The 57,671-nt window shown below is 65.3% G+C and carries 42 protein-coding genes (1 of these 42 running past the window's edge); 20 read left to right on the top strand and 22 right to left on the bottom strand.

Going from position 1 to position 57,671, the window contains the following annotated elements:
• Positions 1–95: 95 nt before the first annotated feature.
• Both N5C88_RS07740 and N5C88_RS07745 read left to right on the top strand, forming a co-directional pair.
• Positions 96–521 carry a copper resistance protein NlpE gene (locus N5C88_RS07740; RefSeq protein WP_059379961.1) on the top strand — a complete coding sequence of 142 codons (426 nt, stop codon included), beginning with the start codon at positions 96–98 and terminating at the stop codon, positions 519–521.
• An 84-nt stretch (positions 522–605) separates the two neighbouring features.
• On the top strand, positions 606–1,343 hold the full coding sequence (locus N5C88_RS07745) for an ABC transporter substrate-binding protein (protein WP_118934338.1): 738 nt from the start codon (positions 606–608) through the stop codon (positions 1,341–1,343).
• Between the two features lie 70 nt (positions 1,344–1,413).
• Here N5C88_RS07745 and N5C88_RS07750 read toward each other — a convergent pair whose 3' ends face one another.
• Together N5C88_RS07750 and fmdA are read right to left on the bottom strand one after the other, a co-directional pair.
• Positions 1,414–1,746 (bottom strand): FmdB family zinc ribbon protein, encoded by a 333-nt coding sequence (locus N5C88_RS07750; RefSeq protein WP_280015077.1) that lies wholly within the window; start codon positions 1,744–1,746, stop codon positions 1,414–1,416.
• Between the two features lie 10 nt (positions 1,747–1,756).
• A complete protein-coding gene (fmdA, locus tag N5C88_RS07755; protein WP_059379964.1) occupies positions 1,757–2,986 on the bottom strand; it encodes a formamidase in 1,230 nt (409 codons plus the stop codon).
• 340 nt (positions 2,987–3,326) lie between these two features.
• Here fmdA and N5C88_RS07760 point away from each other — a divergent pair, with 340 nt between their 5' ends.
• Together N5C88_RS07760 and N5C88_RS07765 are read left to right on the top strand one after the other, a co-directional pair.
• The gene (locus tag N5C88_RS07760) at positions 3,327–4,415 is read left to right on the top strand and encodes a glycosyltransferase family 9 protein (protein ID WP_280015078.1); all 1,089 of its coding nucleotides are present in this window, start codon (positions 3,327–3,329) and stop codon (positions 4,413–4,415) included.
• Positions 4,416–4,452: 37 nt separating this feature from the next.
• On the top strand, positions 4,453–4,812 hold the full coding sequence (locus N5C88_RS07765) for a hypothetical protein (protein ID WP_059379966.1): 360 nt from the start codon (positions 4,453–4,455) through the stop codon (positions 4,810–4,812).
• 28 nt (positions 4,813–4,840) lie between these two features.
• Here the strand turns inward: N5C88_RS07765 and N5C88_RS07770 are convergent, their stop codons facing one another.
• Positions 4,841–6,325, bottom strand: coding sequence for an aminotransferase class V-fold PLP-dependent enzyme (locus N5C88_RS07770; RefSeq protein ID WP_280015079.1), 1,485 nt, complete (start codon positions 6,323–6,325; stop codon positions 4,841–4,843).
• Between the two features lie 108 nt (positions 6,326–6,433).
• On the opposite strand from N5C88_RS07770, the gene N5C88_RS07775 reads away from it, so the two are divergent.
• Positions 6,434–6,907 carry an Lrp/AsnC family transcriptional regulator gene (locus tag N5C88_RS07775; RefSeq protein ID WP_280015080.1) on the top strand — a complete coding sequence of 158 codons (474 nt, stop codon included), beginning with the start codon at positions 6,434–6,436 and terminating at the stop codon, positions 6,905–6,907.
• Positions 6,908–7,113: 206 nt separating this feature from the next.
• Entirely contained in the window at positions 7,114–8,271 is a 1,158-nt protein-coding gene (locus tag N5C88_RS07780) for a porin (RefSeq protein WP_118934345.1), read from the top strand.
• 145 nt (positions 8,272–8,416) lie between these two features.
• Here N5C88_RS07780 and N5C88_RS07785 read toward each other — a convergent pair whose 3' ends face one another.
• The 12 genes from N5C88_RS07785 to N5C88_RS07840 all read right to left on the bottom strand — a co-directional run bounded on the left by N5C88_RS07785 (position 8,417) and on the right by N5C88_RS07840 (position 34,770).
• Entirely contained in the window at positions 8,417–8,779 is a 363-nt protein-coding gene (locus tag N5C88_RS07785; RefSeq protein WP_118934348.1) for a winged helix-turn-helix domain-containing protein, read from the bottom strand.
• Between the two features lie 26 nt (positions 8,780–8,805).
• Entirely contained in the window at positions 8,806–9,114 is a 309-nt protein-coding gene (locus N5C88_RS07790) for a DUF4148 domain-containing protein (RefSeq protein WP_059379970.1), read from the bottom strand.
• 135 nt (positions 9,115–9,249) lie between these two features.
• The gene (locus tag N5C88_RS07795) at positions 9,250–9,912 is read right to left on the bottom strand and encodes a class I SAM-dependent methyltransferase (protein ID WP_280015081.1); all 663 of its coding nucleotides are present in this window, start codon (positions 9,910–9,912) and stop codon (positions 9,250–9,252) included.
• Positions 9,913–10,239: 327 nt separating this feature from the next.
• Complete coding sequence (locus tag N5C88_RS07800) at positions 10,240–11,673, bottom strand: energy transducer TonB (RefSeq protein ID WP_280015082.1); 1,434 nt, start codon at positions 11,671–11,673, stop codon at positions 10,240–10,242.
• A 4-nt stretch (positions 11,674–11,677) separates the two neighbouring features.
• On the bottom strand, positions 11,678–13,408 hold the full coding sequence (locus N5C88_RS07805; RefSeq protein WP_280015083.1) for a molecular chaperone HscC: 1,731 nt from the start codon (positions 13,406–13,408) through the stop codon (positions 11,678–11,680).
• Between the two features lie 113 nt (positions 13,409–13,521).
• Positions 13,522–14,196 (bottom strand): class I SAM-dependent methyltransferase, encoded by a 675-nt coding sequence (locus N5C88_RS07810; protein ID WP_280015084.1) that lies wholly within the window; start codon positions 14,194–14,196, stop codon positions 13,522–13,524.
• 911 nt (positions 14,197–15,107) lie between these two features.
• A complete protein-coding gene (locus N5C88_RS07815) occupies positions 15,108–15,887 on the bottom strand; it encodes a hypothetical protein (RefSeq protein WP_280015085.1) in 780 nt (259 codons plus the stop codon).
• Positions 15,888–16,408: 521 nt separating this feature from the next.
• Complete coding sequence (locus tag N5C88_RS07820) at positions 16,409–16,657, bottom strand: hypothetical protein (RefSeq protein WP_280015086.1); 249 nt, start codon at positions 16,655–16,657, stop codon at positions 16,409–16,411.
• A 446-nt stretch (positions 16,658–17,103) separates the two neighbouring features.
• A complete protein-coding gene (locus tag N5C88_RS07825; RefSeq protein WP_280015087.1) occupies positions 17,104–17,670 on the bottom strand; it encodes a hypothetical protein in 567 nt (188 codons plus the stop codon).
• A gap of 603 nt (positions 17,671–18,273) precedes the next feature.
• A complete protein-coding gene (locus N5C88_RS07830; RefSeq protein ID WP_280015088.1) occupies positions 18,274–18,879 on the bottom strand; it encodes a hypothetical protein in 606 nt (201 codons plus the stop codon).
• Positions 18,876–33,008 (bottom strand): hemagglutinin repeat-containing protein, encoded by a 14,133-nt coding sequence (locus N5C88_RS07835; protein WP_280015089.1) that lies wholly within the window; start codon positions 33,006–33,008, stop codon positions 18,876–18,878. The genes N5C88_RS07830 and N5C88_RS07835 overlap by 4 nt, the downstream gene beginning before the upstream one ends.
• 55 nt (positions 33,009–33,063) lie before the next feature.
• The gene (locus N5C88_RS07840; RefSeq protein WP_280015090.1) at positions 33,064–34,770 is read right to left on the bottom strand and encodes a ShlB/FhaC/HecB family hemolysin secretion/activation protein; all 1,707 of its coding nucleotides are present in this window, start codon (positions 34,768–34,770) and stop codon (positions 33,064–33,066) included.
• Positions 34,771–35,215: 445 nt separating this feature from the next.
• On the opposite strand from N5C88_RS07840, the gene N5C88_RS07845 reads away from it, so the two are divergent.
• From N5C88_RS07845 to N5C88_RS07875, 7 genes are all read left to right on the top strand, one after another.
• Positions 35,216–35,728, top strand: a complete 513-nt coding sequence (locus tag N5C88_RS07845) for a winged helix DNA-binding protein (RefSeq protein ID WP_059372716.1) — start codon at positions 35,216–35,218, stop codon at positions 35,726–35,728.
• Positions 35,729–35,737: 9 nt separating this feature from the next.
• Positions 35,738–37,591, top strand: coding sequence for a dipeptide ABC transporter ATP-binding protein (locus tag N5C88_RS07850; RefSeq protein WP_059372713.1), 1,854 nt, complete (start codon positions 35,738–35,740; stop codon positions 37,589–37,591).
• A gap of 55 nt (positions 37,592–37,646) precedes the next feature.
• A complete protein-coding gene (locus N5C88_RS07855; protein ID WP_251881796.1) occupies positions 37,647–39,179 on the top strand; it encodes an ABC transporter substrate-binding protein in 1,533 nt (510 codons plus the stop codon).
• A gap of 211 nt (positions 39,180–39,390) precedes the next feature.
• Positions 39,391–40,314 (top strand): ABC transporter permease, encoded by a 924-nt coding sequence (locus N5C88_RS07860; RefSeq protein WP_054452620.1) that lies wholly within the window; start codon positions 39,391–39,393, stop codon positions 40,312–40,314.
• A 5-nt stretch (positions 40,315–40,319) separates the two neighbouring features.
• The gene (locus tag N5C88_RS07865) at positions 40,320–41,189 is read left to right on the top strand and encodes an ABC transporter permease (protein WP_118934718.1); all 870 of its coding nucleotides are present in this window, start codon (positions 40,320–40,322) and stop codon (positions 41,187–41,189) included.
• A 34-nt stretch (positions 41,190–41,223) separates the two neighbouring features.
• Positions 41,224–42,963: a M14 family metallopeptidase gene (locus N5C88_RS07870; RefSeq protein WP_059372694.1), complete on the top strand. Its 1,740-nt coding sequence runs from the start codon at positions 41,224–41,226 to the stop codon at positions 42,961–42,963.
• Positions 42,964–43,027: 64 nt separating this feature from the next.
• A complete protein-coding gene (locus N5C88_RS07875) occupies positions 43,028–43,465 on the top strand; it encodes an acetyltransferase (protein WP_059372691.1) in 438 nt (145 codons plus the stop codon).
• Positions 43,466–43,472: 7 nt separating this feature from the next.
• Here N5C88_RS07875 and N5C88_RS07880 read toward each other — a convergent pair whose 3' ends face one another.
• The 6 genes from N5C88_RS07880 to N5C88_RS07905 all read right to left on the bottom strand — a co-directional run bounded on the left by N5C88_RS07880 (position 43,473) and on the right by N5C88_RS07905 (position 48,852).
• Positions 43,473–43,658, bottom strand: coding sequence for an oxidoreductase-like domain-containing protein (locus tag N5C88_RS07880; protein WP_054452636.1), 186 nt, complete (start codon positions 43,656–43,658; stop codon positions 43,473–43,475).
• A gap of 9 nt (positions 43,659–43,667) precedes the next feature.
• Complete coding sequence (locus N5C88_RS07885) at positions 43,668–44,240, bottom strand: GNAT family N-acetyltransferase (RefSeq protein ID WP_059372686.1); 573 nt, start codon at positions 44,238–44,240, stop codon at positions 43,668–43,670.
• Positions 44,241–44,348: 108 nt separating this feature from the next.
• Positions 44,349–44,951: a class I SAM-dependent methyltransferase gene (locus N5C88_RS07890; RefSeq protein WP_280015091.1), complete on the bottom strand. Its 603-nt coding sequence runs from the start codon at positions 44,949–44,951 to the stop codon at positions 44,349–44,351.
• Positions 44,948–46,573 carry a lytic murein transglycosylase gene (locus N5C88_RS07895; protein ID WP_280015092.1) on the bottom strand — a complete coding sequence of 542 codons (1,626 nt, stop codon included), beginning with the start codon at positions 46,571–46,573 and terminating at the stop codon, positions 44,948–44,950. The genes N5C88_RS07890 and N5C88_RS07895 overlap by 4 nt, the downstream gene beginning before the upstream one ends.
• A 131-nt stretch (positions 46,574–46,704) precedes the next feature.
• Positions 46,705–48,090, bottom strand: a complete 1,386-nt coding sequence (locus tag N5C88_RS07900) for an MATE family efflux transporter (RefSeq protein ID WP_223283495.1) — start codon at positions 48,088–48,090, stop codon at positions 46,705–46,707.
• A 54-nt stretch (positions 48,091–48,144) separates the two neighbouring features.
• Positions 48,145–48,852, bottom strand: coding sequence for a hypothetical protein (locus N5C88_RS07905; RefSeq protein WP_280015093.1), 708 nt, complete (start codon positions 48,850–48,852; stop codon positions 48,145–48,147).
• A gap of 177 nt (positions 48,853–49,029) precedes the next feature.
• On the opposite strand from N5C88_RS07905, the gene N5C88_RS07910 reads away from it, so the two are divergent.
• The 4 genes from N5C88_RS07910 to N5C88_RS07925 all read left to right on the top strand — a co-directional run bounded on the left by N5C88_RS07910 (position 49,030) and on the right by N5C88_RS07925 (position 53,414).
• The gene (locus tag N5C88_RS07910) at positions 49,030–49,965 is read left to right on the top strand and encodes a LysR family transcriptional regulator (protein ID WP_280015094.1); all 936 of its coding nucleotides are present in this window, start codon (positions 49,030–49,032) and stop codon (positions 49,963–49,965) included.
• A gap of 58 nt (positions 49,966–50,023) precedes the next feature.
• Entirely contained in the window at positions 50,024–50,974 is a 951-nt protein-coding gene (locus tag N5C88_RS07915; protein ID WP_059372676.1) for an adenosine deaminase, read from the top strand.
• A 147-nt stretch (positions 50,975–51,121) separates the two neighbouring features.
• Positions 51,122–52,390: a carboxylesterase family protein gene (locus tag N5C88_RS07920; protein ID WP_280015095.1), complete on the top strand. Its 1,269-nt coding sequence runs from the start codon at positions 51,122–51,124 to the stop codon at positions 52,388–52,390.
• Positions 52,391–52,463: 73 nt separating this feature from the next.
• Positions 52,464–53,414, top strand: a complete 951-nt coding sequence (locus tag N5C88_RS07925) for a tripartite tricarboxylate transporter substrate binding protein (protein WP_059372672.1) — start codon at positions 52,464–52,466, stop codon at positions 53,412–53,414.
• A 51-nt stretch (positions 53,415–53,465) separates the two neighbouring features.
• On the opposite strand, the gene N5C88_RS07930 is transcribed toward N5C88_RS07925, so the two are convergent.
• A complete protein-coding gene (locus tag N5C88_RS07930) occupies positions 53,466–54,098 on the bottom strand; it encodes a TetR/AcrR family transcriptional regulator (RefSeq protein ID WP_280015096.1) in 633 nt (210 codons plus the stop codon).
• A 143-nt stretch (positions 54,099–54,241) separates the two neighbouring features.
• Here N5C88_RS07930 and N5C88_RS07935 point away from each other — a divergent pair, with 143 nt between their 5' ends.
• The 3 genes from N5C88_RS07935 to N5C88_RS07945 all read left to right on the top strand — a co-directional run.
• Positions 54,242–55,735 carry an MFS transporter gene (locus N5C88_RS07935; RefSeq protein ID WP_118934613.1) on the top strand — a complete coding sequence of 498 codons (1,494 nt, stop codon included), beginning with the start codon at positions 54,242–54,244 and terminating at the stop codon, positions 55,733–55,735.
• Positions 55,736–55,879: 144 nt separating this feature from the next.
• Complete coding sequence (locus N5C88_RS07940; protein ID WP_059372662.1) at positions 55,880–57,268, top strand: amidohydrolase; 1,389 nt, start codon at positions 55,880–55,882, stop codon at positions 57,266–57,268.
• Between the two features lie 147 nt (positions 57,269–57,415).
• Positions 57,416–57,671 carry the 5' portion of a tripartite tricarboxylate transporter substrate binding protein gene (locus N5C88_RS07945; protein WP_059372660.1) on the top strand. It continues 722 nt past the right edge of the window, so the window shows 256 of its 978 coding nt (coding positions 1–256); the start codon lies at positions 57,416–57,418; the stop codon falls past the right edge of the window.

The raw sequence follows: 57,671 nt of genomic DNA on the forward strand, positions 1-57,671 counted from the left end.
GCGCGGCCGCGACCGGCCCTTGCGCTTTACATCCCGTTTCAGCACAGCCCCGTTACTGTCCGTATCGTGACCGGTTTGCCAAACAGGAGCTCGCCATGATGAAAACCACCCTGACCTGCGCCCTGACGCTAGCCCTGCTCGCCGGCTGCGCGCCCACCCGGCCCGGCGCCGGCGGTTCCGCCCCCGTCGACAGCCACACCGCCCGCGATTCGCTGGACTGGGCCGGCAGCTACGAGGGCACCCTGCCCTGCGCCGACTGCCCGGGCATCCGTACCCGCCTGACGCTCGAACAGGACGGCCGCTACCAAAGACAGACCCAGTATTTGGACCGCCAGCCGCAACCCGAGGTCGTCACGGGTTCATTCAGCTGGGAGTCCGACGGCAGCACCATCCGTCTGGATGCGTCCGGCGACAGCCAGCGCTACTTCGTCGGCGAAAACCAGGTGACCATGCTGTACCGCGACGGCACCCGCCCGACCGGCCCGCTGGCCCCCCACTACGTGCTGCGCCGAGCGCAATAAGGCATCGCGCAACGCGCGCGCTTGCGGCTATGCTTGCCGCAACATCCGCGCCCACGCGCGGGGCCCTCTCCGCCCAAGGAAACCATGAAGACCGACCACGAGCTGCTTTCCGCCTTCGCCCCCACCGGCGCGCTGCGCGCGTCCATCAACCTGGGCAATCCCATCCTGGCGCACGCCGACCCCGTCACCGGCCAGGCCGGCGGCGTCTCGGTCGACCTGGCCACGGAACTGGCGCGGCGCCTGGACGTCCAGCTAGAGCTGGTGGTGTTCAAGTCGGCCGGTGAATCCGTCAACGCCGTGGCTGCCGAAGAGGCCGACGTGGGCTTCTTCGCCATCGATCCGCTGCGCGGCGCGCAAATCGCCTTCACCGCGCCCTACGTGGTGATCGAAGGCGCCTACCTGGTGCGCCAGGACTCGCCCATCGCGAGCATGGACGAGGTGGACCGCAAAGGCCAGCGCGTGGTGGTCGGCAAGGGCAGCGCCTACGACCTGTACCTTACGCGGGAACTCAAGCAGGCGGAGATCTTCCGCGCGCCCACCTCGCCCGCCGTCGTCGACACCTTCATGCAGGAAAACATGGAAGTCGCCGCAGGCGTGAAGCAGCAGCTTGAAGCCGACGCGCAGCGCCTGGGCGGCCTGCGCCTGCTGGACGGCCACTTCATGCTGATCCGGCAGGCCATGGGCGTGCCCAAGAGCCGCGGCGACAAGGCCAGCGCCTACCTGGCCGCCTTCGTCGAGGCCATGAAGAAATCGGGCTTCGTCGCCGAAGCCCTGGCCCGCCACAAGATCCAGGGCGCCGCGGTGGCGCCGCTGCAAGCCTGAGCCCGCTGCTCCCGCTCCGCAAAAACAAGGCCCCGCGCAAGCGGGGCCTTTGCACGCCGGCGGCGCGTCCTCAGTGGCTGATCATCCAGGGCCTTGCGCCCGCGAACGATTTCGCCCCATCCGGCGTGGTGCGCGTCTTGCCGGCCGCCTTGCCGCCGGAACAGCATCCGCAGTTCATGCCATGGCCGGAGCGCGAGCTGCGCGGTTCGTGGGCGCTGCGCTCGTTGACCGCGCGCGCCCGGTTCACGGCGGACGACAGCGCCGAGATCGCCGGCGCTCCCCCCAGGATGCGGCCGCACATCGCGCCGCATTGCGGGCAGGCGGCGGGATCGCGCCACCTGGCCAGGGGCACCAGCGCCGCAAACTCGCCGCAATCGCCGCAGGCATAGTCATACATGGGCATGGGATGGCTCCTAGCGGTCGCGCGACAGCGGCATGTCCACGCCGCCCTGGATGTGCTTGACGGGGCCGGACGCCGACGGCTGGATGTCGAAGTCGAAGATCTCCGTCGGCAGCCACAACGTGGCGCAGGAGTTGGGGATGTCCACCACCCCGCTGATATGCCCCTGCACCGGCGCGCAGCCCAGCAGCGAATACGCCTGGGCGCCCGAATAGCCGAACTTCTTCAGGTACTCGATGGCGTTAAGGCAGGCTTGCCGGTACGCGACGTTGACGTCCAGGTAGTGCTGCTTGCCGGACTCGTCCACCGAAATGCCTTCGAAGATCAGGAAGTCCTTGTAGGCCGGCGTGATCGGGCTGGGCTTGAAGATCGGGTTCTTGATCGCGTACTTCTCCATGCCGCCCTTGATCAGCGACACGCGCATGTGCACCCAACCCGCCATTTCAATGGCGCCGCAGAACGTGATCTCGCCGTCGCCCTGAGAGAAATGCAGGTCGCCCACCGACAGGCCGCCGCCCTTCACGTAGACCGGGAAGAACACCCGCGCGCCGCGCGACAGGTCCTTGATGTCGCAGTTGCCGCCATGCTCGCGCGGCGGCACCGTGCGCGCCCCTTCGCCCGCCGCCTTGTCGCGCGCCGCGCCCTGCATGGCACCCATGTGCGCCGTCTTCGGCGCGGGCGGATTGGCCAGCGGCGGCACGCGGTTGGGATTGGTGTCGATCAGCGCCTGTTCGCGCCGGTTCCAGGTGTCCAGCAGCTTCTTGTCCGGCAGGCAGCCGATCAGCCCGGGATGGATCAGCCCGGCGAAGTTGACGCCGGGAATATGGCGCGACGAGGTGAACATGCCATGGAAATCCCAGATGGATTTCTGCGCATGCGGAAAATGCTCGGTCAGGAAGCCGCCGCCGTTGTTGCGGCTGAAGAAGCCATTGAACCCCCACAGGCTGTCCGGCTTGGCGCCGATGTCCAGCAGGTCCACCACCAAGAGGTCGCCGGGCTCGGCCCCTTCCACGCCCACCGGCCCCGAAAGAAAGTGCACCGTGGACAGGTCCACGTCGCGGACGTCGTCGGCGCTGTCATCGTTCTTGATCGCGCCGCCGGTCCAGTCATAGGTTTCCAGCACGAAGTCATCCCCGGGCTTGACCCACACGGCCATCGGAATATCCGGATGCCAGCGATTGTGGATCTGCGCGTTCTCGTAGGGGGATTGGGCCAGGTCGACCTTGATGAGGGTATCGGTCATTCTCTTTCATCTCCAACGTAACTTGTTGATAAAACAGAAATTTCTATCTCCGACCGTGTAATTCGATGGCGCCGTGCAGCGCTTGTAAGTCGTTGATATGTAAAGCACAGTAGGCGAGTTTTAGATAACCGTAAACTGGGTATCCGACCAGTAGCCTTGGCGTCGGACGCAGGCGGCATGGGGCGCTTCCCACACTCACCGCAACCCATGTACCATCACTTCGTCCAGGCGCCATCGCGCATAACTTTTTCGAACATTTAATACAAAACACTACGCGACCAATAAACATACCTCCACCAGACTAATAGATTCGAAGTTCGATATCTTTTTTGAAAATGCAGTGAGCGTATTTTTATTGGATGCCATGCCTGCCGCCTCTTCCGTCTCCCGTAGTACAGCGCGAAATTGTGCGATTTATATTTCCGGCGGCATCGGCGACGGAGTGCTCAGCATGGTTTTTGTCCGAGCGCTGGCCGAACAAGCCGGAGGGACCGTTTCATTGCTGATGACTCAAAATGAGTCAGCACAGGAACTGTTCCGCGCTCAGCCGTACGTGAAGGAAGTCATCTCTCTGCGTTCGGAGAACCGTTTGCGAGGTTGGGAGCGCATCACGCGGGTGAAACAGATACTGGCGGACCGCGCCTACGACAGTCTGTTTCTCTTTACCTTCCGTACTCACATTGCGTTGGCGGCCCGCCTGGCGGGAATTCCGCAACGTATCGGTTTCGTACGCATGCACCAGCCGCATCTTGCAGCGCTGCTCACGCATCGCATCTGGGTACGCCGCAAAGGGACCCCGCACCCTGACATCTATACATGGCTGCCGTTGCTGTATGCGAAGGCGGGCTATCAGTTTGAACCGCGCTATCCCTCGCTGTTCTGTACGGATTCGGCGAGCAGCAAGGCCATGCAGTTCTGCCATGCGCAATCCCGCACGATTGGATTCGGCTTGAATGGTTCGATACCCTGTAAACGCTATAGCGGCAGGGCTTTTGCGCAAGTGGCGCGCACCTTGCATGCGCGGGATGGCGGACTGCGTTTTGTATTGGTGGGCGGCAGCGATGTCCAGGACATTGCACAAGAAATTCGCAGCTTGCTACCCGAATCCATAACTTTGTTGGATGCGACGCAACAGGCCAAGGACATATGCGATAGCCAGGCACTGATCGCGAGCTGTTCGGTGTTTGTCTCCAACGACAGCATGGGCATGCACATTGCAGCGGCCCACGGAATCCCGACGATAGGGCTGTTCGGCGCCACTCCCGCATTGCGGTACGTACCCTGGTTGTACCCGGTAGAGGCCACAGTAAAAGGCGACATGGCCACCATCGCGCCGCAGACAGTGGCCGAGGCGATCTGGAAGCATCTGGCGACAACGGATTCGCACGGAGCTGCCGCTCCGGCGGGCCGATGCTCCCCCCAGTTATGATGCTGCCCATTCAGTCGCATTCCCAAGGTATCCCCGCATGGCCGTTCTTGACCGCCGCTCCCTCGCCATCCTGCTCCTCTGCGCCGCCAGCGCCCCCGCCGTCGCGCAAGAATGCGTTGCGCAGGTCCAGGCGGAGCAGGCGCGCATCGACCGCGCGCAGGACGTGCAGCGCACGCGCGAAGCATCCAACGATCTGCAATTGAATCGCGAGCTGTGCCAGGGCCGCCTGGACCTGCTGGATGCCAGGTACGCCCTGGTCGACGACTTCGAGGCCTGCCGCCGCAAAGGCGTGGAGTTCCCGGCAAAGATGGCGCGCGCGCTAAGCGACGCGTCCGAGGAATTGGCCGACAAAAAGGCCGCATGGATCAGAACCTGCGGCCTGCACATGAAAGACTGAGCGGCCCGCCAGGCGGCGGGCGCATGGCTCAGGCGGCCTGCTTTTCGGCGCTGTGCGGGAAGAAAATCGCACGGCTCGGATCGAAACCGTAGCGATGCTCGAACTCGGTCGCGTCCGCGGCCAGCGCCAGCACCGAATCCAGGATGAAATCGGCCTTCTCGTCCGGCAGCAGCACGCTGAAGTTCAGGCGGATGAAGCCTGGCTTTTCCATTTCCCGGCCATCCAGGATGGCCTGGCGCATCTGCTGCGACTCATCCGCGCCGATATCCAGCAGGCGATGCACATAGGGTCCCGCGCAGGCGCAGCCGCCGCGCGCCTGGATGCCGAAGCGGTCGCTCAGCATGCGCGTCACCAGTTGCTGGTGCACGAAACCGCCGCGGCCGTTGCGCACCCGGAACGAGAAGATCGGCAGGCGTGCCGCCGTCAGCGAACCCAGCAGCTCCAGCTGCTCGGCGCCCTGCCACCTGGCCAGCGCGCGCTCTACGAAGTGTTGATTGCGCTGGCGCATGAACTCGGCGCCCAGGGCTTCCTTCACCAGCAGCACCAGCGCCGCGCGGATATCGCCCACCACGTTGGGCGTGCCCGCTTCCTCGCGCGCTTCCAGGCTGCCGCTGTAGTCGTGGCCCGCGGGCGAAACGAAGCGCACCGCGCCGCCGCCGGGCCAGGTGGGCTTGGTGTCCAGCACCGCGTCGCGGCGCACGATCAGCACGCCCGACGCGCCCGGACCGCCGATGAACTTGTGCGGCGAAAAAACAATCGCGTCGATCGCCGCGTCGGCAGCAGGCGTCATCCGGATCGTCAGATAAGGCGCGCCGCCTGCGTAGTCCCACAGCATCTTCGCGCCCGCGGCCTTGACGCGCCGGGTCACTTCCGCCACGTCCGCCACGATGCCCGTCACGTTCGAAGCCGCCGACAGCGCGCAGATGACCAGCGCGCCCTCCCCGGCTTGCAGCGCCGCGTCCAGCTGCGCCAGATCGGGGCCGCCTGCCGGGCTTTCCGCCAGCTCGACGATTTCCGCGCCGCATTCGCGCCACGGCAGGATATTGGAATGGTGTTCGTAGGGGCCGATGATGACGCGCACCTGGCGGCCCGCGGCGATGGCCTCGCGCACGCCGAACAGGTGCACCAGCCGGTTGATGCCAGCCGTCGCGCCCGACCCCGCAAAAATCACGGCGTGCTCATCGCTCGCGCCGCAGCACCGCGCAATCGCCGCGCGTGCCTCGCGGCGCAACCGGGTAATGAAGCCGCCGCAGTAGGAAGCCTCGGTATGCGAGTTGGCGTAGTACGGCAGCACCTGCTCAAGAATGAAACGCTCGACCTGCATCAACGCCCGGCCGGACGCCACGTAATCGGCGTACACCAGCGGCTTGACGCCATAGGGGCCATCTACCACCGCATCCTTGCCGATCAGCCCTTCGGCCAGCGCCGCGGCGACGTCGGCCGTCTTCAGGCTTTCTAGGAATTGCTGCAACGGCGTGATCTTGGCGGGGGTCGTTTTGGTAGGCGTATTCATGTCGGGGATGTTCCTGGGCACACCGAAATATCATACGATGGAAAGAAATTTGAAACCTCACCTAAATTTTGCCTAAAACCTCATAAATTGGGTCATTTGATCTTTTAAATGGAAAAAGTAGATAAATTTGATCTGAATATCATCTCCTGCCTGCAAAAGGATGGCGCGCTGTCGCAGCGCGAGCTGGCCGATCGCGTCGGGCTGTCGCAAAACGCCTGCTGGCGCAGGCTGCAGCGCCTGAACGCCTGCGGCATCATTCGCGGCACCCGCGCCGAGGTCAATCTGGTCGAACTGGGGCTGGACCTGACGGTATTCGTAATGATCCGCACCAGCCACCACGCCAAGGCCTGGGCCGACGGATTTCGCCAGCACGTGGAACGCCTGCCCGAAGTGACAGAGTTCTATCGCATCGGCGGAGACTGGGACTACCTGATCAAGGTGGTCTGCCGCGGCATGGCCGGGTACGACCGCTTCTACCAGAAGCTGATCACGGATTTCGAGCTTTCCACGGTGACGGGGTTCTTCAGCATGGAGGCCATCATCGAGAACCGGCCGCCGGATCTGGGGGGATTGGAGGGATAAGGCAGGCGAGCATGGCGCACGGGACGCCCGACCCATGCGGACATGACAGAACCGTGACGGCGGGACGATCGGATTTGTAATTCCAATGACCGCGGATTGTCGGGCGACGGCCTGCACACTGGCCCCGCCAATCCGCCAGAAGACATGGTTCCCGTGGCTTCCGGTCGGTAGACGCATATCGATCTTCCCCGCTCACGGAGTCCCCCATGAAAAAGCTATATGCCGCGGCGGTCGCCACGGCACTGTCCGGCGCCGCCTATGCGCAGCCCTCTTCCGTCACGCTCTATGGCCTTATCGACACCGGCATCGGCTATGCCAACGTCGATGGCGCCTACACCGATCCCGCCACCGGCAACCGCACCCGCGTCGACAGCAGCCGTATCGGATCCACCACCGGCACCACCGCCGGTTCGCGCTGGGGCCTGCGCGGCAAGGAAGACCTGGGCGACGGCCTGTACGTGCTCTTCCAGCTGGAGTCCGGCTACGACAGCCGCAACGGCAACTCGCTGCAAAGCGGCCGCCTGTTCGGCCGCGAAGCCACTGTGGCCCTGGGCAGCGCCGACTGGGGCGGGGTACGCCTGGGTCGCCAATACAACATTGCCTCGCGCTACTTCACCGGCATGTTCGGCTCGTCGTTCGGCGGCGGCTTCAATCAGTTGAACACCGGCGCAGGCCTGGGCTTCAGCTCGGCCAACTTCGTGCGCTACGACAACCTGGTCGTCTATGAAACCCCGTCGATGGGCGGCTTCACGGGCGCCATCGGCTACGCCTTCAACGCCGACGACCGCCGCCTCGCCCAGACCGGTTTCGCCACGGCCGACAACACCCGCGCCATCTCGGCCGGCCTGCGCTATGACAACGGCCCGATCATGGGTTTTGCCACCTACGACCAGCTCAATGCCTCGAACAAGCTGAGCCCAAGCCAGACCGACGCCACGCCGCGCTCCTACATCGTCGGCGGCTCCTACGACTTCGAAGTCGTCAAGGTGGCCCTGGCCTACAACCGCATGAGCGATGGCTGGTTCGCAGGCAAAGGTTTCCCCAATGGCGGCAGCATCGGCGGCTTTACCGGCACACCTTCCTACGCCTTCGTCAAAGGCTTCCGCTCGAATGCCTACATGCTGGCGCTGGCCGTTCCCGTCGGCAGATCCGGCGGCGCATTCGCGTCATGGCAGCGCGCCGACGCCAACAGCAAGCAGCTCACGGGCGGTGACGCCGCCAGCAACACCTATAGCCTCGGCTACAACTACAACCTGTCCAAACGGACCGATCTCTATGCCGTGGCGTCCTACACCACCAACTGGGCGTTCCAGGACAACGTCAAGGCGACTGAAGTGAACATGGGCATCCGCCACCGGTTCTAACGCAAGGTTTCATAAGACGCTGTATGCAGGGAATCCCTTGATTGCGCCCCCTCCGCGAAGGGAAGGCCAGATGATCGCCGCGCGCCCTTCCGGCGCGCGCTTTTTCTGATGCCGCGCGGTTGCCGGGCTCGCATGCGTGCGCTGATCACAAGGGCCGCGCCGCCAGCATGTAGCTGCCGCCCCGCATCGTGTGCAGCAGCTTGGGCCCCGGCCCTGCGTCGACCTTCCTGCGCAACCTGCGCATCGCGACCGCAACCGCATGCGACTTGAAATTGCGTTTGTCTTGGATATGCAGCTTCATTTTCCAGACCTGCTCGGCCAGCTCCCATTCCACGCACACGACCCCGGGCCGCTGCATCAGAAAAGCCAGCAAACCGAATTCCTTGGGCGTGAGCTGCAGGAACTGCCGGCCACGGTAGGCGCGGCAGCGCAATAAGTCCAGCTCCAGGTCGGCAAGCTGCAACCTGGGGCTGGACTCGGGGGGATTGATCACGGAGGATTCAGCCACGCCGGGCTCGCCTGCCGCGCCGGCGGCTATCGCCCCGACGCGTTCTGGCGTTGTACTTCAGCCTGGTACTCCGGCCCCGAACGCAGGCGGAAATACTCCGTAAATGCGGCCTTGTACTGCGGGCTGTAAATATCCGGCGTCTCTTCGCCGCGCCAGAACCGGTCCACGCCCGCGCGCTTCCAAAGCGCCAGGTCGGCCAGCACTTCGGCGCGCGTCAACGAGGGCCCATAAGGATTGGCCAACCCAGCGGGCGGCGGCGCGGACTGCGCCAGCGCCGTGCCGGTAGCGGCGGCCGACAGCGCCAGGATCAATGCGGCTTTGCGGATAATCTGCATGTTTGTTTCCTATGTATCGTGGAGGGGACTGCACGATCAAATTCTAGGAAAGCGATGCGGACAGAAAGCGGATAGCGGGATTACGTTTTTGAAATGGCGGGCCGGCCTGACGCAGCCCCGCGCTTTCCGATGCCCCTACCAGGCCAGCCCCTGCTGCGCCAGTCCAAGGCGCCGCGGTCTCAAGAACACATAACAATGCTGGAACCCGTCCGCCACGACGTGGCGCGCGCCCGTCATCCCCGTTATGCCGGGCTCGAATGTCTTGAAGACCTGAAAGCCCTTGGCCTGCTCGACCTTGAAGCTCAGGCGATCGGGCTTGTCGTTATAGCCGAGCACCAACATCCCATCGTCGGCCAGCACGTGATGGCATTCAAACATCAACTGATTGAATGCGTCTTCCGTATCCAGGCCGAAGCCGATCAGTCCGTTAGCGAACACCACATCAAAGCCATGCGGCGGATAGTACGAAGACAGTTCAGTCGCCGAACCCACCACGTGCCTGTTGGGCGGGCCGTAGGCGGCGTTGCGCGGATTCAGGTCTATCGAATAGAAGTCCAGATCCAGCAACCGGTCATAGTGCCAGTTGTGCTTGTCCAGACCGATGAAAAGGCATCTGGCCGCCGGCGCCGCCGCGCCGCGCCGGAAATGTTCATTGACGTAGTCGAAGACTTCTTGCTCCATGAACATCCGGCTAGGCACCCTCAGCCGGAAATCGACGCCTAGCGTCTTGGCAAGAGCCGGAGAAGCCCGGAAAGCCGCCCGCTTCAGGGCATATGATATTTTTCTGATGAACTTCATGATCCCCAAAACCCCGAATAACGCCAATATCCGAGTGGCCTTCCAGCAGGCCATCAGCCTCATTTTTTTGAATTCTAGGTTGGGGCTTTTTCTTCTATCCTGAGTTTTTCTGGACTCGTATTTACCTATTCTTGTAGCGGCATCAGATCGCAGGTCCGGACCTGCAAGACAAGGCTCAAGGCCTCCATGATTCCTGGCGTCCGGCATTCACGTGTTGCGTACTGACTTGGCGTCGCGGGTCGTGAATTGGCCGTCCCAGGGTCGATGAGACCCATACTGTCAATCTCCTTTTTTCATCGCAATCTGAACTGCACGTCAGTACCGGATTCAGGGAGCGGCGATCTCATAGCTGAACACAAGCACCGCCTGGCTCGGTACGGCGTTGCCATCCTGGATTGCGGGCATCATTCGCACCCCGCTCGAGGCTACGACGGCGGCCTGATCCAAGGTGCTGTTCCCTGAGGGGAAAATCAGCGCGCTACGCAGCACCTTCCCCTGAACATCCAGCATCACACGTACCCAGACTGTGCCCTTGGCCCCAGCCGACTTGGCCTGCGGCGGATAGGAGAGCGCGGGAGCTCCGGTAATGAACAGCGCCTTGGGCATGGCCATCGGCCATGGCTCAGGCGAGGCCTGACCCGTCTGCGCCGCGGGACATCCCAGCGGTGGCGAAAGCGGAGATCGCACCTGGCACGGCTGAACTTCGGGCGCCGCGCGTTGCGCATGCACGGTCACCAGGCCATTTGCCAATTGCTCCCGGGTCGGCCCTGGCTTCTCGTAGGTGGTGCCGTCGCGCGCGTCCCGGTACATCAAAACCAATCCCATGACGCAAATCGCCGCAAGCACCATCTTCAGCTTGTTGGCCGCCAACCACCGCAACGCGTTCCGGCCGCCGTCAAAGCGCGCGGAAGCCGCGCGCCATGCCTCGATGCGCGCCCATCCCAGGTCCAGCACCGACAGATGAGGCGCAATGCTCAACAACTGTGCGAAATCCCTTCCATGCCAGTACGCCTGTACAAGATTGGGTTCAGCCCACCTGTGCGCCAACCTCAGGACTGCATCCAGGCGCACACGCAAGGGCGGCGGCAGCTGGCTGTACTGCTCCATCTGGTCCAACAGCATGTCGACCCAATCGGATAGGTCCTGGTCATGCGGAAATGGCGCGCTCAGGCCGTTCCAGTCGAACGCCCGGCGCGCGCCATTGAAGAGCGCCAGGCGGCCGTCCGGCTGCAGGCGCATCGCCCGGGCCAGGCTCCAGGCCAGAGCGTCCCTGGCCTCCAGATGGTCTAGCCGGCGGTCAGCCAGGGCGCTAGCGAGCATCTGCGCAACCTCATCATCGGGCGCCTGCATCAGACGGCGGGTCCAGTGCTCGATACCTGCTTCCAGTTCCTCTCGGGATGGCGGAAACCATTCTGCTTGAACCGCTGGCCCTGGCTCCTGCGCATGCGCTGGCGGTGCTTGCCTCGGGACCGCTTCCATCCCGGACTCGGGCGCGAACTCGGGCGTGTCCCCCGGCGCTGCGTCAGGACCCGCTTGCGGCGCGTCGGACAAAGGCAACGCACTGCAAGCGGCGGATTCCCCTTCCTCGATCTGTATGTCGGCCCAGGATCGCGCATGCTCGTATGCGCCGCGCAGGATGGCGAAGCCTTCCGGGTCAGCGGCCTGGTCGATCCGCTTGAGCGCCGCCGCATAGGCGCGGCGGATGACCTTCTGGTCGCTGGTGGGCTCGATGCCTAATCTGGTAAAGCTCGCTGCTGCCACGGTACTAGTCCTGTTGCGTGGGATCAAAGCCTGGAGCAAACACGGCGGCCCGTTCAAGCACGTCGACCACGCGACGCAGCCGCTCTGCGGCACGCACGGCAAGCCGCTCCTCCTGGGTTTCCAGCGCCTGTTCAAACAGCACTATTTCGTGGGCGAGCAGTTCGCGGTCATCGCCACGCAGCACCTGGTAGACGCGCTCGGCCCGCGCCACCAAGGCGCGGTTGACCGCCAGTTCCCGAGGATGGATCTTCAACTCGGCCAGTTCGCCCAAGCGGCGCTGGATATCGGCGTCGCTCATCTGCGCGCCGCCGCCCTGGATCACCAGACGTTGTGCCGCGCCGCCTCGCGCCAGCGCAGCCTCGACCTCCAGCAAGCCATTCACGTCATAGGTAAAACGCACGTTGATGGCGCTTTCCAGACGCGACAAGCGCGGCAACGACATGTTCAGAGTGCCTAGCAGGATGTTGTCGCGGACAAGGCGGGACTCCCCCTGGTAGATGTGCAGCTCGACCTCGCCCTGACCGTCTTCCATCGGCATGTATGTCTCCTGGCGGCTGACCGGCACGATGGCGTTGCGTTCGATGATGGGCGCAAACTGGCCCGGCAAACGCTGTCCGGACGAAGTGGTGCGCGTAGTACTGATGCCCAGCGTGTAGGGGCATACGTCGGTCATCACGACCTCTTCCAGCGCCTGGTCCTTCATCTTCAGTCCCGCCATCACCGCAGCGCCTGCCGCCACCACTTGATCGGGATCCATCTCGGTATTCGGAAAGCGGCCGAACATGCGCGTGACCAGCTGGCGCACCAGCGGCATGCGCGTGGCGCCGCCCGCCAGCACCACGGTGGCAATGTCCTGGCTCTTGATGTTGGCATCGCGCAATGAGCGCTCAACCGGCATGCGCAAACGCGTCAGCAGCGGCGCGCACAACTGCCCAAGCAGTTCCTGGCTCAATTCGAGCGCATATTCTTCGCCGCGCCAGTCCAACGCAATGCGGGCGGCAGGTTGGGTCGACAACTGGCGCTTGGCGCTTTCAGCCTGCGCCAGCAACCGTTGCATGAAGCGCCGGTCCTCGCGCGCGGCCGCGGCCCGCGCATGGGTATCGAAGAACTTCTGAACGATCTCATTGACGAAATCCTCGCCGCCAAGGAAGTTGTCGCCAGCCGTGGCGCACACCTCCATCACGCCTTCGAACAGTTCCAGCACCGACACATCGAACGTGCCGCCACCAAGGTCAAAAACCAGGAACTGGGTCTCGTCCTCGCTCTGGTGCAGGCCATAGGCCAGGGCGGCCGCGGTGGGTTCGTTGACCAGACGTTCGACGGTCAGGCCCGCCAACTTCCCCGCGTTGCGCGTTGCCTTGCGCTGCGAGTCGGAAAAGTAGGCCGGTACGCTGATCACGGCCTCGGTAACCGGGTGGCCCAGCACGGCTTCGGCGTCTGCCTTCAGCGCGCGCAGCACCAGCGACGATAGTTCTTCGGCGCGGAACTCCTGGTCGCCCAACTGGAACAGCTTGTCGCTGCCCATGTGCCGCTTGAACAACGCGGCGGTGCGCTCGGGATGCGTTTGAAGGCGCTCTTGGGCGGCCTGCCCCACCAATACGCGGCCATCTTCATCCAGACTTACGCAAGAGGGTGTCAGAAAGCTCCCCAACGGATTGGGTACCAGGCGCGCCCGGCCGTCCTGCCACAGCGCCGCCAAACTATTTGTCGTACCCAGGTCGATACCGATGATCATGAGAAAAGCCTGTTTCGGTTCCAATAATGTGGGCGCTCCGCGCAAGCGCGAAACGCCCCATGGACCTACGATTAACGGCCAGGAAGGAGAGAAATGTAGCGGGCGCGGCCAGGTCAGGCCGCAGCAACCAGATCCATCTGGCCCGCCGCATGACCCAAGCGCCGCGGCCGCAGAAACACATAACAATGCCGGAACCCGTCCTCCACGATGTGACGCGCGCCAGTCATTCCGGTTATGCCAGGCTCAAAAGTCTTGAAAACCTCAAAACCCGCGGCCTGTTCAACCTTGAAGCTCAGGCGGTCGGGTTTGTCGTTGTAGCCAAGCACCAGCATCCCGTCGCTGGCCAAGACGTGATGGCATTCGAACATCAACTGATTGAACGCTTCCTCGGTATCCAGGCCGAAACCGATCAGCCCATTCGCAAAAACCACATCGAAGCTGTTCGGCGGATAGTGCGAAGACAATTCGGTCGCCGAACCTACCACGTGTCTGCCGGGCGGGCCGTAGGCCGCATTGCGCGGATTCAAATCTATTGAATAAAAGTCGAGGTCCAGCAACCGGTCGTAATGCCAATTGTGCTTGTCCAGGCCGATGAACAAGCACCTCGCCGCCGGAGCGGTCGTTGCGCGCCGGAACTGCTGATTGACATACTTGAAGACCTCTTGCTCCATGAACATCCGGCTGGGCACCCGCAAGCGGAAATCAAGGCCTAGGATTCTGGCAAGAGCCGGAGACGCGCGAAAAACGGCGCGCTTCAACGCGTAAGGTATTTTTTTGACGAACTTCATGATCCTCCAGAACTTCAAAAGCAAACCCGTATGGCACCAAGTACCAAAGCAGCCCCCGCGGGCCGCCAGCCTCACTTGTTTTTTGTGAGGTCCATTCTTTATTCGAATTCTTCCTTGACCTTGCCGACAGCCGACGAATCGTAGCTATCTCAGCCGGGATATTATTTATTCGAAGATTTTTCAGTCCGATACCGCTATGCCAGCCGCAAGCCGCGCCGCGCCCGTCCAGAGCCTTGGACATGAACGCATTGCGTGGAGAGGATCCTGGCTGGGCCGCCCGATAGATGGCTGTTTATTGGTTCACCTATCCAGCGTTTCCCCAATGCATCGCCCCGCAGCGCTGCATTGAGACAGGATCTTTGCGTCCTACCGTTCCAGATGGAAGCCAGACGCTGCGCCCCATCTACTTATTTCTAACGGCTAGGTACGACCATTCTTAATGGCGCTCTTGTTTTTTTATTTTTGGTCGAATGGCGCCAAAAATAAACACTGTTTTACTAATTTTCATGCATACAAAATCATGCCGACTAACGGACATTGACAAGACAGTCGCGCCACTCCGACTACCTTGCTGCCCCTTCAGGCAACGCAAGAAGGTCATTCAACTCCAGGCCGCCGCCTTGGTTGGTGCTACCTGCCGAGGTGTATACATGCCTCCCAGCAACCTCTAAAGGGAGCATCAGGAGCGACCAATCGCCACAGTTCACGCGAGGCAACGCACTGAAACCACCGTTCTTCCAGACCGAAAATCGGCTACCGGCTTTGCACGACAACCTCGACTGCCAAACCTGCGTCTACCTGTACCACAATCCACTTCAGAAATCTCTCGTACTCGTTTAGAGAGAAAAATCCATAAATCTTCTCCCATGGGCAATCGGTCATCGCGCTATCCATGGCGAATCACCTGAAAATCAATCCGCACCACACGCTGCGAGCGAGGAATTCGCGCGTTCTTCCAAAGGCGTCAAAGCCAGCGCCCGATAGCTGATGGACATCGAAGTCACGGAAACCAAAGTAAAAGCGAATGTGGAAATGGCGGAGTACAGATAAAACGCGACGCCCGGCGCCCGCGGCATCTGTAGCAGAAAGATCCGGACAGCCTCTAGCAAGAGCAATAGCGGCACTGGCAACATGGCCACCGCCAGCAGGCGTAACCGGTTGCCCTTCACCAGCCCCGCAATCCGCGGCAGGTCCAATCTGCCGGTCAAGGCCGCGTGCGGCAACGCCAGAAAGAAATATCCCAGGAAAAAGCATGGCGACAATATCAACAACAGCACCAACACCATGCCAAGCCAATGCGGGCCGGCTGGCCCCTCGGAAAACAGCATCACGATGTAGACCAGAAGCGCAACCACGAACGCTAACGCGGCACTCACCAACAGTACGATGAAATACATGCGTTCGGGCTTGCCTGCCACGGGGCGAGGCGCAGGAGTTTCGTTTAGAAGGATGCACCGATGCCAAGCCACCGCCGCCAGGACTGGGGCGGCGGTACTCACCATCCATCCGGCCAGCTCCAGCAGTTTGCTCTGCTCGACATATGCCATGTCGTTCAGATACATGCCCAAGACCACGCCACCTAGCAGAATCAGGATCAATAGCGGCGATGCGCCGATCAGCCGTCCGCCATGGTCGCCTAGATAATCCAAGGTCTGGCGGATGACCCGCAGTATGGGGAGTTTCTTCCGCATGTATTGCTCCATGATGTGCGTTGGCCGTCGCTGCTTCGCTAGGGCTGCTTTATGGCAGACCAAGCGTGGCCTGTTCAGGATCTTTGCAGCCCAATCGGTCAGGAACTTGGCTGTGGTTCCTCTGATTAATAACGGCGGGGCATGGAGTTTCTTAATTCTAAATGTAGTCTGACACCTTTTTTAATTTGCCACGTCTTTCGATAAAAACCTCCACGGCTTTATATCCAAATCCTCATCCGCCATAACTACACTTAAGTAATCCGCGGGAAACTGAAAGCCATCCGGCAAAATTGGAAGCTCATACAAAAAAGGTTTCATTACTTACTTCCTCCAGTAACACGTGGCAAATCTGATGAACCGTAAGGATTGGAAGTAGAGAAGCCTCCTGACTGTTTATTTATACGAGCACTGATACAAGGTTTCAGACTAAATTTTCAGATTTTGAAAATATAGTCTGACATCTTTTTAGCGGCCCGGCCAAAAGAATACGCGACACCCCCCCAATTCAATAACCCTAAAACTCAGCACTTCCCTTTTTCCCTGAAGGGCTTGACATTAACCATAGCAGCCTTCGCTGCATACATACCCATGGCCCCAATCACCAGTCCGATCAAGGCCAAAATATAAGTATCAAACGTCAATCCAAGCAGGGCCAGGACAATCCCAATCCAAATTAACAACCCTCGGAACCAGCGCTTGAAATTTCCTTCAGCAATGATTGCGTCATAGAAACCCATATTATCTCCCATCAACACCAGCCAAATAATCACTGCCTTTACCAAACCCACAATTTAATTAAAGGCGAGCGAAAGCACTGGATACCTATCTGACGCAAAAGCACCTTCCATATCAGCGATCGAATCACTCACAGATTTACTTTCCGGCCTTTTCACTCGTATCTTCCCGAGTTTTGGGTAGTCCAGCTCTTCGTTTCTTCAACCACCCGTGCGGATAAGGCGGGTCTTCAAATGAACGAATACCCAATTGGTGCGCCCTCGCGGCATACCCCCCGAATCCCCCTATCGCCAGCCCTACGATGTATATCCATCCGGTACGCCAGACATCGAAATCAAGGAAAACGATAGCGCCCCCTGCGATTACCAAAACCGCACCATATATCGGCCTCAGGTAACCATCGCGCACAAATATCGCCTTGAGCGACCGTCTCACTGTAAGCATGTAGTTTGCCCTTCATTTGTCACGACGGAGCGCCAAGTCACTTGCCAAATGCATCGCGAGGTTCCGCAAAACGCAGCAGACCGGTCTTGTGGCATTGGTAAGGGTACTTTTCGGTGCACCGCTGTACCATGGAGCGCGCCAGTTTATTCGCGACATCCGCCGCGATCCGCTGTCCCTCGGCATTCGGCCCACGATTTGAAAAATCACGCAGAGAGATCCCATACGTATCCTCGGCCATGCCACGGTACTCGCCCGATTCTGCGTCATACAGACGGATACCCACCGACACACTGGCAGGATACTGTTGGGAACCCTCGAATGCGCGCGGCTCGCTCACAGCAACCACATATTTGACACCTGCCGCCAACGCATCCTTGTTCATCGTTTCCGGCCTGGCCGTCTTGAGATCGAACTTGCGCAACTTGAATACAGCCTTAACTCCCGCTGCGTCCATGGCACCTGGCAGTTCGGCATTCAATGCGTTGCATACTGATTCGGCAGCGTAGGTCGCAGGATAGGCTGTTCTGGCACCTATGAAACCGACACTCTCGATCTTCTCTTTGAAATCGCAATCGGTGGTGTAGATCAGCACCGGACTGATCATCTCGCGAGGTTCCGGGTTCGTTGCCAAGGCTGCCGGTGGCGAGCCCATGATGAAGGAGCAGCCTGCGGCAGCGAATAGCGAGGCGAGTGTCAATATAAATCTACAGCAAATCATAGTCTTCTAATTCTCTGATTTCTAAGAAATCTACCTAAAAGAGCTTCCGACTGGAGTCAGCCATCATCCCTGGCCATTTACACACTCACTCGTCATCCGTCGACTCACCTCTTTTCTCTTTCAGCCTCTTTTTCCGATCAATCAATCAGTCTTGGGGGTATAGAGGCTCTTCAAAAGGGCGAATTTTCAATACATAGGCTTGCGCATCGTATCCACCGAAAGCGGCGATAACCAACCCAATGATATACACCCACCCTGCATACAATTGATGTAGCTCCATCAACACCACTCCCCCACCCACACCGAAGCAAAGAAACACATTGCTCAGACGCAGGTGACCATCACGAACGGCGTTTTTTAAAAAAAAAATAACCTCAATAGCGAATCTCTAGCTGGCATGTTTCGATAAAAAATCCAAACCATATTTCCAGCTATCTAAATGCAGCCTAACACCCTTTCTCGATCAAACAATAAAATTCATTTATATTTCTAGTTTGACTGCAAGAATCTTAATTTCCAATAATCAGAACCATGTAAAAACCAATACCTTTCTCTATCAGGAATTAAATAGCAAAAATCTTCACAACCTGCAAACCAATCCGCATACACCAAATCTTCATGCGCCCTACCAAAATCCATATGTATATATATTTTTCTATCAAAATTTACGTAAAATTTTGGCAATCTAGACGCAATAATATTTGCACCAGAAAACCCATCCTTACTCAGATCACCTCCAAAAAGATAGTATTTTTCAATACTTTGGTGCAATTCTCCATCCAGATCCAGACCATGTCCCAAGACCTCTTTCAACTCCTGTGAAGATAGTATTTTTTCCTCCCCAGAATACAAATAATCTAGAAAATTATCAGCCGTTAATTTAAGTATTCCACCCCTAAACGACAAACACGCTGCATCGTACTGCTTCCGATTTATGTGCCCCTTATCTAAATAGGCACGATATTCCCTTTCTGCGTCCAAACTGAAATTGAACTTTTCATCAAATACCCAATAGAACATCCCAGAGTGAACAAAAAAAGCAATACCCTTATCTCCCATCCACAATTCTGTGGCAGTCGACTCCCATCGTGTCATTTTCCAAACTCCTTCAAAAATTCGGAATGAGAATATACTCGAGCATTGCTCGAATTTTTTTCAAGCAACGATTCCCACACTTTAGGCAATTCCAGAGCAAGCCCAGGCTGATTGGGATCAACTATCTTCGGCGCCGTCGGGTCCCTTCGAATTCCTGGGATCGGACGTTGCGGTATCGCGCTGTCTATTATCTGCTTGTGAAGCGCAGCATCCACCTCGAACACCACCACTGTTCCATTTGGTCGCTTGTTTGTCAAAAAATAACTCGCATGATCACCACTTCCAACACTCACGCACAATTGCCCTGAACAACCAGGATTGATATTTATACTGCCATCACCATTCACAGTGATGCGATTTTGGCTCGTTGCCGCCCCTGCCCCGCCCCCCTCAACTCTGAAATATGTTTCACCCTTGGATGACGCATCCTTTGGAGCATCATTTTTCAATAATCCGCTAAATTTTTCGTATTCTCCCGTGAGCGGATTCTGCCGCACCAACACCGTGTTGTCACCGGCCAGCACCTCTCCGTTCCTGACGACACGAGGATTGTCAGTTTTTGATCCATCGGGGTACTGCTTAGCCCCTCCGCCCCGAACGCCAGACACCGCCTCAACTTTTGCCCTGGCCACCATCGCTCGGACTTGAGCAAGCGATATCTTTCCTCCTTCCAACGCAGCCTGAAACGCGATCCCTAGAGCCTCTCTCTGCTCCCAAGTCAGATCCTGCAGGTCGAACAAACCGCCATTCTGCATGAGCGAGATGTTCGTCAACTTATCGCTTATGACCCGCGCAAGAGCGTAATCCTCCGCAGCCTCTGCTTTGGCTTTCTCTTCCTGCAGTGCCTGCGCTACCTTGGCGACCTCCTCCGGATAGTGAATGTAATTCGCGATATCCCTGCTTGCGTCCGCGAGCGCCAAATTGGAGCCGGTCAGTTTTGTGGGATGCTTCGCTCCTTCTTGTACCTTCTCCCACGCCAGGTCATACAACTCCGCCAAGTCGGCGTTTAACTTAATACCTCCCGCGAACAAAAGCTGGTCGTAATAAGATCCATCAGCCTTGCCATCAAAATAGACGAACCCGGTCCCTTGAGTTCCAGTCATCTCAGCCAAGAATGCTCGAGCGTTCTGGTTCTCGACATGGCGCAAAGCCACCTCGGCATCGGCTTGCAGTTCCGCTTGCCCTGTCAGTTCAGCTAGCGCCTGAGTTAGAGAGATACCTTGCTGCTCTGCATAGCGCGCAGCGTTCTTTCTAATCCACTCGCCCTCGTCGGGATGCAATTGTCGGTTGTACATGTCGGCAACGGAGGCTCCCCCCGCTCCGCTGAGCCCCCCAACAGCCCCGCCAGCAGCACTACCGATGACGTTGAGAATCACCCTCGTAACTTGTTCTCGCGCTTCGCCTGACAAGCCCGCAACGGCTTGTTCCACCTGCTCCTTAACCAAGTTGGTTGCGAGATCTCCAGCAACCGTGCCCGCTACAGCCCCAGCTACATTCCCTCCCCCCAACGCTGCAGCTATCCCCGCCACCGCCGCGTGCAGCCCGATCGCGCCCGGCTTACCTTCCCCCCAAAGATCCGGATCCTTCTCCTTTAGGGTCTTCAGCGCATCCCCCGCAAGCTGCATCCCCAACTGCCCAAACGCCTGCTGGAACTCCAACTGCTCGCGGACCTTGTCCTTGTCGAAGATCTGCCCGATGCTGCCATTCGCGCCGGCCGTATCCCGGCTAAGCCCAATCGTGCTATCCCGGCCGCTGTCCTTGTCCGAACGCACCTCAATCGTGCCCGGAGCAATCGCAGCGTAGGTGGTGCCGGAATCGCTGCCGCTGGTTTGGCCGAAGCTGAACCCTGACGGACCGGCCTTGTTTGCGCCGCCCTTGTTGGCAACGTCGAATGCGCCTGACATGCCCAGGTTCACGCCCACGGTGGTGGACTTGTAGTCGGCCTTGTTCTTCAGATCGGTAAAGCCCAACGTTTCCGTCGACAGCCTGTTCTTCGCGGCATCGGCGTCGCTGGCGATCACCGCGCCGTTGAGCTGGGTATGTTTGCCCACGTAGACGTCGAAGCCGCCCGACCCCGCATACAGTCCGGACTGCTCAATCACGCTGTCGTAGTTCGACTTGGTCTTGCCCGTGCTGGCGCCGATGTAGGCGCTGCCCGTCATGGAACCGAAGCTGAAGCTGCCACCCGCGTTGGCCTGTTTTTGCTTGGCGTTGTAGCGGTCGGTGTCTTGCTGGCTGGCAATGGTCAGGTTCCGGCCGATATCGGCGCGGATGCTGTCGGCACGGGCCTGTGCGCCCTCCAACAACGTGTCGCGTCCCGATGCCAGCGTCAAGTTGTCGCGCGCGCTGACCTGGGTCTCGCGATAGGTCGTACCGTTACCCTTGGCGTTGCCGCTGCCCATGTAGCCGCTGGCGAAGATATTGATGCCTCCGCCGCTGCCGCTATCGGACACGCCGATGCCCACTCCGACCTTCCAGCCGCTGTTCTTGTTGGTTGAGGTCTCTGTGGAACTCTGTGCCTGGCTCAACAGCGAAAGATCGTTCGTGGCTCCCAGCAGTACGTTCTTGCCAGTGACATCGCTTCCGATGATGGACAGATTGCCCGAGCCTGGAACGCCTCGCTCGCCCAGGGCCACGATGGAGACATTGCCGCCTCCCATGACGGAAGAGCCGAACACCGACTCCTGCGTGCGCTTCGTTTCGCTGACGGATTTGCTGGCGCCTATGCTGATCTGGATCTGGGCGCTGGCGTTCTCCTTGTCGGCTGCCGTGGCGTTGGCTCCTTCCGCAGCCTCCAGCATGCGATTGGCCTGCACCGCCTGATAGGCAGCCTGGCCCACTTTGACCGCAGCCAGGCGGCTGCTCTTGGCGTCGTCTGCCTGTTTGAGCGTGCCGTGTATCTGTTGGGCAGCACCGAGCACGCCGCCCGCCACGCCTATCGTGATTCCGGACTGCTTGAACTCGTGGTATTCGTGCTGGCGGGCTTCACCCACGCCGGCGACGATCGCCACATTGCGGCCGCTGATCGAGATATCACCGTCCTGCGCCAGTACGTTGCTGGCGAAGATCCCCACGTCGCGCCCGGCGTCGATGGTCAGATTGCCGCCCACGCTGCCGACAGTGCTGCTGGAGTAGCCTCCGCTTTCGCCCTTCATCCAGTCGGTTCGTTGCTGCTTGCTATAGCCGACGCTGAAGCCGCCACCACCGCCAAAGCCAGACTTGGTCACCTTCTCGTACTGGTAATCCTTGTACGACTCGGTCGCCGCGGCAATGTTGATGTCCCGATTCGCCATCAGCGTGACCTCGTTGTCGCCGATGACATTCGACCCCACCACATTCAAATCCCGCCCCGCCATCAACACCGCCGTATCGCCGGTAAAGGTCGACCCCTTGGCCTGTTCCCAGTCGCTGGAGGTGATGGTGTGCGTGGTCTTGGACGACAGGAAGCTCTTGGTCTTGTAGCGGACCTCGTCGTAGGCCGAGCCGGTTTCCACCCCTGCGACCAGATTGATGTCACGTCCCGCGCCCACCGCCAGCTGCTTGCCTGCGGTGACTTCGGCCGCGCGCGCATTGACGTCCTGCCCCGCGACCAGCGTGAGGTTTCCGCCCGCCGCGATGCTCGAACCGACTTCGGAGCTGGTGCTCAGGTCGTGGCGGTTGTTCTTCTTCAGAACCAGCGATTCGCCATGGCTCTCGGTAAGCGTCTCCAGCGCGATGTCGCGCCCGGCCTGCAGGCGCGCGTCGTCCTTGACCGAGACTTGCGCAGCGGTCAACGTGATATCGCGGCCGGCCTGCATGTTGAGGTTGCCGGCATCGACGCGGGCCACGCCGCTGACGTGCGTGCCCCAGGTGCTGCCGAAGTTCTCGGATGCCGCGGTGGACGTCAGGGCGATGTCGTTCCCCGCCTTCAGGGCGACGTTGTCGCCCTTGATCAGCGATACCAGGTTGGTCAGGTCCTCGCGCGCGGCGAGGTCGACGGTGGAACCCTGGATCAGCCCGCCGCCCTGGTTGACGATGTTGCCGGCGGTCAAGACGGTGGCTTCGCGTGCGCCGATGGTGCCGCTGTTGACGATGTCGCCTTCGGCCTCCAGCTTGACGTTGCGGCCGGCCATGAGGGTGCCGTCGCCCTTCAGGTCGCCTTCGCGCACCAGCAGGTAGACCTGCGGGACCAGCACGGTCTCGGTGGTGCCGTCGGGCAGCGTGACGGTCTGTTCGACCAGCCAGACCAGGTCGGTGGTGAGCTGGCGCTGTTGCGCCTCGGTCAGCGCGACGCCGAGCTGGATGCCGTTGTCGCGAGCGAATTGCGCGCCGGCTGCGAGCAGGGCCTTGTACTGGCCGTCGTTGTCGCTGTACTTGTCGAGGAAGCGCTGGCCGGTGGTGGCAAGGATCTGGTCGGACACGAGCTTCTGTTCATAGAAGCCGTCGCCCAGGCGCTTGGGCTGGCCCGAGGGCGTCAGGAACTTGGCGCCTGCGGGCACCAGGGAATCCCAGCTGCCCAGGCGCGCGCCGGACAGGTTCTGGCCGTCGGCCGCAGCGGTGGCGCCACTGGCGGAGAGCGAGCCGCCCGCGCCGAACGCGGTGCCGGCGGGTCCGGAGGCGCCTTGCGCGTCCAGGCGCTGGCCGTCCAGGCCGCCGCTGGCGCCAACGGACGTGCCGCCTTGACCCGGGGTCGAGACCGAACCCGCACCGACGCCCGCATTGACCGTGCCGGCCGCGCCGGGCTGGTCGTTGCGTTGGCCTGCCAGGCCGCCGCCCGAGCCGGCGCCGTTGCCGATGGTGGTGCCGGGCAGCGCGCCCGGCTGGCTCAGCAGGTCCAGCAGGTAGTCGCTGGAGACGGTTGGACGCTGGCCGACGAAACGCGGATCGGTGGCGACGACGTAAGGCGCATCCGGCCTGCCGTTGACGGTGTAGAGCTGGCTGTCCGGAATACCGGCAGGATTGGAGACGGTGCGCACCACCGTGCCGCCGGGCAGGCCGACGCTGGCGACCAGCACCGGTCCGGGCGTGGCGCCGCCATTGCTGGCGCCGGGCTTGGAGCCGTTGAGTTGGACGGCGACATTGCCGCCGGACGTGCCGACCGGCAGTTCGATGGGCTGGCCGGCCAGGGTTGCGTTGTAAGCGCTGGAATATTCCTTGCGATCACGCGAACGCGCCTGGGTGACGGTCATGGTCCCTGTGCGCGTGATGGTGCGCTCGCCGCCCGCGCCGATGTTGTTGATGGCGGGACCGTTTACCGAGAGCGTGCCGCCTGCGGCGATCTGGCTCTTGTCGTTGGTGACGGCGCCGGTGAGCGTCATGGCCCCGCCCGACAGGATCTTGCCTGGATCGGAGGACAGGGTGCGGGTTTCGGTGACCGTCTCTTGCACCCGGTAGTAGGTGAAGGTGCCCACCAGGCGGTTGTTGAAGTCGGCGTTGAACTCGCGGATGCGCGCTTCCAACTCCATGTGCGGCGCCTTGTACGCGGCGTAGGCGTCTTCGTAGGCCTTGCGGCGCGCGTTCTCGGCAGCGCAGCCATCGATGATCGCGCAGTTGTCGTAGAGCGGCGGCACCCAGACCGGCATCGGGCCGGACGGTGGCGTGACACCGAAGACAGCCCAGATACGCTCTCCGGAACCGTAGAGGAACTTCTCCGGCGTGTCCCAGCAAAGATCGGCCGCGTCGCCGCCGCTGCAGCCGACGTCACGCGGGGTATAGGTCGGCGTGATAGGCGACGTCTCGCCACCCCTGCCCTTCTTGCTAGGCGCGTAATCAAACGGCGGCCCATACCGCGACGCCGGATACTTGGTGGACGGCAGCAGGAACATGCGTTCCGGATCGTCGTCCAGCCAGGCCGGATCCTTGCTGCACATCGGCGTCACTTCGTCGCACAGCCAATTGGTCTCGGCGTCGTACATGTCGGTGGTGCCGGCCGGGGTGAAGTACACCTTGGACGTGCTGGACACCTGCACCGTTTCGCTGGTGTAGCGGTCGTTCTGATTGCGGATGGACGCGGCCGAGATGTCGGCATTGCCTGCCGCTTCAATGGTGGCGGAGGCGTTCAGCAGCGAACCGGCCTGGCCGATGGCGCGGCCGGCGGCATCCAGCGCGCCGCCGATGCGCAGGTCGGCGCCCGAGTAGATCAACGCGTGGTCGCGGTTGATGAGCGATCCCACGCCCAGGTCCATGTTCGCGCGCGATGCGATGACGGCGCCGCCGCCCGCGCCCGCGCCGTTGACCAGGGCGCCTGCCTGGATCGACACGGCATCGCCGTAGATGCGGCCGGTGTTGTCGACGCGGCCCGCGGTGATGCGGGTGGAACCTCCGTCGATGAGGCCGGCGTTGGTCAGGCCCTGCGTCACCGTGATGCGGTTCTGGCCGCCGGCCAGCAATTGGCCGGAGGCCTGGTTGTTCAGCGAGTCCGCCGAGATGCTCAGGTCGCGGCCGGCGCTGATCTTGGCGCGGTTGTCCATCGCGCCGCCGACCGACAGGTTGAGGTCGCGGCCGCTGGAGATGTCGCCCTCCTGGTTCAGCGGGCCCGCATACGTGAACGACAGGTCGCCCGCGGATTGCAGCACGCCCAGCCCTTGCAGCGCCTGCGCGATGACGGTCAGGCTCTTGCCCGCCTGCAGCGTGCCTTGGGTGTTCTTGAGCATGTCCGCGACAATGCGCGCGTTGCCTTGGGAAGCGACTGTGCCGCCCGTGTTGTCCAGTTCCTTGGTGGTAAGGGTCAGGTCCTCGATCGCCTCGATGGAGCCGCCCTGGTTGTTGACGCGGTCGGCCATGATGGAGACGACCTTGCCCAGCACGCCCTTGGGCGGTGTGCCGGCCGCGGTCAGCGTGCCGCTGTTGTCGAGGCTGGCGGCGTTCAACGTCAGCACGTTGTCGGCCTGGATCAGGCCGCCGCGGTTGTCCACCGCGCCCGTGGCCGTGACGGTCAGGTCGCGAGCTGCCAGCGTGCCGTCGCGGTTGACGATGCTTGCGGCTTCGATGCGCGCATCGCCGGCGGCGGCGACCACCCCGCCGGTGTTGTTCAACGCGCCGCTCAGCTTGATCGCGGCATCGCCCGTGGACGTCAGTTTGCCGCCCTGGTTGTGAAGATTGGCGGCGGCGATATCCAGGGCGCCGCCCTGCACGACCGCGTTGCGGCTGTCGATATCACCCGGCGTGGCCAGCGCGACCTTGCCGATGGCGGACAGCTTGCCGCCCGCCAGGTTCAAACTGCCTGCCGACAGGCTCAGATCGCGGCCGGCGAGACTGGTGCCGCCATGAACGATGGAACCCCCGGTCAATCTGATGCTGCCCGGCTGGCTGAGCGCGCCGTCGGCGCCCACGCCCGCCACGAAGCGGCCGGCATTGGAAAGTTGGCCCAAGGCGGTGGCGATGAGATCGCCGCCAGCCAGCACCGAGCCGGTGTTGTCCAGCGTGGATCCCGCCCACAGCTTGGCGTTCGCGCCCGCGGACGCGACGCCCGCGTTGAACAGCGCGCCGCCCGCGCTCAGGTCCAGTCCCGCGCCGGACTGCATGCGGCCGTCCGCCGTGACGGTGAGTTTGCCGCCGGCGCTGGCGACCAGGTCGCCTGCCTGCGTAGCGGCGATGCCGCCCAGCGTCGCGTCCGTGCCGGCCCGCAAGGTCATGCCTTGTTCCGCGGCGGCCGAGCCGAGCGCGGTAAGCGCGCCCCCCGCCTGCGCGGTCAGCGCGCCCCCTGCCTGCAGGCGCGACGCCGCGCCCAGCGCGATATCGCCGCGCTGGGTGGTAAGCGCCAAGTTGCCTTGCAAGGCGGCCACCGTGCCGTCGACCGTGATCTTGTCGCCCGCCGTCAAGGTTTGCGAGCCGCCGGCCAGCATGCGCCCCGCCGCCTGCAGCGCGCCTTGCGCGGTGGCGGTCAACGTGCGGCCGGCCTGCGCCAGCCCGGCCGCACCGACGGTCACGTCGCGGCCCGTCAGCGTCAGAGCGGCATCGGTGGCGGCAGTGCCGTCCACTCGCGCGTCGCGCGCGGCGGCCAGCAGCATGTCGCCCACCGAACTCAGCGCGCCCGTTGCGTACAGGTCGCGATCCGCGCGGGCAGTCAGCGTGCCTGCGGCTTGCAGTTGGCCGTTCTGTTTGACGATGAGATCGCGTCCCGCCGTGATCGAGGCATTGCCCGCCGCGCGTTCGCCCAGGGCGGCAACAAGGCCGCCCAACAGGACGTCTCCACTTGCGGCGAGCGTCAGGCCGCCGCCCGCGGCAATGACGCCGTCTGACCCCAGGTTGCCGCCTGCGCGTGCGCTCAGCCCGTCGAAGGCCTGCATCCTGCCGCCCGCGCCGACGAGCAGGTTTCCGCCCGCGTCGGCCGTCAGGCCGCCTTCCAGCGCCGTGGCGATGCCGTCGATGCGGATGTCGCGCTGCGCGCCCAGGACGATGGGCGAACCGGCGGTCACCGTGCCCGTGATGAACAGGTCGCGGCCCGCCTGCGCCTGCAAGCTGCCGCCCGCGGCGCCGGCGCCCGTGGCGGTGCCCGCCGTGCCTGCGATGCGCAAGTCCTGGCCCGCGCCCAGCAGCAACTTGCTGCTGCCCTGGGCCAGGCCGGCCTGGCCGATGCTCAGGTCCCCGGCCGCGTCTGCGCGCAGCGTGCCGTTGGCGACGGTCTTGCCGTTCAGTTCGGCGTCCGTGCCCGCCTTCAGCGTAATGTCCTGCTCGCCCGAAATCGTGCCGTTGGCCAGCAGCTTGCCGCCCGTCTGCGCTTGCAGCAGTCCGCCCGCTTGCAGCGCGCTGGCGCCGCCCAGTGTCATGGCGCCGCCGCTCTCCACCGTGAGCGCGCCCGCGTCGGCCAGGACCGTGCCGTCTATCGCCAGATCCTTGTCGATCCGCAGCGTCGCGGCTTGCCCGGCCACCAGCGTGCCCGCCAAGGTAGCGCTGTCGGCCTGCACATCGACCGAGCCATCGGCCTGCAGGCGCGCGTTCGCGCCGGTGGCCAAAGCGCCGCCCGCCTGAAGGGTCAGGTTGCCGGCGGCCAGGTTCTGGCCGTCGAGGCTGATGTTGGCGACCGCGTCCAGGATCAGATCGGCCAGCGAGGAAATCGTGCCAGCCGCCGTCAGCGAACCGCCCGCGCTCGCCTGCAGCGCGCCGCCAGACAGCGCGCGGCTGCCGGCCGCCAAGGCCAGGTCTTCACCCGCTTTCAGGTCCAGGGCGCCGTTGGCGGATGCCGCCGTGCCGGACATATCCAGGCGACCTCCGGCATCCAGGCTTGCGCCCTTGTCGCCGCGCACGACGCCGGCCATCTCCAGGTTGCCCGCAGCCGCAATGCGCGCCTGGTCCGCGGCGTCCAGTTGCGCCGCCGCGCCGATGCGCAGATTGCCCCCGGCGCCAAGATCCAGCGCGCCGTCGGCGCCCAGCTTGCCGTCCACGCGCGCATCGCGCACCGCCTGGAGTTCCGCGCCGGCGGTGGACACCAGAACGCCGCCCAGCGCCAGGTCGCGCCCGGCGTCAGCCTGCACGCCCTTGCCTTGCAGCTGGCTGCCCGCGCCCAGCAGCAGGTCATTGCCGCTCTTGAGCTGCAGCGCTCCGCCATAGGCGAGTGCATTGCCGTCCACGCGCAGGTCGCGCGATGCGTCCAGCGACATGCCGCCTTCGGCCAGCGCCGTGCCGGCGAGGTGCAGATCCTGCCCGGCCGCAAGCGTCATCGAGGCGTCGGATTGCAGGTGCGAGCCGCCTGCCGCCGTCAGCGTCTGGCCTGCCTTCAGGTCCAGGCCGCGCGCCGCGTAGACCTGCCCCGCCACGGCCGCGTTGCGCGCGGCCTGTAGCGTCAGGGCGTCCAGCGAACTGAGCGCGCCCGCCACGCGGAGATCGCCCAGCGTCGTGACGTTGACCGCGCCCTTGGCCGCGACCCGCGCCAGTTCGCCCATCGACAGGTCGCCGCCGGCGTTCAAGCTCAGGCCGCCGGCGCTGGCGGCAAGCGTGCCGTCCACGGACAGCTTGCCCGCGGCGTCGATGTTCATGTCGCCGTTGCCGCGCCAGGCGCCGGCCAGCGTCATGTCCTGGCCGGCCTGGGCGCGCGACGCGCCTTCGACGTCCCATTGCGCCGTCTTGCCCATGACAAGGTCACGCGCGGCAATCAGCGAGGTGTTGCCGGTGGCAGCGGCCTTGCTGTCAATGCGCGCGTCGCGTCCCGCGCTCAGGAGAATGTCGCCACGCGCGGCCATGGCGCCGCCCGCCAGCAGATCGCCCATGGCGCGCGCCTCCACGCCCACGCCCTGCGTGCGGCTGGCGTCGCCCAAGCGCAGGTCCTTGCCCGCGTTCATGGCCAATTGGCCGCCGTAGGCCAGCGCCGCGCCATCCACCTGCAGGTCGCGCCCGGCATCCAGCGTCACGCCCTTGTTGGCTTCCGCCTCGCCGGCCAGGACCAGGTCCTGCCCCGCGCGCAGGGCCACTGCGTCTTCGGATTGCAGACGCGCATCCGCGCCGGCCTGCAACTGTCCTATCGCCTCCAGCAGCAGCGGGCCGCCGGCCAGCAGCTTGCCTGTGACCGTTGCATCGGTTCCCGCTTGCGCCGTCAAGCCGGCTAGCGAGGACACTGTGCCCACCACGTTCAGCGCGCCCTTCGCGACCATGGACAAGGGGCCGCCGGATTGGGCGTTGCCGCCCACCGTCATGTCGCCGACCGAGGCCAGAGTCAATGGGCCCGAAGCCGCGCCGGCCGTGCCGCTGAGGTCCAGCGTGCCTCCTGCCCGCAGTTCCGTGCCTTGGTTGCTGAGCAGGCTGCCCGACAGCGCCACGTCGCCGCCGGCTTGCAGGCTGGCCGCGCCCGTCGCTTGCAGTTCGCCCGTGACCTTCGCCGATTCCTGCGCGCGCAGCGTCAGGTCGCCGTCGGCGCCGAGCTTGGCGCCGAACACCGCGTCGCGGCCCGCCGTGAGGCCGGCTGATCCCGCCGCCACCATTTCACCGGCGGTGATGAGGTCGCGCCCGGCTTGGGCCGTGACGCCCTTGCCCTGCGTCTTGCTGGCCGCGCCCAGCAGCAGATCGCTGCCGGCGTTCATGGACAAGCCGCCGCCGTAGGCCAGCGCGCTGCCGTCCACGCGCAGCTCGCGTGTGGCGTCGATCGCGATGCCGCCATCGCTCAGGGCAGCGCCCGCGAGGCTGACGTCCTGGCCCGCGCTCAACGTCATGTTCTTGGACGATTGCAGCTGCGCCGTCTGTCCCGTGCGCAGGTCCTTGCCTGCCCGCAACGACAAGGCGTCGCCGGACAGCAGCTTGCCGTCCACCATTGCGCCGCCCACCGATACGAAGGTCAACGCGCCCTGGCCGGCCAGTTCGCCATCCACGCGCAACGCGCCGCCGCTTGCGCCGCTGAGCGCCCCGCCCGCGTATGCCTTGCCCTGCGCGCCCACGGACAGGTCGCCGCCTGCGAGCAAATCGATGGCGCCCGCGACAGACGAAGTTTCTCCGTCCAGCCGCAGCTTGCCGGCGGCGTCGATGCGTATGCCCTGATTGGTGCGCACAGCGCCGGCCAGCGTGGCGTCCTGCCCCGCCTGGATCTGCGCGGAACGTTCCGCTTCCAGCTGCGCGCCCTGCGCAATGGCCAGATTGCGTCCGCCCTTCAGCGTCACGTCGTTGGTGGCGACCGTCTTGCCGCCGAGCTGCGCATCGCGCCCCGCGGTCAACGCGATATCGCCGCGCGCGGCCATCGCGCCGTCCGCCTGCAGGTCACCGCCCGCGCGCGCCGACACGCCCTCGCCCTGCGTGCGGCTGGCATTGGTCAAACGCAGATCCTGGCCCGCATCCATCGACAAGACGCCGCCATAAGCCAGCGCCGCGCCGTCCATGCGCAGGTTGCGGCCCGCGCCCAGCGTCAGGCCGGCATTGGTTTCCGCCACGCCGGCCAGAAGCATGTTTTGGCCGGCGCGCAGCTGCATGGCGCCGTCCGATTGCAGACGCGAGTCCGCGCCCGCCGCCACCTGGCCTATCGCTTCCAGCAACAGCGGACCGCCGGCCAGCAGTTTGCCGTCGACCGCGGCATCGCGCGCGGCCTGGGCCGTCAATCCGGCCAGCGAGGAGACCGTACCCGCCACGTTCAGCGCGCCCTGCGTGCTCAACCTGACCGGACCGCCTGCCTGCGCGCTGCCGCTGACCGACAGGTCGCCGCCGGAAGCCAGCGCCAGTTCACCCGCTGCCGCGCCCACCGCGCCGCTGATGGCGAGCGGACCCGCCGCGCGCATGTCCACGCCCTGATTACCGCTCAGGCTACCCGCAAGCGAAATGCCTGCTCCGGACTGCAGCCGCGCGCGGCCCAGCGCTTCCACCTGTCCGGTGACAGCCGTGGCGCCTTGCGCGCTCAGGGCCAGATCGCCGCGCACCAGCACGCGGGCGTCCACCGCGGCCTCGCGTCCGGCCTTCAGTTCAGCGGCCGTCTCCGACACCAGTTCGCCATCGGCCCGCAGATCGCGCGCCACATCGATTCCAACACGCTTGCCCTGCGCCTTGCTGGCCGCGCCCATGCGCAGATCGCCGCCGCTCTTCAGGTCCAGCGCACCGCCATAAGCCAGCGCGCTGCCGTCCAGGCGCAGGTCGCGCGTGGATTCGACCAACATCGCGCCATCGGTCAGGGCCGCGCCGGCCAGCGTAACGCCTGAACCCGCGCGTATCGTCATGCCGCCTGCCGACTGCAACTGTGCGCCGGCCTCCGACACCGCGTCCGCGCCCGCCTGCGCCTGCAACACGCCGGACGCATACACCTGGCGCGACAACAGCATGTCGCGTCCCGCCTGCAACGTGACGCCTTCCTTCGCGGAAACCACGCCGCCCGCCGAGGAAACGCCGCCACTCGGTTCGCCCGGCGCGGCCGGGTCGGGAGTCTTGCCGGGTTCGCCGCCGGCGGCCGATCCAGATCCAGTCCCCGACCCGGAGCCGGAGCCCGAACCATAGCCGGTTCCCGCACCGGCGCCGGTCCCGCCACCCGTGCTCCCGCCTTGCCCCGGCTGCGGTGCGACCGTCCGGCCCGCCACCTTCAGGTTGCGTCCGGCTTGCGCACGCACGTCCTGGTCCGAAGTCAGCAGGGCTCCCGACAAGGAGATATCCTTGCTCGCCGCCACGCGCAGGGCGCCTTGCGTGCGCAGGCTGCCCTGCGCGCCGACAGCCACGTCGCCGCCAGCATCGAGCGTCAAGGCGCCACCGGCGCCGGCCGCGCCCTGCACGGAAACGTCGCGCGCAGCCACAAGCGCCGCACTGCCGCCGGCCTGTGCCGCGCCTTGGACGGCCAGATCGCGGCCGCTGTCCACACGCAGATTGCCCGCTGCCTGCGCGGTGCCGCGCGGCGCAATGCGGACGTCGCCCGCGGCCGTAACCTGCAGGTCGCCGGTCAGCGCCACCAGGTTGCCGCCGATGTTCACGCCCACGCCAGCCTCGGTGCCGATCAGGCGCACGCTGTTGGCATACATGCCGCCCAGCGCCGCGGTATCCAGCGCCACCTCGGGCGCCGCGCCTTCGCCCGCCTGGGCGGACACGGCTCCCGTGGCGTAGTCGACGCGCGCCGCGCCTGCGGTCACGTTGAGCTTGTCGGCCCATACGTCCGCGTTGATCTCCAGCGTGCCCGCCAGCAGGTCCACCTGGCTGAGGTTGGAGCCGTTCAAGCCGGCGCCTTCGACGCGGATCTTGCCCGAGGCAATATCGAAGCCGATGCTGCCGTCCGGTCCGACCTGGGGCTTGCCCGTGGTCAAGGTGGCGCGGTCCGCGTTCAAAAAACCGCAGCCGTTGCAGGTGATGCCCGCCGGGTTGGCGACGATCACGTTGGCGCGGTTGCCGGCCACCTCCATCGTGCCCAGCAGTTGCGACGGGTTGGGCGCGGTGACCTGGTTGAGAATGGTGCTGGCGCGCTGATTGCCCAGCATGGGGTTGCCGCCGACCTGCCCCGCCAGTTGGGTCTGGCTGGCGCCGCCGCTGTTGTTGAGCACCGCGCCGGACGGGCCGACGTTGAATTGCGTGTAGCGGTTGTTGGACACGCCGCCCGCCGACGGCGGCGCGATGTTGATGACCGGCACGCCGTTGCTGACGCCGACGGAGGGCTTCGCTCCCGCCACGCTCTTGTCCACCGAGATCGGCAAGGTCTGCGCCAATACTGGCGACCAGACCTGGGTGAAGACGACGGACCAGACTATGAGGGAGCGAAGCTTGGACATCATGCGTATCCGGTGGGACTAAGGATGGACTGCGGTTTCGCGGCGCAAGGCCGCCGGATCAGAACTCGAACATCAGCACCGCCGCGAACACGGTCGAGGCGGTTTTCAGGGACTCGGGCTTTTTCAGCGGCCAGCCGGCAGACAGGTCATAGCTGGCGTTGACATAGGGCATGGCGAGCCGTCCGCGCAGCCCGGCCACGGCGCCGACCAATGTGCGGCCGGACAGCGACGCCGCCGATGGGCCGCCCACCCGGCCCACGTCCAGGCCCGTGTACAACTGGTGGCCAGGCACGCGCAGCAGCTTGTCCAGGCCCAGCGACAAGTCGTTGCGCAAGGTCCAGCCGTCCTCGGCGGCCAGCGTCATCTGGCCGTCGAAACCCCGCACCGCATAGCGGTTGCCGATGGTGAAGTAGTCGGACGGCACGATGGGGGTCTTGGCGTGCTGGATCTGCCAATTCAGCTGGTAAGCCCAAGGCTGCTCCGCCAATTCGAACGGCAGATACAGGCCCGCATTGGCCGACACTATGGTGCTGCGCCCGTTCCAATCCGGATCGCCATAGACGTAGCCCGGCCGGTCGGACAGCCCGGTCAGCGTGCCGCGCACGCCCCCGCCGACGTCCAGCGCGGCGCGGCCCAGATAGTGGCGATGCCCCAGGTTGAACTCGTAGCCGGTGACGTCGCGCCGCTGCACCTCGATGTCCACGTCGTTGAGCGTGCTGGTGGTGCGCTTGCGCAGCAGGGTCAGCGATGCCGTGCCCTTGTAGGTGGCGCTGCGATACGGCACCACCGAGACGCCTGCCTGCACCTGCTTGGTGGTGCCGCCGTAGATGATGGGTTCATCGAAGCCGGCCACGGTCTGGCGGTAGGTGGATTTGCTGGCGCCGGCGAAGAAGGTCCAGTAGCCGAAAGGAATGCTGTAGTTCAGGGAGGCGGCGCGCGTGTTCGACTCGGCGTCGCGCCAGCGCGCATTGCTGTTCCACGACACCGACAGCTGGTCGTACAGGAACAGGGGCGAGTCCAGGGTCAGGCCGGCGTTGACCTGGTACTTGCCGATGGCGTCCATGCCGGCGTTGTCGCCGCCGATGTACCCATGCCAGCGCTTGCCGGTGCCGGGACGGATGAGGATGTCGGAATCGCCCAGCTCCGGCCCGGGCGCGACGTCGATGGACGCGTCGGCCTGGCTGCCCAGCCTGCGGATGTTTTCCAGCGCCTGGTCCAGGTCGCGCTGGTTCACCTCACCGCCCGGCCCCGTGGGCAGGGCCGTGCGCCACCAGCCGATGGCGCCCTCGCCCTTGACGGCGGATATGCGGCCCGGCAGGTAGCGCAGCGTCAGCGTGCCCGCGGCCAGGGATTGTTCCGGCACGACCACTCGCGCGGTGACGAGTCCGCGATCGATCAGCAGGCCGATCAGATGTTCCTGCAAGGCCCGCAACCCCAGGCCGCCCACGCAATGGCCAACGACGGCGTCGGCTGCCCGCGCCAGCGATTCGGCAGGCTGCGCTCCGTCCCAAACCACTTCCTTCAGGGCAAAGCAAGGCGTTTCGACCGGCAGGACCAGGCCGCCGGCTACCGGCGCGGCGGGCGACAGCACGTCCGGCCGTTCGGCCGCTCGGGCGCGCTGCGCCCCAAGTTCCTGCTCTTGGCGACGTTCGATTTCGGTGGCGCGCACTGCTGCCTCGGGCAGAGATTGCGCGCCGGATCCAGCCGGGAAAAAGCCAGCCGCCAACATGCCCGCGGCCATGCGCAGGCGCCAATAGTGATTCATGCCGGTATGGCGCCTGCGGACGTGCGCGGCGCTCCTTGTTATCGCTTTGTGAAACCAAATGTTTTCCGAGTTTGCCTTAAAGCACAATTAATAACAATAAATATCTGAATGTATAAGCTCATAAATTAACGGAATTGGTTGAACTTAGAGCATAAAGAAGCGCAAATTGATGCGTGAATGCCATAGTTCCGCAGCTCGGAACTATCACGATCGCAGCAGGAGCGGTTTGATGTGAAACAAATCGCAAGCAGCTCGAAGCCCGCGAGCCGGCAGTGTTTTTTACGCGGACACGCGTCGCGGGCAAATAGGAGAAGTCCGAAATCTGGCGGCAAAACCTAGGACCGGCCGCTTGCACACGGGTTATCCCCGATACGGACATATCAACAAATCGTCAATAATTCGCCAACGTTTTATCGCCGATCCGTCCCCTTCCCCCTGCCAGCCCATGCCTGTATCCGTCCGGGACGCCATTGTTTCCTCCTCCCATCTGGCCTCTTCAGCCCCCGAGCTTTCCGAAGTCGAATTCGGCCTGATCATCGCCTCGCACGCGTTCAACCGCTGGATGGTGCGCTGCATGGCCTGCGCCGGACTGCCCGAGCTGACCTCGCTGGACATCCTGGTGCTCAACCACGTGTTCCACCGCGGCCGGGGCAAGAAATTGGCGGACATCTGCTTCACGCTCAACGTCGAAGACACCCACCTGGTGAATTACTCGTTGAAGAAGCTGGAGCGCCTGGGCGTGGTTCAAAGCGCCAAGACGGGCAAGGAAGTGATCTACACGGCGACCGACGCTGGCGCGGCCGCCATCCAGCGCTACGCTGAAGTGCGCGAGCAATGCCTCGTCAAACCCTTCATCGACTCCCCCACGGCGGACGACGCCAGCCATCAGCTGGCCAACACCCTGCGCGCCCTCTCGGGCCTGTACGACCAGGCCGCCCGCGCCGCCACCTCCCTGTGAGAATCCACGTTGTCTAGCACCACCGCATCTTCTTCCGCTCCGCTGCTGTCCGTGCGCGGCGTGTCGGTCGACTTCAATACCGAAAATGGCGTGTTCCGCGCCGTCGACAACCTGGATTTCGAGGTGCGCCCCGGCAGGACGCTGGCCATCGTCGGCGAGTCGGGCTCGGGCAAGTCGGTCACGTCCATGGCCATCATGCGCCTGACCGACTACACCAGCGGCCGCATCGCCACGGGACAGATCCTGTTCCGCGACGACTCCGACCGCGAGATCGACCTGACCGCGGCTTCCGATGAGGACATGCGCGCCATCCGCGGCAACGACATCGCGATGATCTTCCAGGAACCGATGACCTCGCTGAACCCGGTGTTCACCGTCGGCGACCAGATCGTCGAGGCCATCATGCTGCACCAGCAGCTGTCGCGCTCGGCCGCGCGCCTGGCGGCGCGCAAACTGCTGGAGAAGGTGCGCCTGCCGGACGCCGAACAGATGCTGGACCGCTACCCGCACCAGCTGTCGGGCGGCATGCGCCAGCGCGTGATGATCGCGATGGCGCTGTCGTGCCAGCCGCGCCTGCTGATCGCCGACGAGCCGACCACCGCGCTGGACGTCACCATCCAGGCGCAGATCCTGAACACCATCCGCGAACTGCAGCGCGACCTGGGCACCGCGGTGATCTTCATCACGCACGACATGGGCGTGGTGGCGGAAATGGCCGACGACGTGGTCGTGATGCTGCGCGGCAAGAAGGTCGAGCAAGGCACCGTGGACGAGATCTTCAACGCGCCCAAGCATCCCTATACCCGCGCGCTGCTGGCGGCGGTGCCGCGCCTGGGCAGCCTGACCGGCCGCGACCTGCCGCTGCGCACGCCGCAGACCGTGCTGGAAGGCGACACGCTGCGCGAAGTGGGCGAGACGCGCGAGCAGGACACCGCGCGCTACGACGAGCCCGTGCTGCGCGTGGAAAAACTGACCACCCGCTTCGACGTGGGCCACAACTTCTTCGGCCGGGTCACGCACCGCGTGCACGCCGTCGAGGAAGTGAGCTTCGACGTCTATCCCGGCGAAACGCTGGCGCTGGTGGGCGAGTCCGGCAGCGGCAAGTCCACCATCGGCAAAACCTTGCAGCAGCTGGTGGCGCCGACCTCGGGCGCCGTGCGCTACAACGGCCAGGACATTTTCTCGATGGACAGCGCCGGCCGCCAGCGCCTGCGCCAGGAGATCCAGTACATATTCCAGGATCCCTACGCCTCGCTGGATCCGCGCAAGACGGTGGCGTTCAGCATCGCCGAGCCGATCCGCACGCACGGCCTGTTGACCAGCGAAGACGCCATCGCCCGCCGCATCGGCGAACTGCTGGAGCAGGTCGGCCTGAAGCCCGAACACGCCAAGCGCTACCCGCATGAATTCTCGGGCGGGCAGCGCCAGCGCGTTTGCATTGCGCGCGCACTGGCCAGCAATCCCAAACTGATCATCGCGGACGAATCCGTGTCGGCGCTGGACGTGTCGATCCAGGCGCAGATCCTGAACCTGCTGATGGATCTGCAGAAGGACCGCGGCCTGTCCTATCTGTTCATCACGCACGACATGGCGGTGGTGGAGAAAGTCAGCCACCGCGTCGCGGTCCTGTACCTGGGCCAGATCGTCGAACTCGGCACCCGCCGCCAGATTTTCGAATCGCCGCAACACGCGTACACGAAGAAGCTGCTGGCCGCCGTGCCGGTGGCCGAACCCGGCCGCCACATCGACACCTCGCTGATCGAAGGCGAGATCCCCAGCCCGGTGCGGCGCGTCGGCGACGAGCCCGCCATCATTCCCCTGGTTGAATTCGCGCCCGGCCACCAGGTGGCCCGCGCGGCTTGAGCCGCAACCCCTTTTTCACGTCGGCCCGCCCGGCTTCCCGTTCCTGGAGTTGAACATGCTCTCCCTACGCAAAACCTACACCGCCACCGCCCTGGCCCTGGCGCTGGGCGGCGCGCTGCCCGCCGTCTTCGTGACCGCTCACGCCGCCGGCACGCTCAATGTCGCCATCAACCAGGACCCGGGCAGCTGGGACCCGATCGACACCTTCGTGACCTTCTGGGGTTCGGTGGGCAGCAACCTGTATGACGGCCTGACCATGCGCGGCGCCGACCTGAAGCTGCAGCCGGGCCTGGCCACCAGCTGGGAATACCTGGACGACAACAAGCGCCTGCGCTTCAAGCTGCGCGAAGGCGTCAAGTTCCACAACGGCGAACCCTTCAACGCCGAAGCCGTGAAGTTCACCTTCGAGCGCCTCCTGGGCGCGGAAGGCGCCAAGGGCCCGCAGAAGTCCAACTACGACTCGATCGGCGAGATCAAGGTGGTGGACGAATACACCGTGGACTTCATCCTGAAGCAGCCCGATCCCGTCCTGCTGACCAAGCTGGCCGGCTATGGCGCCATGATCGTGCCGCCCAAATACATCAAGGAAAAGGGCGAAGACAACTTCAACACCAACCCGGTCGGCACCGGCCCGTTCAAGTTCGAAAGCTACCAGCCCAAGGTCAACGTGACGCTGGCGCGCAACGACGACTACTGGGGCGGCAAGCCCAAGCTGGACAAGGTGGTCTACCGCTTCATCGGTGAGCCGGGCACGCAAGTCGCCGAACTGCAGGCCGGCCGCATCGACGTCGCCACCCTGATTCCGCTGGGCCTGATCGAAACCGTGAAGAAGTCCGGCAACGCCGACGTCATCTCCACCGGCGGCCCGGTCGCTTTCGCGCTGCGCTACAACACCAAGAGCGGCATCACGCAGAACCGCGACGTGCGCCGCGCGCTGATCATGGCCGTGGACCGCGACGCCATCGTCAAGCAGCTGCTGCTGGGCCAGGCCAAGACCATCGCCAGCTTCCAGGGTCCGCAGTCCTTCGGCTACAACCCCGAGCAGAAGCCCCTGCCCTTCAACCCCGCCGAAGCCAAGAAGCTGCTGGCCGCCGCCGGCGTGAAGCCGGGCGCCACCGTGCAGATCGACGTGCGCGGCAGCGATTCGAACTTCCGCGAAGTGGCCCAGGCCGTCTCGGGCTACCTGCAAGGCGTGGGCGTGCGCGCCACGATCAAGCCGTATGAAACCGGCGTGCTGCTCAACGACATCATCCCCGGCGGCAAGACCGGCGAAATGTGGCAGAACCAGTGGGGCGGCTGGACCTACGACTACGACAACACGGCCTACCTGATGTACCACACGGGCCAGAAGTGGAACCCGTACGACAACGACGCCAAGCTCAACGGCATGCTGGAAGCGCAGCGCACGGTCTACGACGTGAAGAAGCGCGAAGCCATGCTGCAGGAGATCGCCGGCTACGTGGCCGACCAGGCGCTGGAAATGCCGCTGTACAGCCTGAACACGATCGTCGGGGTGAACAAGCGCGTGAAGGATCTGGAAGTGCCGGGCGACATCCGCTTCCGTTTCCTGAACGCTTCTGTGGACTGACGCCCCCCCCCGAAGCGCTGCGCGCTTCCCCCCAGGGGGCATGCCTGCGGACCGGCAGAGCCCGGATCCGCGGCATCCCGCTGGGGGAGGACTGGTTGCTCATGGTGCGATGGCGCTATGAACAACTAAAGAGTTTTTCTGAAATGCTTTGGGCGCTGCCTTGACGCATTAACCCCACCGACCGTTCCGGCGTAAGCCGGGACGGCGACTTATGACCGGATTTCTCATCAAACGCGTGTTGCAGGCCGTCTTCGTGATCGTGGCCGTGACGCTGCTCGTCTCCTATGCCGTGCGCCTGACCGGCGACCCCGCGCTGATGCTCAGCCAGGGTTCGGGCAGCGTCACTGAGCAGGACCTGGCCAATATCCGCCAGGCGCTGGGCCTGAACCGCCCGTTCTACGAGCAGTACCTGTCCTATATGCAGGGGCTGCTGCATGGCGATTTCGGCCGCAGCTTCATGGGCGGCACGTCGGTCGCCAAGCTGATCGGCGATGCGCTGCCCGCCACGCTGATGCTGGCCTTCACCTCGCTGCTGGCGTCGATCCTGATCTCGCTGCCGCTGGGCATCCAGGCCGCGATCAAGCGCGGCAAGACCACGGACCAGGCGATCCGCATCCTGTCGCTGGTGGGACTGTCCTTTCCCAATTTCTGGCTGGCGCTGATGCTGGTGCTGCTGCTGTCGATCACCTTCCCGCTGTTGCCGCCGTCCGGCTGGAGCGGGCCGGCCAGCCTGGTGCTGCCGTCGCTGACGATGGCCATCATCCTCAGCGCCACCAACATCCGCCTGGTGCGCACCACCATGCTGGAAACGCTGTCGGCGCAATACATCATGGTGGCGCGCAGCAAAGGCCTGAAGGAACGCGTGGTGCTGTACAAGCACGCGCTGCGCAACTGCGCGATTCCGCTCATCACCTACCTGGGCCTGCAATTCGGCGGCCTGATCGGCGGCATCGTGGTCATCGAAATGGTCTTCAACTGGCCCGGCCTGGGTACGCTGGCGTTCGACGCCATCTCCGGCCGCGACTACCCGGTGCTGCAGGGCACGGTCACCGTGCTGGCCTCCGTCATCGTCCTGGTCAACCTGATCGTCGACATCGCCTACGGCATCGTCGACCCCCGCATCCGCACGCGCTGAGCCTTATGCAGACTACTACCCCCACCGCCGCCGCCCCCAAGGCGGCCAAGCCCCGCAGCCGCTACCGCTCGCTGGAATTCGTGCTGGGCGCGCTGCTGACCGGCACCATGATCGTGCTGGTGCTGACCTCCGGCTGGCTGTTCCCCGACGGCGGCGAAGCCATGGACCTGGCCGCCCGCCTGATGGCGCCCTTCACCTCGGCGGCCCACCCCTTCGGCACCGACCCGCTGGGCCGCGACGTGCTGGCCCGCGTCATCGTCGGCGGCAAGATCTCGCTGACGGTGGGCTTCGCCTCGGTCGTCGGCGGCGCGCTGCTGGGCATCGTCATGGGCCTGATCGCCGGCTACTACCGCGGCTTCTGGGACATGATCGTCATGCGCTTTGCCGATGTGCAGCTGGCGCTGCCGTTCATCCTGGTGGCCATCACCTTCATCGCCATCCTGGGCGGCGGGCTGTTCAACGTCATCTTCTTCATGATCGTGTCGCAGTGGGTGCAGTATGCGCGCCTGGTGCGCGCCCAGGTCCTGGCCCTGCGCGAGCGCGAGTTCGTGCTGGCCGCCCGCGCCTTCGGCGTGCGCGACCTGGCCATGATCCGCCACCACATCGTGCCCAACCTGCTGGGGCCGCTGGTCATCCTGATGACGCTGAACGTCGCCAACAACATCCTGCTGGAAAGCAGCCTGACCTTCCTCGGCCTGGGCGTGGATCCCATGATCCCGAGCTGGGGCGGTATGCTTGCCGACGGCCGCACGTATATGCAGACGGCCTGGTGGGTCAGCGTCTTTCCGGGCCTGGCCATCATGCTGACGGTGCTGGGCCTGAACCTGCTGGGCGACTGGCTGCGCGACCGCCTGGACCCGACCGGCAAGGTCTGAAGCCGCCCCGGTCCGCCTGAAAGGAATATCGAGTATGTCTTTGCTGGAAAAAACATTCGACCGCACGCTGGACGCCTGGACCCATGCCTACATGGCGCCGGCCTGGCGCGGCGCGGTCGTGGAAGGCTGGCTGTTCGAAGGCGTGGAGGCGCGCCGCGCGGCCCAGGAGCGCCTGGCGCAAGCCGGCGTCACCGCGCGCTTTCGCAGCGCCTACAAGCCGCTGCTGCACTACTTCCTGGAAGAGGTCGAGCGCGAAGGGCTGGCGTCCGTCGTGGTGCGCTATCCGCTGCACGAACACGCCCAGGCCAAGCGCTTCACGCTGGAAGCCTATCCGCTCATCGCGCTGCTGCAAGGCGTGGACGTCGCCATGCAGCCCGGCGCCGACGATCTGCACTACGACGTCAGCCTGCGCTACGCCGATGGCCGCAAGCTCGATACCCGCGTCTATGCGCCCAACCAGGTCGGCTACGCCCAGGATGGCACGCCCGAGCTGTCGCCCACCGGCTGGCTGCGCGTGCGCGACGCCGAAGGCGCGCTGCAGACCGATGCCGCCCAGGCCACCGAATACCAGCAGGCGTTCCGCGCCATCGTGGACACGGTGCGCAGCCATGCCTGGGGCGCGCACGAGCCCTATTTCGAGCGCCTGGAAATCCGCGTGGACCTGCCGGGCATCGACTTCGCCCTGCCGGTGGACGAGGAAATCGTCAGCACCTTCGAAGCGCTGCACGAAGACATCTATTTTTCGCTGCTGGAACACTTCCAGAAGCACTCGGGCCGCCCGTCCGGCGACCGCGGCCTGCAACCCGGCCAGATCATTCCCGACATCCGCCGCCACGACGGCGCAGCGCGCGTGCTGATATCGCTGGAGCATTTCGACGCCTTGGCGCCCGTTGCGCCCGCGCCGCTCGATGCGCCGCTGGCCCAGGTCCGCGAACCGTTGTCGGCCGGCCAGATCGCCAGCTGCATGGCGGCGTTCGGCGGCGATACCTTCCAGGCCGTATCGCGCCAGGGCCGTCCGGTGCTGGGTACGTACCTGCGCGGTCCCGGCCCCGCAGTGTTCATCTCGGGCGCGCAGCACGCCAATGAAACTTCCGGCGTGGTCGGCGCCCTGCGCGCCGCGCAGACGCTGGCCGAGCGCGGCGACGCGCATTTCGCCCTGATCGCCGCCGAAAATCCGGACGGCTACGCGCTGTTCAACCGCCTGCGCGCGCACCATCCGCGCCACATGCTGCATGCCTCGCGCTACAGCGCGCTGGGCGACGACATCGCCTACCGCGAACGCGCCCCGTTCTTCGAACGCGAAGGCCGCCACCAGGCGCACGCCATCAGCGGCGCGCAGTTGCACATCAACCTGCACGGCTATCCCGCCCATGAATGGACCCGGCCGCTATCCGGCTACCTGCCGCGCCATTTCGAGCTGTGGACCATCCCCAAGGGCTTCTTCCTGGTGCTGCGCCATCACCCGGGCTGGGGCGACCGCGCCCGCCGCCTGATCGAGGGCGTTACCGCCAGGCTGGCCCGCAACGTTCCCGGCCTGGTCGAGTTCAACGCGCGGCAACTTGAACTATTCCAGGCGCACGCGCTCGAAACCGGATTCGACGTACTGAACGGCATCCCGGTGCAGATCAGCGAAAGCGACCGCGAAGACTTGCCCATGGCGTTGATTTCCGAGTTTCCGGATGAAACCGTCTACGGCGACCGCTTCGTTTTCGCGCATACTGTACAGATGGAAACCGTCCTGGCGGCGACCGAGCTCTACCGCGCAGGGCTCTAGCGGCAAAAAAGACCGGCGTAGCCAAGGACCGCGCCGGCACCCGACCTGTAAAACCATTAGAAAAATGAATATCCGAGAACGCAACCACGGCGATGACCTGGCCCTGGTGGACATCTGGCTCCGTTCGGTACGCGCCACCCACACGTTCCTGACGGAAAAGGAAATCCAGGCCATGTACCCGCAGGTGCTGAACACCGACCTGCCTTCGGTGCGGGTCTGGGTCTGTGAGGACGATGCCGGCGAAGTTGCCGGCTTCATGGGCCTGAACGGCAACAAGGTCCAGATGCTGTTCGTGGATGCCAACAAGCGCGGCAAGGGAGCAGGCCGGCGCCTGCTGAACTTCGCGCGTTCGCTGCACGGCACCCTGCTGGTGGACGTGAACGAACAGAATCCCCAGGCCCACGGCTTCTACAAGCACTACGGTTTCGAGGACGTGGGCCGCTCGGAACAGGACGACGCGGGTCGCCCTCGTCCCATCATCCACATGAAGCTGGCGGGCTGACGGGCGCCTAGCCCTTGGACTGTTCCGGATGCCTGGCCCGCCAGGCTTTGAGCGCTTCCCGGTAATCGTCCATGGCTTCGTTATAGGTGTCATAGACACAGGGGATGCAGCCGCTGTTGCAACACTCTTCGGGTTCGGGCGCGACGGGCGGAACGGGCTGCGGGTCGTCGTCGGGGATCTGCTTGGTGCTCATATCCCAATCTTAGCGCCGATGGCCGGCGCCGGCCGCCGCGCCCGCGTCCGGCAGCGGCCATTCGGCGCGGCGGATTTCGTAGAGACGCTTGCCCGCGCCGCCTGCTCCCGCACCGCCAATCTGGCGCATGCCGCATTTTTCCAGCACCCGGCAGGACGCGGCATTCTCTTCCAGCGCCACGGCCGACAGCGCCTCGACCGGCAAGCGGCCGAATCCCAGCGCCAGGAGCGCATGGGCGATTTCGGTGGCGTATCCCATGCCCCAGCTCGCGGGCAGGAAGGCATACGCGACCTCGACCTCGTCGCGGCCCCGAGATTGGGTGCGCTTCAAGCCCGCCCGGCCCGCCAGCGCGCCGCTGGCGCGGTCGGCCAGCACATACATGCCGTAGCCCAGCTCGGTCCAATGCTCGACGTTCTGCAGCAGATAACGGCGGCTGGCCGCGTCTGTCCGGGTGCCGCCCATGGTGGCCATGAGGCGCTCGTCCGCATGCATCGCGGCAATGAAGGAATAATCGGTTTCGTCCATGCGCCGGGCTTGCAGCCGGGCGGTCTGGAAAGTGTCGGGGAGCAGTGCGGCGGACATGGAAGGCTGAAGAAATGGCGTGGCGGACATGATACCGGCGGACGGCCCGCCGGCCCATCGTCCAACGGACGAATCCCCCAGGCCGAGTCCGGCCCCGGGGCATGGCTTTCAGGTGCGGCGCAGGCCCAGGAAACTCCAGCGCACGTCGGCGCGGTCCAGCATGTCTTCGCGCGAACTGAGATGGTGCGAGGACAGGCCGTGGCCGGCCGCCAGCGTGATCGTTTCCTGCGCGGACACGTCGAACATGCGGCGGCCAGGAGGCACCGGGCCGTGCCGCAGCGACATCAGGATCTGGCCCTGCGGCGCCAAGAGCGCGGCCAGCGCCTGCATGCCCTGGCGGCGTTCGTCGGCGTCCAGGTGCATCCACACGGCCGTCAGCATGATCACGTCGAACGCCCGGTCTTGACCGCGCAGCACGGCCAGTTCCGGCAAGGCGTCGTCGATCCATTCCAGGTTGGGCAGCGCATGGCGGCGCTGACCCTCCTGGCGCAGCCCGGGCGTGGGCTCGGCCGCCACCACCGAATGCCCCATCCGCGCCAGCGCGGCAGCGTCGCGCCCCGATCCCGCGCCGATGTCGGCGATGCGCGACGGCGCCGCGGGGATCAGGTGCGCCACGTCGCGGTGCACGTCCGCGAACGTGATGCTCTCGTACTGGTCTGCCAGGGCCGCGGCGTTTTCACCGTAGCCCTGCGTGCCGGAAGCCCCTGTCATTGCTGGGTTGTCGGCCGAACCTGGATCGCCGCGGGCGGCCAGGTGGCCTTGATGGCGTCGTAGATGCGCTTGCCCACGCGGCCGTCTTCCGGCAGCTTGCGCTTGACCTGCTCTTCGCGTACGGCGTCGCGGGTCTTGCTGCCCGGAATGCCATCGGCCACGCCCACGTCGTAGCCCAGGCCGTAGAGCATCTCCTGCAGCTCCTTGATCTGCGCGCGCGACAAGCCGGGGTCGTCCGTGGGCCAGGCCGCGACGAGATCCGGCCCGCCCTGCAGGCGATTGAGCAGCATCGATACCGCCAGGCCATAACGGCGCGACTGGTTGTAATGCAGGATGGCGTCGAAATTCACGGTCGCCAGGAACACCGGGCCGGCGGAACCCGTGGGCGCGAACAGATAGGCCTGCTCGTCGTTGCCCGACGCCAGCTTCAAGGCCGAACCGTTGCCCTGCTTCACGCCGGCCTGGGCCCACTGGGCGATCGTGCGGCGATCCTGCGAACCCACGTATTCGGCTTCGGGCGAGGCCGGAATGGCGGCGGCCAGCTCGGCCGGCACGCGCACTTCGATCACGGCGGGCAGGCTGTGCGTCCACTTGGCACGGCGCTTGCGCAGGTGATTGGCAGTCGACGCCAACGCGTCGGGCAGCGAGTTGTAGAGATCGATCTTGCCGTTGCCGTCGCCATCGGCGGCCAGCTCATAGAACGAGGTCGGGATGAACTGCGTCATGCCGAAAGCGCCGCTCCAGGAGCCGACGAAGCTGTCCGCCGGCACCACGCCGTCGCGCAGCAGGCGCACCGAGGCGTAGGCGTTCTTTTCCCACAGCGGCTTGTTCTCGGTGCAGGCGCGCGTCAGCCAGGCGTCCAGCACATTGGTCTTGCCGACCTGCCGGCCGTAGTTGGTCTCGATGCCGAAGATCGCGACCAGCGTGGCCGGATCCACCTGGTATTGCTGGCTGATGGCCGACAGCTGCGGACCATATTTGGCGAGCACGCCCAGGCCGTCGCGCACGCGCTCCTCGTCCACGGTCTTGGCGATGTAATCCCACCAGGCCTCGCGCCCCTCGGGCTGGCCCTTGGCGGATGCGACCGTGGTGGGCAGCAGCTTGGCGTTGGCGGTGTACTTGTCCCAATCGGCCACGGTCAGGCCGTTGGCCGTGGCGCCCTTGCGCAGCTTGGCGATGCAGGCCTTGGTGTCGAGTTCGGTCGGGATGATGACCGTGGGAGCGGGGGTGGCGGTGGCGGCGGGCGCAGCGGTGGCGGCGGGCGCAGCAGGCGCTGCGGTCGCTGCCGGGGCTGCCGTGGCCGCAGCGGGTGCGGGCAAGGCGGCGGGCGCAGGCAGGGTTGCCGGCGCGGGCGCCGCCGACCTGGGAGGCAGCGCCTGCCCGGCGCGGTCATCGACCGGAGCCGCCGGCGTGTTGGCGGCAGGCGCGGGAGTGTCGTCGAAGCTGCGCTTGGGCGTCAGGGCCGGCAGGGTCTGCACCGGCACCGCGGGCTGGGCGCGCGATCCGGTGGCGGAAGCTGGTCCCTGCGCCTGCGCGGCGCCGGCAGCGGCGGCGGTGACGGCCGCGGCCAGCAGCACGCGGGAGAAGGTGTCGATTCGAAGGCGTACGGAACGCTGACGCATGGCAATCCTGAAAAATCGAAGTCAGCCGGGATCGTACCGCGACCGGGCGTCAAAATCGAACGGCCCGCAGGGCGGGTCCGCCAGCACTGCCACTCAAACGCCCTGCAGGCTGGAAGCGGCTTCGCAGCGCCCTAGGCTGCCTGCCGCGCTTGCACCGCCACGCTCGCGGGCGGCGCACGCAGCACGCGTCGGCACAGCAACATGGCGATCAGGCTGAACAGGGCAAAGCCCGCGGTCTGCCCCGCCAGCACGCCTTCCGGGCCGCCGTAATGCGCGCCCAGCCAGACAAAGGGCAAGGTGCCCACGGTGGCGCGCAGCCAGCCGATCGCGGTGGAGTACGCGGCATAGCCCAGATTGTTGAACACCGCGATGGCGACGAAATACAGGCTGTTGAGCGCCCACGCGAAACTGCCGTAGCGGCAGAAGAAAACGATCAGGTCGCGCCCCGGCCCGCTCACCTGGAACAGATCCGGCATCCAGGGCGCCAGCACGGCCAGCACGACCGCCACGCCGAAGCCGTACATCAAGGACCAGCGCGCGGTCAGGCGCGCCGTCTCCTGCACGCGGTCCCACTGCCCCGCGCCCAGGTTCTGCCCAAGAATGGGCCCGATGGCGCCCGGCAGCACGAAGAACAGCGCATAGGCTAGTTGCAGCACCCGGTCCACCACGGTGGCGCCCGCCATCACGCTGGAGCCAAAGCCGGCGTAGGTGGACAGGGTGAAAATGACCGCCGCGGGCGTAGCCAGCGTGGTCAGCGCGGCAGGCAAGGCGATCCGCCCGATTGCAGCCAGGTGCGCGCGCAGCGCCGCGCCGGCCGGCCAGGCCACCAGGCGATGCTTGCCGAACACCAGCCAGGCGCCCAGCGCCACCGTGACCAGACGGCCCACGCCGCCGGCCCAGGCCACGCCCTCCATGCCGCCGTCCAGCACGAAAATGACCAGCGGGTCCAGCGCCGCGACCGTCGCCGTCCCCGCCAGCAGCACCCACATGGACTGGCGGCCACGGCCCGCGGCGCGCAGCAGGTTGGACAACATCATGCCCACGCCCATCACGACCGCGAACGGGGTCGTAATGAGCACGTAGGACAGCAGATGCGCGCGCACGTCCTCTGCCAGGTCGATGGCCGCCGTGTAGGGGCCGATCACGGCCAGGAACAAGGCGCCGGACACGAGCGCGGCGGCGGCCATCAGGACCAGCGAGGCGCCCGCCAGCGCGCGGGCGCGCGGCGCATCGCCCGCCCCCAGCGCGCGCGACACCAGGGCCGTGCCGCCCACGGTCACGCCTATGCAGACCGAGATGATGGTGAACTGCGTCATCGATCCGAAGCCCACCGCGCCCAGCACCGCCTCGTCCTTGAGCGTGCCCAGGTACAGCAGCGACAGGAACTCCACCGCGAACACGGCCAGCATGCTGGCCCAGCCGGTCAGGACCATTTCCAGCACATGCGGACCCATCGGCCCCGAGACGAAGCGGGCGCGCGGATCGGAAGCGGCGGAGGACGAGTTTTCAGACGTCATGAGGCTGTTGGATGGAACGCGGCCAAGGCCGCGCGAAAGTTGCCGGGTCCGCGCTCAGCGGCCCGCGGGCGCGAACCAATACTGGTACACGCTGCCGTCATTCGAATACCAAGGCAGCAGGCCGATGGTGTCGGATTCACGCTGCACGGTCACCAGCAGGCCTCCTGCCTGGGGCCGCAGCAGCGCCACGTGGCGCCGCACTCCCATGGACTCGTACTGGCGCCAGTCGTGCCGCACGCTGATCCACAGCCGGCCCTGCGTGCAACCGCCTAGGCGCCGGATGCCGTCCGGCCTGGAGGGCCGGGCCGCGCCAGGCAGGGCGGCAGGATCCGGCATACCGTTCAACTGCGGCAGGCGGCCGGAAGCGCGCGCGCCCTGTCCGTCCAGCGCCAATATCTCCCATCCGTCCGCGGCGGCCGTGAAAGCCACGGTGGCCTCGGGTCCGGAGCGCCATTCCGGCAACGGGTTGTCGCCCATGCCCGGTAGGTCCAGGGGATATTGCAGGAAATTGCGCAGGTCCATCGATGCGCCGGCCTCGCGGTCGCCAGACACGAACTCGCCTTGCGCCCGATAGACGCCGGCCAGATCCGGGCATTGGGCCGGATCCCTTGGCAACGCCGCAAGCGTCCCGTCTCGAAAGGGAGGCCAGGCAACGGACACGCCGTCGACCCGGGATGCGCCGCAGCCACTCAAGGCCAGCGCAGCCAGCGCCGCCGCCGCAAGCCTGCCCACTCTCCACGCGCCACGCACCGCTGTCTTCATGCCTGCCCTCTGCTCTTGCCGGCCGTCGCGCTGGCCCAGGCGGCGCCTCCGACTATCGGTCTGGCGCGAACTATATCCGAAACCCGGCCGGCCGAAACCTGCGCGGCCCTAACCCGCCCCGCGTTGCCAAGCACGCGCCGGGAGAGAATAATCGGCATCTCCCTTCCGACCCGCGCCATGACACCGTTCCGAGGCAAGCTCCGCATCCGGCATCTGGAAATCGTGCTGACCGTCGCCGAATTGGGCAACCTGTCCAAGGCCGCCGCGCAATTGCACAGCACGCAGTCGGGTCTGTCGCGCGCCATCGCCGAGATCGAAGAACTGGTGGGCGCGCGGCTGTTCGAGCGCACTGCCAAGGGCACCACCTGCACGCCGCTGGGCGAGACCATGTGCCGCCATGCCCGCCTGCTGCTCACCGACTTCCGCAAGGCCGAGATCGATCTCGCCGCGGTCTCGCGCGGCGACGAAGGCAGCCTGACCGTAGGCTGTTTTTCGATGTTCGCGGGCTGGCCGGTGGCCGAGGCCGCGCGCGCCTACCGCCAAGCCTATCCGCGCATCACGCTCACCATCGAGATCGGCACGCATGAACGGCTGATCGAGGACCTGGACGCCGGCGCGCTGGACGTGCTGATCAGCCGCTTCTCGTCCACCGTCAATCCGCAGATCTATCGCTCCACCACGCTGCTGGAGGATCCCGTGGTGCTGGCCTGCGCCACGCATCATCCGCTGGCCGGCCAGCCTGGCGCCACGCTGGCCGACTACGTGGCCTATCCCTGGATCACCGCCCTGCCCGGCAGCCGCATCCGCGGCGAACTGGAAATGTCGCTGCGCCAGGCCGGCCTGGCGATTCCGGATATGATCGGCGCCCTGTCGCTGGAATTCGGCCGCGAAATGCTGCTGGACGGCCTGTACCTGTGGATGCTGCCCGGCAGCGTGGCCGCTATCCGGCAGGCGCGCGGCGAGCTCGTAGTCCTGGCCGACAGGCCGGTCCTGCGCAAATCGCCGCTGGCCGCCATCTGGCGCCGCGACCGTCCCAGCACACGGCAGGCGCGCGCCTTCGCCGCCCAGCTCCAGCTCGCCATCCAGGCCGACGCGGTCGCATTGACGGCCTGAGCCTGGCGGCGCGTTGCGCGTTATTCTGGACAGGCAACACTTTTTGATCGGAGCACCCATGTACGACTGGCTCAACGCACTGCCCAAGGCGGAATTGCACCTGCACCTGGAAGGTTCGCTCGAACCCGAGCTGCTGTTCCGGCTGGCGCAGCGCAACGGCGTGGCGCTGCCGTGGCCGGACATCGAGTCCCTGCGCGCCGCCTACGACTACGGCAATCTCCAGGAATTCCTGGACCTCTACTACCGCGGCGCGGACGTGCTGCGCACCGAGCAGGATTTCTACGACCTGACCTGGGCCTATCTGCTCAAGTGCCGCGAGCAGAACGTGGTGCATACCGAGCCGTTCTTCGACCCGCAGACCCATACCGACCGCGGCGTGCCCTTCGAGGCAGTGCTGGCCGGCATCAGCCAGGCGCTCGAAGATGGCCGCAAGCAACTGGGCGTGAACAGCGGACTGATCCTGAGCTTTCTGCGCCATCTGCCCGAAGAGCAGGCCATGCGCACGCTGGAAGCCGCCCTGCCCCACCGCGACGCCTTCATCGCCGTGGGCCTGGACAGCAGCGAAATGGGTTTTCCGCCGCGCCTGTTCCAGCGCGTGTTCGACCGCGCCCGCGCCGAAGGATTGCCAGGCGTCGCGCACGCCGGCGAGGAAGGCCCGCCGGAATACATCTGGGAAGCGCTGGACCTGTTGAAGGTGCTGCGCATCGACCACGGCGTGCGCGCCGCCGAAGACCCCAAGCTGATCGGGCGCCTGATCGACGAGCAGATCCCGCTGACGGTCTGTCCGCTGTCCAACACCCGGCTGCGCGTGTTCCAGCACATGCGCGACCACAACATCCTGTCGCTGCTGGACGCGGGCGTGAAGGTCACCGTGAACTCCGACGATCCCGCGTATTTCGGCGGCTACGTCAACGAGAACTTCCACGCGCTGTACGAGCATCTGGGCATGTCGCGGGCGCAGGCCCAGGCCCTGGCGGACAACAGCCTGGACGCGCGCATCCTCAAGTAGCCGGCGCGCCCCGCCGCCAGCCATGCGGATTGCGCATGGCAATGTTCAAAACCTGCATGCCTGGCGCGGCCCATTCCTCCCTACCATAGTCCGACCGCCGCGGCGCCTGCCGCGGCCGGGCCACAGACCAGAAACAGGGGGCAGGATATGAGTCAGTTCGTGGAAGCGTCGCTGCAGGCAGGCACGCTGACCGGCGTGCTGGAAGGCGGCGTGTGCCGCTACAGCGCCATTCCCTATGCGCAGGCGCCGATCGGCGCGCTGCGTTTCGCACCGCCGCAGCCGGCCGCTTGGCGCGGCAGGCTGGACGCCACCCGGCCGGGACCGGTCGCGCCGCAACTGCCCTCGCGCCTGCGCGGCGCCATGGGCGACTTCGGCGCCGAACAATCCGAGGACTGCCTGCACCTGACCGTGTGGACGCCCGCCGCCGACGGCAAGCGGCGGCCGGTGGTCGTGTGGCTGCACGGCGGCGCCTGGCAAAGCGGCGGCGGCGCGCTGGACTGGTATGACGGCGCCAACCTCGCGCAGCGCGGCGACGTGGTGGTGGTCGCGGTCAACTACCGGCTGGCTGCGCTGGGCTGGCTGTACGTACCCGGCCAGACGGCCAATTCGGGCCTGCTGGACCAGGAGGCCGCCATCGATTGGGTGCTGGCCAACATCCAGGACCTGGGCGGCGATCCCGGACAAGTCACCGTCATGGGCCAGTCGGCGGGCGCGTCCTCGATCTGCGCCATGCTGGCGCGCCAGCCGCGCTTCTCCCGTGCCATCCTGCAAAGCGCGGCGCTGGGCCGGGGGTTTCGCAGCGCAAAGCAGGCCGATGCGCTGGGACAGGCCTTCCTGCGCGCCGCGGGAGCCGATTCCCTGGAAGCCGCGCGCGAGCTGCCCGTGGCGGCCTTGCTGGCGGCGCAGCAGGCGCCCGCCGTCGCCGAAACGCTGCGCGCCGAGGGCAGCAGCCGCAGCCAGTTCGCGCCGGTGCTCGACGGCCAGGTGCTGCCACATGACATCGCGCCCGCGCTCAGGCGGGCGTCGTCCCGCGCCGACGTGCTGGTCTGCTACACGCGCGACGAAATGGCCGCCTTTCCCGGCAATGGCCGCAGCGCCGCCGACCAGGACCTGGGCGACGAGGTATTCGGCGCGCCCTCGCGCCAGTGGGCCGCCGACGCCGCGGCCCAAGGCCGCCAAGCCTGGCTGGCGCGGTTCGACGTGGCGCCCACGGCGAACTTCGGCGCCTGCCATTGCATCGAACTGCCCTTCGTCTTCGACACGTTGCCGGCGTACGCCAGCGCGCCCATGCTCGCCGGCCTGCCCGCGGAACAGGCGCGCCAGCTTGCACGCGCCACGCAGCAGGCATGGATCGCGTTCATCCGCGGCGACGCGCCAGGCTGGCCGGCGGCGCCGCACATGCAGATCCTGGCCTAGGCCGGGACGGCATCTGCGGGGCCGCGGGCGGATGCCGCCCGCGCATCAAACACACCAAAACAAGGGGAATTCCATGTTCAAGCAAACCGCGCTCGCGCTGGCGCTGCTGGCGCCGCTGGCGGCCACCGCCGCCTATCCCGACAAGCCCGTCAAGATCATCGTGTCCAACCCGCCCGGCGGCCCCGTGGACGTCATGCTGCGCGTGCTGGCCAGCAAACTGGGCGCCGCCTGGGGCCAGCCCGTGGTGGTGGAGAACAAGCCCGGCGCGTCCGGCATCATCAGCACCGGCGCGCTGGTCAAGTCCGCGCCCGACGGCTACACGCTGGGCATGGTGGTGGCCTCGTCCGTCACCATCGTGCCCTTCGCCGTGGACAGCCTGCCGTTCGACACGCAAAAGGACCTCAAGCCGATCTCGCTGGTGGCGCGCACGCCATTCATCTTCATCGTACCCAAGGACAGCCCGCTCAAGACCTGGGAAGACTTCGTGCGCGAAAGCAAGGCGCGCAATCTCAGCGTAGGTTCGTTCTCCATCGGCACGGCGTTCCATCTGGTCTGGGAACAGACGGCGCGCCGCGCCGGCATCAAGGCCTTGTACGTGCCCTCGTCCTCGTCGGGCAAGACGCAGAACGACTTGATCGGCGGCCAGCTCGACGTGGGCCTGGACGCGCCTTCGAGTTCCAAGGGCCTGATCGACAGCGGCCGGCTGCGCGCGCTCGCGATCACCAGTCCGGAACGCTTCGGCGGCCTGCCCGATACGCCCACGCTGAAGGAGTCCGGCTTGAAGGACTACGCGCCGCAGCCCTGGATCGGGCTGATGGCGCCGGCGGGCATTCCGGACGACCGCGTGGCGCTGATCCAGAAATCGGTGGCGGACATCCTGAAGGAACCCGCGATGCGCGCGCAAATGGAAACCCTGGGCATGATTCCCATCGGCAGCACGCCAGAGGAACTGGCCGCGACCATCGAGGCCGACCGCGCCGACATGGGGCCGCTGATCAAGGAGCTGGGCATCAAGCTGCAATAGCGGCGCTTGCAGCGGCGCGGGTTTACCGCCGCGCCCTTCAGGCCACGTGCCTCAGCCCGCGCCCAGCGTGCGCAGGAACATCGCCGACAAGGGGCCGGACAGCGCTTGCACGTCCCGCCGGCCCTGCGCGATGGCAGCGTCCACCGCGCCATGCATGCCGTGGTACAGGACGATGGCGGCCAGCGCCGCGTCGTCCAGCTTCCAGCAGCCTGCGCGCGCGCCGGCCTCGAGTATCGCTTCCAGCTGTTCCAGCACGGCGCTCTTTTCGGCCACGCCGCGGTCGGGATGCTGGGCATCGTGGAACACCACGTCATGCAGTTCGTAGCCGTCGAAGTAGGCCTCGACGCCGGCGCGGGTCCAGGCGCGCAGCCGCGCCACGCCGTCGTCCGGCGCACAGGCCCGCACCTCGCGGTCGATATGGTCCAGGAACCCCTGCGAGAACTTGGCCCGCAGCGCCGCCAGCATGTCGTTCTTGGACGTGAAGTAGTGATAGAAGGTGCCCTTGGCCACGCCGGCGCGCTCGACGATCTCGCTGATGGTGGTGGCCTCGACGCCCTTCTGGATGAAGAGCGCTTGCGCGGCCTCCATCAACTCATCCAGCCGCACGGCGGCCGGCTTGGTGCGGGGCTTGGAAGCGGCGTCCGGGCCAGGCGGGGAAAGCGGGTCGGCGGGAACAGCGGGCATATCGTCCAGGGTCAGTTCAGCAGCAAGGCGCCAGTGTAGAGGAGGCGCAGGGCTGGGGCCAAAAGCTGAGAATCGTTCTTCTTTTCATTGACCGACGGTCGGTCGATGCATAGAATACCCCTTCCCCCACTCTGCGTCCCGCCATGCATCCCGCACGCCGCCGCGCCCTGGTCCTTGCCGTCAACCTGGGCAGCTTCATCACCATCCTGGACATCAGCATCGTCAACGTGGCGCTGCCCACCATGCAGGCGGCCCTGCGCATCGACATGGCCGGACTGCAATGGGTGGTGGACGCCTACGCCCTGTTCCTGTCGGCCTTCATGCTGTCCGCCGGGCCTTTGGGCGACCGCTATGGACGCAAGCGCTCCTGGCTGGCGGGCGTGCTGCTGTTCACCGCGGGCTCCGCGCTGTGCGGCCTGGCGGACAACCTGACGGCGCTGCTGATCGGCCGCGCCGTGCAGGGCGTGGCCGGCGCCCTGCTGGTACCGGGCGCGCTGTCGCTCCTGACCCAGGCCTTTCCCGATCCCAAGGAACGCGCCCAGGCCATCGGCATATGGGCCTCGTGCAACGCGATTTCGCTCATCGTGGGACCCATGCTGGGCGGCGTACTGGTCGCTCACTTCAACTGGCAGAGCATCTTCCTCATCAACCTGCCGGTGGGCGCGCTGGCCATCGCGCTGGGCGCCTGGAGCATCACGGAAAGCGCCCATCCCGAACACGCGGCCTTCGACCCCGCCGGCCAGGCGCTCAGCGTGCTGTGGCTGGGCGCGCTGACCTATGGTCTGATCGCCGCCGGCGAACATGGTTGGGCTGCGCCAGAAGCCACGGTCGCGCTCGCCATCGCCGCCGCCGGGCTGCTCGCCTTTCTATGGGTCGAGCACCGCGCCGCGCGGCCCATCCTGCCGCTGGGGCTGTTCCGCGACGCGGGCTTCGCCATCACCAACTTCGCGTCCTTCGTGCTGGGCTTTTCCGCCTACAGCAGCCTGTTCTTCTTTTCGCTCTACCTGCAACACGTGCAGGGACTGTCGCCGCTGGCCACCGGCTGGCAACTGGCGCCGCAGTTCGCGGCGGCCGGGCTGGTGTCGCTGGTCTTCGGCCGGCTCAACCTGCGCTTCGGCCTGCCGCGCCTGATGATCGCGGGCTTCGCCTTCATCGGCCTGGCCATGCTGGGCATGACGCGCTTCGAAGCGCACACGCCTTATCTCGTGTCAGGTTCGCTGTTGGTGCTGCTGGGCCTGGGCACCGGCCTGGCCGTGCCTTCGACCAGCATGGCCGTGATGGCCACGGTGCCGCGCGAGCGTTCCGGCATGGCCTCGGCCACCATGAACGCGCTGCGCCAGACCGGCATGACGATAGGCATCGCGCTCTTGGGCGCGCTGATGAGCGGACGCGCCATCGAGGCGCTGACGGGCTCGCTGTCTCGGCTGGGCGCGCCCGATGCGCAAGCCCTGGCGCGCGCCGCCATCACCCTGCATGAACTGCCCGCGCAGCCCGCCAATGCGGCCGAGCTGGCCGCCGCGGCGCTGGCCGGCGGCTTCCATGCCGCCATGCTTTTCGCAGGCGTCGCCTCGCTGCTGGCGGCACTGTTGCTGCTGTTCCTGGCACGCGGCGCAAAGAACGTCCTGCACGCCGCATGACCTCCGGATTCCGGCGCGCGGAATTCCATCGGCCGGAATCAAAACAGCCTGTTTTTAAGCGTTGGTAACAAACGCTCGCGCCGTCTTGCGCTTCGGTAAGATCCTCGTCCAATAACAGGTTAACAACCACGAGGAGAGCAAAGCATGCCTTACCGCAAACCCCTGTTCCGCCTGGCCCCGCTGGCGCTCGCCGCCCACCTGCTGATGGCGGGTCCGGCCGCCGCGCAAAGCGCGCCCGGCACGCAAGGCCCGCTGGTCCCCGCGCCCAATCCGGCATTGGCCGCGCAGATCGATCAACGCGCCAAGGCCATCGAAGACAAGCTCATCGCCTGGCGCCGCGATATCCACGAACACCCCGAACTGGGCAACCAGGAAAACCGCACCGCCAAGCTGGTCGCCGACCATCTGCGCGCGCTGGGCATGGAAGTGAAAACCGGCGTCGCCGGCACCGGCGTGGTCGCCGTGCTCAAGGGCGGCAAGCCCGGTCCGGTGGTGGCGCTGCGCGCCGACATGGACGCGCTGCCCGTCAAGGAACAGGTAGACCTGCCCTTTGCGTCCAAGGCAAAGGGCACCTACCTGGGCAAGGAAGTGGACGTGATGCATGCCTGCGGCCACGACACCCACACCGCCATCCTGATGGCCACGGCCGAAGTGCTGGCCGGCATGAAAGACGAGCTTCCCGGCAGCGTGAAATTCATCTTCCAGCCCGCGGAGGAAAGCCCCGCCGACTTCGAGCCCGACGGCAAGAAGATCTGGGGCGCCAAGATGATGGTGCAGGAAGGCGTGCTGGAGAATCCCAAGGTGGACGCCATCTTCGGCCTGCACGTGTCCAGCGCCTATCCCGCCGGCAAGCTCAGCTGGCGCAGCGGCCCCGCCATGGCCGCCGCCGACCAGTTCTGGATCGACGTCACCGGCAAGCAGACGCACGGCGCGCGGCCCTGGTCCGGCATCGATCCCATCGTGGTCAGTTCGCAGATCATCCTGGGCCTGCAGACCATCCCCAGCCGCCAGATCAACAGCATGCTGGAGCCGGCCGTCATCACCGTGGGCGCCATCCACGGCGGCAACCGCATGAACATCGTGCCGGACAACGTGGCCATGACCGGCACCATCCGCACCTATGACGAAGGCATGAAGAAGGACATACATCAACGCATCGCGCGTACCGCCGACATGATCGCGCAGAGCGCGGGCGCCAAGGCGGACGTGCGCGTGGTGGAGCTGTACAACGCCACCGTCAACAATCCCGCGCTGACCGAGCAGATGGGCCCGACGCTGCGGCGCGTGGCGGGCGAAGGCAACTACGGGCTGCAGCCCAAGTCGACCGCGTCGGAGGACTTCTCGTTCTATCAGGAGAAGGTGCCGGGCATGTTCTTCTATTTGGGCGTGACGCCCAAGGGTACCGACGTCGAGAAGGCTGCGCCGAACCATTCGCCGCGCTTCTACGTCGATGAGTCCGGCCTCATCAACGGCGTGCGTGCGTTGTCGAACCTGACCGTGGACTACATGGCGCAGGCGCAGAAAGGCAGCTGATCCGCGCGCCGCGCGCGCGTTTGAAAAATGCCCGCCGCGCGATGCGGCGGGCATAAGCAAACGGCTACAAATTCTTTGTCAGGCCCGGCCTGGCTTTCTACAGTACGCCCCTTTGCCGCCCCGCGGCAGCCATGTAGAAGCCACGCCATGCCGATCTCCCGTCGAACCTTCATGCTTGCCGGCGCACTGGCGCTGCCATTGGCGCGGCCGCGCATCGCGCGCGCAGCCGCCTGGCCCGAGCGTCCGATCCGGCTCGTCGTCACCTTCCCGCCCGGCGGCGCCAGCGACATCGCCGCGCGCCTCATCGCGCCCGCGCTGGCCGAACGGCTGGGCCAGCCCATCGTCATCGAAAACAGGCCCGGCGCGGGCTCGACCATAGGCGCGAGCCTGGTCGCGCAAGCGC

The organism is Achromobacter sp. GD03932 (assembly GCF_029839485.1).
GTDB lineage: Bacteria > Pseudomonadota > Gammaproteobacteria > Burkholderiales > Burkholderiaceae_B > Achromobacter > Achromobacter bronchisepticus_A.

Coding starts and splice junctions, on each gene's coding strand:
- N5C88_RS07740 (WP_059379961.1), top strand. CDS start 96: ATGATGAAAACCACCCTGACCTGCGCCCTGACGCTAGCCCTGCTCGCC.
- N5C88_RS07745 (WP_118934338.1), top strand. CDS start 606: ATGAAGACCGACCACGAGCTGCTTTCCGCCTTCGCCCCCACCGGCGCG.
- N5C88_RS07750 (WP_280015077.1), bottom strand. CDS start 1,746: ATGCCCATGTATGACTATGCCTGCGGCGATTGCGGCGAGTTTGCGGCG.
- fmdA (WP_059379964.1), bottom strand. CDS start 2,986: ATGACCGATACCCTCATCAAGGTCGACCTGGCCCAATCCCCCTACGAG.
- N5C88_RS07765 (WP_059379966.1), top strand. CDS start 4,453: ATGGCCGTTCTTGACCGCCGCTCCCTCGCCATCCTGCTCCTCTGCGCC.
- N5C88_RS07770 (WP_280015079.1), bottom strand. CDS start 6,325: ATGAATACGCCTACCAAAACGACCCCCGCCAAGATCACGCCGTTGCAG.
- N5C88_RS07775 (WP_280015080.1), top strand. CDS start 6,434: ATGGAAAAAGTAGATAAATTTGATCTGAATATCATCTCCTGCCTGCAA.
- N5C88_RS07780 (WP_118934345.1), top strand. CDS start 7,114: ATGAAAAAGCTATATGCCGCGGCGGTCGCCACGGCACTGTCCGGCGCC.
- N5C88_RS07790 (WP_059379970.1), bottom strand. CDS start 9,114: ATGCAGATTATCCGCAAAGCCGCATTGATCCTGGCGCTGTCGGCCGCC.
- N5C88_RS07795 (WP_280015081.1), bottom strand. CDS start 9,912: ATGAAGTTCATCAGAAAAATATCATATGCCCTGAAGCGGGCGGCTTTC.
- N5C88_RS07805 (WP_280015083.1), bottom strand. CDS start 13,408: ATGATCATCGGTATCGACCTGGGTACGACAAATAGTTTGGCGGCGCTG.
- N5C88_RS07810 (WP_280015084.1), bottom strand. CDS start 14,196: ATGAAGTTCGTCAAAAAAATACCTTACGCGTTGAAGCGCGCCGTTTTT.
- N5C88_RS07815 (WP_280015085.1), bottom strand. CDS start 15,887: ATGCGGAAGAAACTCCCCATACTGCGGGTCATCCGCCAGACCTTGGAT.
- N5C88_RS07825 (WP_280015087.1), bottom strand. CDS start 17,670: ATGATCAGTCCGGTGCTGATCTACACCACCGATTGCGATTTCAAAGAG.
- N5C88_RS07830 (WP_280015088.1), bottom strand. CDS start 18,879: ATGACACGATGGGAGTCGACTGCCACAGAATTGTGGATGGGAGATAAG.
- N5C88_RS07835 (WP_280015089.1), bottom strand. CDS start 33,008: ATGATGTCCAAGCTTCGCTCCCTCATAGTCTGGTCCGTCGTCTTCACC.
- N5C88_RS07840 (WP_280015090.1), bottom strand. CDS start 34,770: ATGAATCACTATTGGCGCCTGCGCATGGCCGCGGGCATGTTGGCGGCT.
- N5C88_RS07845 (WP_059372716.1), top strand. CDS start 35,216: ATGCCTGTATCCGTCCGGGACGCCATTGTTTCCTCCTCCCATCTGGCC.
- N5C88_RS07855 (WP_251881796.1), top strand. CDS start 37,647: ATGCTCTCCCTACGCAAAACCTACACCGCCACCGCCCTGGCCCTGGCG.
- N5C88_RS07860 (WP_054452620.1), top strand. CDS start 39,391: ATGACCGGATTTCTCATCAAACGCGTGTTGCAGGCCGTCTTCGTGATC.
- N5C88_RS07865 (WP_118934718.1), top strand. CDS start 40,320: ATGCAGACTACTACCCCCACCGCCGCCGCCCCCAAGGCGGCCAAGCCC.
- N5C88_RS07870 (WP_059372694.1), top strand. CDS start 41,224: ATGTCTTTGCTGGAAAAAACATTCGACCGCACGCTGGACGCCTGGACC.
- N5C88_RS07875 (WP_059372691.1), top strand. CDS start 43,028: ATGAATATCCGAGAACGCAACCACGGCGATGACCTGGCCCTGGTGGAC.
- N5C88_RS07880 (WP_054452636.1), bottom strand. CDS start 43,658: ATGAGCACCAAGCAGATCCCCGACGACGACCCGCAGCCCGTTCCGCCC.
- N5C88_RS07885 (WP_059372686.1), bottom strand. CDS start 44,240: ATGTCCGCCGCACTGCTCCCCGACACTTTCCAGACCGCCCGGCTGCAA.
- N5C88_RS07890 (WP_280015091.1), bottom strand. CDS start 44,951: ATGACAGGGGCTTCCGGCACGCAGGGCTACGGTGAAAACGCCGCGGCC.
- N5C88_RS07895 (WP_280015092.1), bottom strand. CDS start 46,573: ATGCGTCAGCGTTCCGTACGCCTTCGAATCGACACCTTCTCCCGCGTG.
- N5C88_RS07900 (WP_223283495.1), bottom strand. CDS start 48,090: ATGACGTCTGAAAACTCGTCCTCCGCCGCTTCCGATCCGCGCGCCCGC.
- N5C88_RS07905 (WP_280015093.1), bottom strand. CDS start 48,852: ATGAAGACAGCGGTGCGTGGCGCGTGGAGAGTGGGCAGGCTTGCGGCG.
- N5C88_RS07910 (WP_280015094.1), top strand. CDS start 49,030: ATGACACCGTTCCGAGGCAAGCTCCGCATCCGGCATCTGGAAATCGTG.
- N5C88_RS07915 (WP_059372676.1), top strand. CDS start 50,024: ATGTACGACTGGCTCAACGCACTGCCCAAGGCGGAATTGCACCTGCAC.
- N5C88_RS07920 (WP_280015095.1), top strand. CDS start 51,122: ATGAGTCAGTTCGTGGAAGCGTCGCTGCAGGCAGGCACGCTGACCGGC.
- N5C88_RS07925 (WP_059372672.1), top strand. CDS start 52,464: ATGTTCAAGCAAACCGCGCTCGCGCTGGCGCTGCTGGCGCCGCTGGCG.
- N5C88_RS07930 (WP_280015096.1), bottom strand. CDS start 54,098: ATGCCCGCTGTTCCCGCCGACCCGCTTTCCCCGCCTGGCCCGGACGCC.
- N5C88_RS07935 (WP_118934613.1), top strand. CDS start 54,242: ATGCATCCCGCACGCCGCCGCGCCCTGGTCCTTGCCGTCAACCTGGGC.
- N5C88_RS07940 (WP_059372662.1), top strand. CDS start 55,880: ATGCCTTACCGCAAACCCCTGTTCCGCCTGGCCCCGCTGGCGCTCGCC.